Source organism: Scopulibacillus darangshiensis (genome assembly GCF_004341035.1).
In the GTDB taxonomy this organism is placed as follows: domain Bacteria; phylum Bacillota; class Bacilli; order Bacillales; family Sporolactobacillaceae; genus Scopulibacillus; species Scopulibacillus darangshiensis.
This window is the reverse complement of record NZ_SLXK01000002.1, coordinates 215,670-273,340: the sequence shown is the minus strand read 5'-3', so window position 1 is coordinate 273,340 and position 57,671 is coordinate 215,670. Positions and strand designations below refer to the sequence as shown.

General features: G+C 42.5%; 51 protein-coding genes (2 of these 51 cut by a window edge). 41 read left to right on the top strand and 10 right to left on the bottom strand.

The features are described 5' to 3' along the window. The 4 genes from EV207_RS03110 to EV207_RS03095 form a co-directional block, all read left to right on the top strand. Positions 1 to 1,176 carry the 3' portion of a DNA polymerase IV gene (locus EV207_RS03110; protein ID WP_132743518.1) on the top strand. Its footprint begins 27 nt before the window's first position, so only the last 1,176 of its 1,203 coding nucleotides appear in the window; its start codon lies beyond the left edge, outside the window; the stop codon is at positions 1,174 to 1,176. Positions 1,177 to 1,479: 303 nt separating this feature from the next. After that, positions 1,480 to 2,325 carry a glucose PTS transporter transcription antiterminator GlcT gene (gene glcT / locus EV207_RS03105; RefSeq protein WP_132743517.1) on the top strand — a complete coding sequence of 282 codons (846 nt, stop codon included), beginning with the start codon at positions 1,480 to 1,482 and terminating at the stop codon, positions 2,323 to 2,325. A gap of 315 nt (positions 2,326 to 2,640) precedes the next feature. Further along, positions 2,641 to 4,683 (top strand): glucose-specific PTS transporter subunit IIBC, encoded by a 2,043-nt coding sequence (gene ptsG, locus EV207_RS03100; protein ID WP_132743515.1) that lies wholly within the window; start codon positions 2,641 to 2,643, stop codon positions 4,681 to 4,683. 47 nt (positions 4,684 to 4,730) lie between these two features. Further along, a complete protein-coding gene (locus EV207_RS03095) occupies positions 4,731 to 4,997 on the top strand; it encodes a phosphocarrier protein HPr (RefSeq protein WP_279389159.1) in 267 nt (88 codons plus the stop codon). Positions 4,998 to 5,286: 289 nt separating this feature from the next. Here EV207_RS03095 and EV207_RS03090 read toward each other — a convergent pair whose 3' ends face one another. After that, positions 5,287 to 6,378: a DUF1648 domain-containing protein gene (locus EV207_RS03090; RefSeq protein ID WP_132743513.1), complete on the bottom strand. Its 1,092-nt coding sequence runs from the start codon at positions 6,376 to 6,378 to the stop codon at positions 5,287 to 5,289. After that, positions 6,375 to 6,770 carry a GntR family transcriptional regulator gene (locus EV207_RS03085; protein ID WP_132743511.1) on the bottom strand — a complete coding sequence of 132 codons (396 nt, stop codon included), beginning with the start codon at positions 6,768 to 6,770 and terminating at the stop codon, positions 6,375 to 6,377. Before EV207_RS03085 ends, EV207_RS03090 begins: the two co-directional genes overlap by 4 nt. A gap of 183 nt (positions 6,771 to 6,953) precedes the next feature. Here EV207_RS03085 and EV207_RS03080 point away from each other — a divergent pair, with 183 nt between their 5' ends. From EV207_RS03080 to rnz, 4 genes are read left to right on the top strand one after another with little or no spacing between them, the layout of a single operon-like run. Next, a complete protein-coding gene (locus tag EV207_RS03080; protein ID WP_132743509.1) occupies positions 6,954 to 7,898 on the top strand; it encodes an AAA family ATPase in 945 nt (314 codons plus the stop codon). Continuing rightward, the gene (locus EV207_RS03075; protein ID WP_132743507.1) at positions 7,895 to 9,094 is read left to right on the top strand and encodes a DUF58 domain-containing protein; all 1,200 of its coding nucleotides are present in this window, start codon (positions 7,895 to 7,897) and stop codon (positions 9,092 to 9,094) included. Before EV207_RS03080 ends, EV207_RS03075 begins: the two co-directional genes overlap by 4 nt. Beyond that, the gene (locus EV207_RS03070; RefSeq protein ID WP_132743505.1) at positions 9,084 to 10,319 is read left to right on the top strand and encodes a hypothetical protein; all 1,236 of its coding nucleotides are present in this window, start codon (positions 9,084 to 9,086) and stop codon (positions 10,317 to 10,319) included. Before EV207_RS03075 ends, EV207_RS03070 begins: the two co-directional genes overlap by 11 nt. A 1-nt stretch (position 10,320) precedes the next feature. Then, positions 10,321 to 11,250 carry a ribonuclease Z gene (gene rnz / locus EV207_RS03065; protein ID WP_132743503.1) on the top strand — a complete coding sequence of 310 codons (930 nt, stop codon included), beginning with the start codon at positions 10,321 to 10,323 and terminating at the stop codon, positions 11,248 to 11,250. Here rnz and namA read toward each other — a convergent pair. The 3 genes from namA to EV207_RS03050 form a co-directional block, all read right to left on the bottom strand. After that, the gene (gene namA, locus EV207_RS03060; protein ID WP_132743501.1) at positions 11,226 to 12,251 is read right to left on the bottom strand and encodes an NADPH dehydrogenase NamA; all 1,026 of its coding nucleotides are present in this window, start codon (positions 12,249 to 12,251) and stop codon (positions 11,226 to 11,228) included. The two genes, rnz and namA, sit on opposite strands and share 25 nt — an antisense overlap. Positions 12,252 to 12,332: 81 nt before the next feature. Then, a complete protein-coding gene (locus EV207_RS03055; RefSeq protein ID WP_132743499.1) occupies positions 12,333 to 13,307 on the bottom strand; it encodes an alpha/beta hydrolase in 975 nt (324 codons plus the stop codon). 90 nt (positions 13,308 to 13,397) lie between these two features. Next, positions 13,398 to 14,120: a glycerophosphodiester phosphodiesterase gene (locus EV207_RS03050; protein WP_243646919.1), complete on the bottom strand. Its 723-nt coding sequence runs from the start codon at positions 14,118 to 14,120 to the stop codon at positions 13,398 to 13,400. Positions 14,121 to 14,242: 122 nt separating this feature from the next. Between EV207_RS03050 and EV207_RS03045 the strand changes: the two genes are divergently transcribed. The 4 genes from EV207_RS03045 to cdaS all read left to right on the top strand — a co-directional run bounded on the left by EV207_RS03045 (position 14,243) and on the right by cdaS (position 18,380). Further along, positions 14,243 to 15,856: a M20/M25/M40 family metallo-hydrolase gene (locus EV207_RS03045; protein ID WP_132743495.1), complete on the top strand. Its 1,614-nt coding sequence runs from the start codon at positions 14,243 to 14,245 to the stop codon at positions 15,854 to 15,856. 33 nt (positions 15,857 to 15,889) lie between these two features. Next, entirely contained in the window at positions 15,890 to 16,894 is a 1,005-nt protein-coding gene (locus EV207_RS03040; RefSeq protein WP_132743493.1) for an MBL fold metallo-hydrolase, read from the top strand. Next, positions 16,876 to 17,673 (top strand): SDR family NAD(P)-dependent oxidoreductase, encoded by a 798-nt coding sequence (locus EV207_RS03035; RefSeq protein WP_132743491.1) that lies wholly within the window; start codon positions 16,876 to 16,878, stop codon positions 17,671 to 17,673. The genes EV207_RS03040 and EV207_RS03035 overlap by 19 nt, the downstream gene beginning before the upstream one ends. Positions 17,674 to 17,741: 68 nt before the next feature. After that, a complete protein-coding gene (gene cdaS, locus EV207_RS03030) occupies positions 17,742 to 18,380 on the top strand; it encodes a sporulation-specific diadenylate cyclase CdaS (RefSeq protein WP_424511339.1) in 639 nt (212 codons plus the stop codon). A 61-nt stretch (positions 18,381 to 18,441) separates the two neighbouring features. Here the strand turns inward: cdaS and EV207_RS03025 are convergent, their stop codons facing one another. Beyond that, positions 18,442 to 19,020, bottom strand: coding sequence for a Uma2 family endonuclease (locus EV207_RS03025; protein ID WP_132743489.1), 579 nt, complete (start codon positions 19,018 to 19,020; stop codon positions 18,442 to 18,444). A 180-nt stretch (positions 19,021 to 19,200) separates the two neighbouring features. On the opposite strand from EV207_RS03025, the gene EV207_RS03020 reads away from it, so the two are divergent. The 8 genes from EV207_RS03020 to EV207_RS02985 all read left to right on the top strand — a co-directional run bounded on the left by EV207_RS03020 (position 19,201) and on the right by EV207_RS02985 (position 24,299). After that, on the top strand, positions 19,201 to 19,407 hold the full coding sequence (locus EV207_RS03020) for a DUF1657 domain-containing protein (RefSeq protein ID WP_132743487.1): 207 nt from the start codon (positions 19,201 to 19,203) through the stop codon (positions 19,405 to 19,407). Between the two features lie 72 nt (positions 19,408 to 19,479). Then, complete coding sequence (locus EV207_RS03015) at positions 19,480 to 19,947, top strand: YhcN/YlaJ family sporulation lipoprotein (protein ID WP_132743485.1); 468 nt, start codon at positions 19,480 to 19,482, stop codon at positions 19,945 to 19,947. Positions 19,948 to 19,965: 18 nt separating this feature from the next. After that, the gene (spoVAC, locus tag EV207_RS03010; protein ID WP_132743483.1) at positions 19,966 to 20,445 is read left to right on the top strand and encodes a stage V sporulation protein AC; all 480 of its coding nucleotides are present in this window, start codon (positions 19,966 to 19,968) and stop codon (positions 20,443 to 20,445) included. After that, positions 20,445 to 21,461, top strand: coding sequence for a stage V sporulation protein AD (gene spoVAD, locus EV207_RS03005; RefSeq protein ID WP_132743481.1), 1,017 nt, complete (start codon positions 20,445 to 20,447; stop codon positions 21,459 to 21,461). Before spoVAC ends, spoVAD begins: the two co-directional genes overlap by 1 nt. After that, positions 21,458 to 21,808, top strand: coding sequence for a stage V sporulation protein AE (gene spoVAE, locus EV207_RS03000; protein WP_132743479.1), 351 nt, complete (start codon positions 21,458 to 21,460; stop codon positions 21,806 to 21,808). Before spoVAD ends, spoVAE begins: the two co-directional genes overlap by 4 nt. An 11-nt stretch (positions 21,809 to 21,819) precedes the next feature. Further along, the gene (locus EV207_RS02995; protein WP_132743477.1) at positions 21,820 to 22,026 is read left to right on the top strand and encodes a DUF1657 domain-containing protein; all 207 of its coding nucleotides are present in this window, start codon (positions 21,820 to 21,822) and stop codon (positions 22,024 to 22,026) included. Positions 22,027 to 22,052: 26 nt separating this feature from the next. Then, the gene (locus EV207_RS02990; RefSeq protein WP_132743475.1) at positions 22,053 to 22,913 is read left to right on the top strand and encodes a DUF421 domain-containing protein; all 861 of its coding nucleotides are present in this window, start codon (positions 22,053 to 22,055) and stop codon (positions 22,911 to 22,913) included. Positions 22,914 to 23,039: 126 nt separating this feature from the next. Continuing rightward, the gene (locus tag EV207_RS02985; RefSeq protein WP_132743473.1) at positions 23,040 to 24,299 is read left to right on the top strand and encodes a Y-family DNA polymerase; all 1,260 of its coding nucleotides are present in this window, start codon (positions 23,040 to 23,042) and stop codon (positions 24,297 to 24,299) included. A gap of 81 nt (positions 24,300 to 24,380) precedes the next feature. Here the strand turns inward: EV207_RS02985 and coaA are convergent, their stop codons facing one another. Beyond that, positions 24,381 to 25,319 (bottom strand): type I pantothenate kinase, encoded by a 939-nt coding sequence (gene coaA / locus EV207_RS02980; RefSeq protein ID WP_132743471.1) that lies wholly within the window; start codon positions 25,317 to 25,319, stop codon positions 24,381 to 24,383. Between the two features lie 170 nt (positions 25,320 to 25,489). On the opposite strand from coaA, the gene EV207_RS02975 reads away from it, so the two are divergent. The 11 genes from EV207_RS02975 to EV207_RS23645 all read left to right on the top strand — a co-directional run bounded on the left by EV207_RS02975 (position 25,490) and on the right by EV207_RS23645 (position 40,547). Beyond that, positions 25,490 to 26,632: a glycosyl hydrolase family 18 protein gene (locus EV207_RS02975; RefSeq protein ID WP_243646918.1), complete on the top strand. Its 1,143-nt coding sequence runs from the start codon at positions 25,490 to 25,492 to the stop codon at positions 26,630 to 26,632. Positions 26,633 to 26,860: 228 nt separating this feature from the next. Continuing rightward, the gene (locus EV207_RS02970) at positions 26,861 to 28,126 is read left to right on the top strand and encodes a helix-turn-helix domain-containing protein (protein WP_132743469.1); all 1,266 of its coding nucleotides are present in this window, start codon (positions 26,861 to 26,863) and stop codon (positions 28,124 to 28,126) included. A gap of 159 nt (positions 28,127 to 28,285) precedes the next feature. Next, positions 28,286 to 28,984, top strand: a complete 699-nt coding sequence (locus tag EV207_RS02965; RefSeq protein ID WP_132743467.1) for a response regulator transcription factor — start codon at positions 28,286 to 28,288, stop codon at positions 28,982 to 28,984. Further along, the gene (locus EV207_RS02960; RefSeq protein ID WP_132743465.1) at positions 28,962 to 30,419 is read left to right on the top strand and encodes a sensor histidine kinase; all 1,458 of its coding nucleotides are present in this window, start codon (positions 28,962 to 28,964) and stop codon (positions 30,417 to 30,419) included. Before EV207_RS02965 ends, EV207_RS02960 begins: the two co-directional genes overlap by 23 nt. Positions 30,420 to 30,621: 202 nt before the next feature. Beyond that, a complete protein-coding gene (locus tag EV207_RS02955) occupies positions 30,622 to 31,782 on the top strand; it encodes an efflux RND transporter periplasmic adaptor subunit (protein ID WP_165886814.1) in 1,161 nt (386 codons plus the stop codon). Next, on the top strand, positions 31,779 to 33,014 hold the full coding sequence (locus EV207_RS02950) for an ABC transporter permease (protein ID WP_132743461.1): 1,236 nt from the start codon (positions 31,779 to 31,781) through the stop codon (positions 33,012 to 33,014). The genes EV207_RS02955 and EV207_RS02950 overlap by 4 nt, the downstream gene beginning before the upstream one ends. Before the next feature lie 14 nt (positions 33,015 to 33,028). Continuing rightward, on the top strand, positions 33,029 to 33,535 hold the full coding sequence (locus tag EV207_RS02945; protein ID WP_132743459.1) for a hypothetical protein: 507 nt from the start codon (positions 33,029 to 33,031) through the stop codon (positions 33,533 to 33,535). Further along, complete coding sequence (locus EV207_RS02940; protein WP_132743457.1) at positions 33,532 to 34,227, top strand: ABC transporter ATP-binding protein; 696 nt, start codon at positions 33,532 to 33,534, stop codon at positions 34,225 to 34,227. Before EV207_RS02945 ends, EV207_RS02940 begins: the two co-directional genes overlap by 4 nt. A gap of 74 nt (positions 34,228 to 34,301) precedes the next feature. Continuing rightward, entirely contained in the window at positions 34,302 to 34,592 is a 291-nt protein-coding gene (locus tag EV207_RS02935; RefSeq protein ID WP_132743455.1) for a hypothetical protein, read from the top strand. Between the two features lie 340 nt (positions 34,593 to 34,932). Next, the gene (locus tag EV207_RS23650; RefSeq protein ID WP_165886813.1) at positions 34,933 to 37,716 is read left to right on the top strand and encodes a S8 family serine peptidase; all 2,784 of its coding nucleotides are present in this window, start codon (positions 34,933 to 34,935) and stop codon (positions 37,714 to 37,716) included. 47 nt (positions 37,717 to 37,763) lie between these two features. Beyond that, the gene (locus EV207_RS23645; RefSeq protein ID WP_132743451.1) at positions 37,764 to 40,547 is read left to right on the top strand and encodes a S8 family serine peptidase; all 2,784 of its coding nucleotides are present in this window, start codon (positions 37,764 to 37,766) and stop codon (positions 40,545 to 40,547) included. Between the two features lie 51 nt (positions 40,548 to 40,598). Here the strand turns inward: EV207_RS23645 and EV207_RS02920 are convergent, their stop codons facing one another. Next, positions 40,599 to 42,260: a DUF2339 domain-containing protein gene (locus EV207_RS02920; protein ID WP_132743449.1), complete on the bottom strand. Its 1,662-nt coding sequence runs from the start codon at positions 42,258 to 42,260 to the stop codon at positions 40,599 to 40,601. A gap of 218 nt (positions 42,261 to 42,478) precedes the next feature. Here EV207_RS02920 and glsA point away from each other — a divergent pair, with 218 nt between their 5' ends. Then, the gene (gene glsA / locus EV207_RS02915) at positions 42,479 to 43,408 is read left to right on the top strand and encodes a glutaminase A (RefSeq protein ID WP_132743447.1); all 930 of its coding nucleotides are present in this window, start codon (positions 42,479 to 42,481) and stop codon (positions 43,406 to 43,408) included. A gap of 39 nt (positions 43,409 to 43,447) precedes the next feature. On the opposite strand, the gene EV207_RS02910 is transcribed toward glsA, so the two are convergent. Next, positions 43,448 to 44,641: an MFS transporter gene (locus tag EV207_RS02910; protein ID WP_132743445.1), complete on the bottom strand. Its 1,194-nt coding sequence runs from the start codon at positions 44,639 to 44,641 to the stop codon at positions 43,448 to 43,450. Between the two features lie 156 nt (positions 44,642 to 44,797). On the opposite strand from EV207_RS02910, the gene EV207_RS02905 reads away from it, so the two are divergent. The 9 genes from EV207_RS02905 to EV207_RS02865 all read left to right on the top strand — a co-directional run bounded on the left by EV207_RS02905 (position 44,798) and on the right by EV207_RS02865 (position 56,970). Then, a complete protein-coding gene (locus EV207_RS02905) occupies positions 44,798 to 45,793 on the top strand; it encodes a sugar-binding protein (RefSeq protein WP_132743443.1) in 996 nt (331 codons plus the stop codon). Beyond that, entirely contained in the window at positions 45,786 to 47,231 is a 1,446-nt protein-coding gene (locus EV207_RS02900; protein ID WP_132743441.1) for a sensor histidine kinase, read from the top strand. The genes EV207_RS02905 and EV207_RS02900 overlap by 8 nt, the downstream gene beginning before the upstream one ends. Beyond that, positions 47,224 to 48,777, top strand: a complete 1,554-nt coding sequence (locus EV207_RS02895) for a helix-turn-helix domain-containing protein (RefSeq protein ID WP_132743439.1) — start codon at positions 47,224 to 47,226, stop codon at positions 48,775 to 48,777. The genes EV207_RS02900 and EV207_RS02895 overlap by 8 nt, the downstream gene beginning before the upstream one ends. 151 nt (positions 48,778 to 48,928) lie before the next feature. Continuing rightward, positions 48,929 to 50,203 carry an ABC transporter substrate-binding protein gene (locus EV207_RS02890; RefSeq protein ID WP_132743437.1) on the top strand — a complete coding sequence of 425 codons (1,275 nt, stop codon included), beginning with the start codon at positions 48,929 to 48,931 and terminating at the stop codon, positions 50,201 to 50,203. A 69-nt stretch (positions 50,204 to 50,272) separates the two neighbouring features. After that, complete coding sequence (locus tag EV207_RS02885) at positions 50,273 to 51,253, top strand: carbohydrate ABC transporter permease (RefSeq protein WP_424511338.1); 981 nt, start codon at positions 50,273 to 50,275, stop codon at positions 51,251 to 51,253. Beyond that, positions 51,254 to 52,072 carry a carbohydrate ABC transporter permease gene (locus tag EV207_RS02880; protein ID WP_132743435.1) on the top strand — a complete coding sequence of 273 codons (819 nt, stop codon included), beginning with the start codon at positions 51,254 to 51,256 and terminating at the stop codon, positions 52,070 to 52,072. Between the two features lie 812 nt (positions 52,073 to 52,884). Further along, positions 52,885 to 53,976 (top strand): AI-2E family transporter, encoded by a 1,092-nt coding sequence (locus tag EV207_RS02875; RefSeq protein WP_132743433.1) that lies wholly within the window; start codon positions 52,885 to 52,887, stop codon positions 53,974 to 53,976. Between the two features lie 130 nt (positions 53,977 to 54,106). Next, positions 54,107 to 56,143 (top strand): YhgE/Pip domain-containing protein, encoded by a 2,037-nt coding sequence (locus EV207_RS02870; protein WP_132743431.1) that lies wholly within the window; start codon positions 54,107 to 54,109, stop codon positions 56,141 to 56,143. A 68-nt stretch (positions 56,144 to 56,211) separates the two neighbouring features. Then, the gene (locus tag EV207_RS02865) at positions 56,212 to 56,970 is read left to right on the top strand and encodes a TrmB family transcriptional regulator (protein WP_132743429.1); all 759 of its coding nucleotides are present in this window, start codon (positions 56,212 to 56,214) and stop codon (positions 56,968 to 56,970) included. A gap of 39 nt (positions 56,971 to 57,009) precedes the next feature. Here the strand turns inward: EV207_RS02865 and deoD are convergent, their stop codons facing one another. Next, a protein-coding gene (deoD, locus tag EV207_RS02860) for a purine-nucleoside phosphorylase (RefSeq protein ID WP_132743427.1) crosses the window boundary here: on the bottom strand, positions 57,010 to 57,671 show its 3' portion. Its footprint extends 46 nt past the window's final position; the window shows 662 of its 708 coding nt (coding positions 47–708); the start codon falls outside the window, past its right edge; its stop codon occupies positions 57,010 to 57,012.

The following is a 57,671-nucleotide window of genomic DNA, read 5'->3' as shown; positions in this document are numbered from 1 at the left end:
AGGGTTATTTTTCATATCGATATGAACAGCTTCTATGCTTCGGTGGAAATCGCCAAGGATCCCGGGTTAAAAGGCAAGGCTTTGGCCATTGCCGGCAAGGTTGAAGACCGCCGCGGCATTGTGGTGACAAGCAGCTATGAGGCAAGAGCGCAAGGTGTCAAAACGACGATGCCGGTTTGGGAGGCAAGGCGCCACTGTCCTGAATTGATCATAAAGACACCCGATTTCCCCCTTTACCGAAGCACTTCCAAACAGCTTTTCGAATTGTTGAGAAGCTATACGGACACTGTTGAAAAAGTATCAATTGATGAAGGTTATATGGATGTCACCGCCGCATTAAATGGGATCCATCCCTTACAGCTGGCGAAAAATATCCAAAGAAAAGTACTTGATGCTTTGCATTTGCCTTCAAGCATCGGCATTGCCCCAAATAAATTTTTGGCCAAAATGGCATCTGACATGAAGAAGCCGATGGGCATCACCGTACTCCGAAAGCGGGAGATAGCAAAAGTGCTGTGGCCTTTGCCTATAGGGGAGATGTATGGGGTAGGACCAAAAACAGAAGCGAAATTAAAACATATCGGTGTCCAAACGATCGGAGACCTCGCCCAAAATAATGCCGCCGCTCTCGTTGAAAAGTTTGGCGTGTACGGCGAGCGGCTATATAAACGCGCTAATGGCATTGACCACAGACCCGTGGATCCTGAAGCCGAAAATACCTATAAAAGCATCAGCCAATCGACGACACTGCCGGAAGACACAACATCTGATACCGTTGTCAGAAAAGTATTGTCAATTTTGGCAGAGAAAATAGCAGATAAGCTGAAGCAGGAAAAAGTCACCGCCTACCAGACTAGTCTTATGATCCGTTACAATGATTGGCAAAATATAACCCGGAACCAAACAGTTAAGCAGCCAATCCAATCAAAGGATGATATATCGCATATCGCCGGCCACTTGTTTGACCGCCATTGGGACGGCAGACCGGTCCGGCTGCTTGGCATAACTGTCACAGCGCTAGAAGAGCTGTATAAAGCGACAAAACAGCTTGATCTCTTTTCCTATCAAGCCGATGTAAAAAAGGAACCGTTAATGGATCTTATAAGCGAGATGGATCATCGATACGGTGAGGGAACGCTGCGGAGTGCTTCTTTATATAAAAAAGAGGAGCCTTAAAATAAAATAAGAAACAGACGATTCTGGTGTGGATTTGAATCAATCATTGCTAGTTAAGGCCGATTAGAAGGCACAAGTGTATATAATTACAAAGAAATAAAGAAAACTTGGCTTATCGCCAAGCTTTAATGGCGAAAGCCTTAGTTGCACTTATACTTTATTCCGCTTTTTCGCTTTAGCGAACTTAAACATTCTTAAAGTATAAAAAATTTTTATGCCGAAAATTCAAACCATACTAATTGACATGTTACTCATGATCAAGGATAATTTCTTAGGCGTACCGAAAGTAGAAAGGATGACACGATGGACAAGTCATTCCAGGTTGTAAAAGCCTTAAATAACAACGTTCTGATTGCCCTTGATGCGTCCAATGAAGAAGTGGTTTTAATTGGGAAAGGTATCGGTTTTAATAAAAAAGCTGGGGCGGATATCCATATGGATTCCGTTGAAAAGATGTTTATCCTCGAAAGTAAAAAAGAGCAGGAACAATACAAACAGCTTATACCGTATGTAAGTGAAAATTTGATTGCTGTGATTAATGAGGTTATTCAATATATTGAGCATCACACCAGACAAGCATTGAATGAGCATATACATGTTGCTTTAACTGATCATATTGCTTTTGCGATTAAACGAATGAACCAAGGTATGGGGATTTCAAATCCTTTTTTGATTGAAACACAGGCCCTTTATCCAAAGGAATATCGTTTGGCTGAAGATGTAATCAGGATAATTAATAGGGAAACCGGTATCCACTTTCCTGAGGGCGAAGTCGGTTTCATTGCTCTTCATATTCAAAGTGCAATGTCGCAGAACCAGATTTCCGATATTAACAAATATTCACAGCTTATAAATCTTCTAAGCAGTATGATTGAAGAAACATTAGAAGTAACAATTGATCGGAAAAGCATTAATTACCTTCGTTTGGTCAGACATTTAAGATACACGATTGAACGAGCTAAATCCGGTGAACATGTAGAGGAACCGGAAAATTTAGTAGGTGTATTGAAAAGTCATTATCCGGTGTGCTATAATCTGTCTTGGAAAATCATTAAAGTGATGCAGCAAACATTGAAAGTATGCATTGATAATGCTGAGTCTGTTTACCTTACTTTACATTTGCAAAGGTTTACAAACAAAATTAAATAATAATTCAGTTTTCATTTTACGTGTTACTGATTGGTTTCAGGCATGAGTAAAAATGTTAACAGAACAAACGATCTCCTTAGGTCTATTCAAAAGAAAACGCTTTTTAGCGTTGGTCTTTTATTAGCTAAGGAGAAGCCCAGCGGGGAAAATCTAATTCGCAGGGTTTGTTTTTCTGTTCATTTAACTCATGCCTTTTTGTTTGTTTTCATGGCAATCCCAAATGCCTCAGTGCTCGGTCTTATAAAGTAAAGTACTTTTCAAATAATATGTTTGCTATCAATTACCACAAAAAATATAAAAGAAAGGGGCAACAACATGTTCAAAGCTATTTTTGGTACGTTACAAAAAGTTGGTAGGGCGTTAATGCTACCGGTTGCTATTCTACCTGCCGCAGGTATATTAATGGCTTTTGGTACTGCATTTAAACAAGACAAAGTATTAGATTTGATTCCGGCTATGAAAGCCGATTGGTTCCAATTGCTTGCAACTGTTATGGAAAATGCAGGAGGCATTGTTTTTGACAATCTAGCATTGCTTTTTGCTGTTGGTGTTGCAATTGGTCTTGCGGGTGGAGACGGTGTGGCTGGTCTCGCTGCGATTGTTGGTTATCTGATGTTAAATGTGACGATGGGTACGCTCGTTCATGTTACACCGGAAATGGCAGCTAACAATCCGGCCTACGCTGAGGTATTAGGAATTCCCACGTTACAGACAGGTGTTTTCGGAGGTATCATCATGGGTATTGTCGCCGCTCTTCTGTACGACAAATTCTTTAAAATTGAGTTACCGCAATTTCTTGGCTTCTTTGCAGGAAAACGTTTCGTTCCGATTGTCACTGCCTTTTCAGCAATTATTTTAGGTATCATTCTTATTTTTGTATGGCCGCCAATTCAGGATGGGCTCGATGCATTCTCTAACTTTATGCTTAACAAAAACCCAACGCTTGCTGCATTCATCTTTGGTGTTGTAGAGCGGGCGCTGATTCCATTCGGTCTGCACCATATTTGGTATTCACCATTCTGGTTTGAATTTGGTAGTTACAAGGATGCCGCCGGACAAATTGTTCACGGTGACCAAGCGATTTTCTTTGCACAAATTAAAGATAACGTGAAGCACCTAACAGCTGGAACATTCATGACAGGTAAATTCCCGTTTATGATGTTTGGTCTCCCCGCTGCTGCACTAGCGATTTACCACGAAGCCCGTCCAGAACATAAGAAATATGTTGCCGGTATCATGGGGTCAGCGGCGCTAACATCTTTTCTTACAGGTATTACCGAACCAATTGAGTTCTCGTTCTTATTCGTAGCACCGGTTCTTTTTGGTATCCACTGTATTTTTGCGGGCCTTTCCTTTATGACCATGCAGTTATTGAATGTCAAAATCGGTATGACGTTCTCCGGTGGTGCGATTGACTTCTTACTTTTCGGTGTGCTCCCGAATAAAACATCGTGGTGGCTCGTTATTCCTGTTGGTCTTGTACTCGCTGTTATTTACTACTTTGGGTTCCGTTTGGCGATTAGGAAGTTCAATCTTAAAACACCAGGTCGCGAGGTTGATGGTTCGAATAGCAATACAAAAAGAAGCACAGCAGCAGGTGAACTACCTGGCAAAATCCTTGATGCACTTGGCGGAGCTGCAAACATTAAAGATTTAGATGCGTGTATTACACGCCTTCGCGTTCAAGTGAATGATGTTCAAAACGTGGAAAAAGAAAAATTGAAACAATTAGGGGCGTCGGGCGTTTTGGAAGTCGGTAATAACGTACAGGCAATTTTTGGGCCAAGATCTGAAAATTTGAAAGGCCAAATTCAAGATATTATGTCTGGCAAAACCCCTATTATTGATAAGAGTCCGGCTATTGATGAAGCTGCTCCTGCGGTCGAGGTCAATGCATCATTAGATAATATAGCAGCACCGGCAAAAGGGGAACTTGTCCCACTATCGGAAGTACCTGACCAAGTTTTCTCAGAGAAAATGATGGGGGATGGCTTTGCTGTTAGGCCGGAAGACGGTCTGATTGGATCACCTGTTGATGGGAAAATTATCAATGTCTTTCCTACGAAGCATGCTATTGGAATCCTAACTGATAATGGTAGAGAAATTCTTGTTCATGTGGGTATTGATACCGTGAAATTGAACGGGGAAGGGTTTAAAGCAATGGTTAAGGAGGGAGATAAGGTCAAACAAGGCGATACATTATTAAAAGTCGATCTTGATTACCTTGAAGCGAATGCCCCTTCAACAATGACTCCGGTCATTTTCACCAATCTAAAAGATGGAGAATCTGTATCACTTAGGAAACAAGGACCTGTCAGTCAAGGTGAGAAAGATATCATCACGATTCAACGAGTTTAAAAAAAATACATGCTTGATGTGTATCAAAATAAAGGAGACTAAATAAAATGGTGGAAAAGACGTATACAATTATAGATGAAACTGGCATCCACGCCCGCCCGGCAACAACGTTAGTTAGTGAAGCAGGGAAATTTTCAGCGGATGCACAACTTGAATATAATGGACAGAAAGCAAACATGAAATCCATTATGGGCGTGATGGCCATGGGAATTGGTAAAGGTGCTCGGATTAAAATTATCACAGAAGGTCATGATGCTGATCGTGCACTAGAGGCGATTGACAAAGTCATTAAAGAACAAGGATTGGCTGAATAAATATAAATTAGGAAGTGACTCTATTTTATAGGGTCATTTTTTTATCGTTTAGGAAACTATAAAATGGTCGCCATGTGAATAACTTATTGTATCTTTCGGATAAATCATCCTTACTTATAAAAGTTGAATCAAGGAATCTTCAATCAATCACCCCTTGCAATCGGCGAAAGTTAAATTACACATATCGGTGTCCAAACGATCGGAGACCTTGCCCAACGCTGCGGAGTGCTTCTTTATATAAAAAAGAGGAGTAAGGCAAAGCATGAAAGCTTTGCCTTTTACATTGTGCTTATGAAAATATGATCGGCAAGCAAACAGCAATGAGAATAATGGCAATAAGAGTGAGCCAGCTTGCGGGTCGTGCAAAATTAACAGTCCAGCCGATCCCAAATCGCTTTTCAATCCAAACCGCTGGATCGTTTGGATTAAAGTAGAACTGCCCTAACTTCCAGTAACGGTCATCATTGCGGTTAATGGAACCTGATTTAGCTGGCGCGGCGGTGTTTAACCGGCTCCCGCCTTGGCCGGTGCGAAAGGACAGCCAAATGGCTCCAATCACGATTAATGCTGATAAAGTTAAACTGACAAACAGCAAGATCGTTTGGTTGATCGGATAAATCATAGCTAATTGGGTTAATGAGAATAACAATGTCATTGCTGTCCCGGAAATAATCATGAAGAGGGACCATTTGCGGCGGAAGACTAAGTTCTTTCGGATCGATGCCTCTTCTTCCGCTGGGTCTACGAGCTGTTTCGCTTTGGCGATCATGGTGTTAATAAACACAAATAACACGATCAAATAGAGTTGAACAGCGGGAAACATCATGACTGTCCGATAAGACTTTGTGGCCCAATTGGTGACATTGCCGTCGAAATCGAATTGCATCGGGATTTTTTCCGGAATTCTATTATAAAAAACCAAGCTCAAAATCAAGCTGATAAGAAAGATAGCAAAGGAAAGTCCAAACCAGGCGTTGGAGTAAGTTGGTTTTTTGCTCCTAAAAGCGGTATCGATGACAACTGTTTGCCTGCGGGTTTCCTGCCAATTTTGTTCCCTCTTATAATTCTTCATCCGAAAATGAAACCTTAAGTACATCATATAGGATAATACAAGAAAAAGAATTAAACCGACGGGGAAGGCGGCTTCCGCAAAATAGGTACTGATAAAAGCGAGTGCGGCAAAAATAATCACCGAAAAAGCAGCCAAGGACAATGCGTATTTCTTTCTCATAGCAGTGAGATCAGTTGAATCGAAGGCATCACTTGGGATCGATACACCGAAACTTTCCGTTTTCCTTGTTAGAAATGGCGTGAATATCATCAACAATGCAACAGGGGTGAACATCACAAGATTCATAATGACCAGAGCTTTTTCCATCATCGCTTGTTACCTCGCTTTTCTTTAAGATCATGAAAAAGTGATTGACACATCTTCATAAAAGCAGCTTCATCCATTTCCCGGCAGACAGCCTCTGTTACCAGCGTCTTTAGATCGTTCTGACACTTATCAAGAAATGCTTGATCAGCACCGGGTAATTGGGGGTTAATCACGACGCCTTTTTGCCGGTGTATCAGGAGAAAGCCGTCATTTTTAAGGATTTGATAGGCTTTATTGACAGTGTGCATATTAATCCCGAGGTCGGCAGCAAATGATCTGACAGACGGAAGGGCTTCATTTGGCTCAAGCTGTCTTGTTGCGATTCCCTCCTTAATCGCATCAACAAGCTGCCGATAAATTGGATGGTCCGCTTCAAAATCCATTTTAATTATCATAGGTGAAGGCACCTTTCTTTTTGTTCGTTGTGTTATATATAATATATAACGGATAAAACAAAAGCGCAAGACTATTTCCCCCAATTTCTAAAATGAATCTTCAACCAATTAACAATATTCGGTGGGTAAATGGTATAATTTATGTAATGTAATAGTTTAGGGACAATATATGGGGGCGATACAATGATAGAAAGTCTAGAGAGATTGCAGAGTAATGTCAGCAAAGTTTTAGTAGGGAAAGATGATACAGTTGAGCTGCTTATGATTGCCCTGGTTTGTAACGGGCATGTCCTTTTGGAAGATGTTCCCGGGACGGGGAAGACGATGCTTGCTAAGACATTGGCACGATCGATTAACGGATCATTCAAAAGGATTCAGTTAACACCCGACATCCTTCCAACGGATATTACAGGCATTCAGTTTTTCAATCCAAAGACACAGGAATTCGAGATTAAGCCCGGACCCGTGTTGACCAATATCCTATTAACAGATGAAATAAACCGGGCAACGCCAAGGACACAATCAAGTTTGCTTGAGGTGATGGAGGAGGCACAAGTGACCATTGAGGGGGAAACCATTCCTCTTAAGCGTCCTTTCATAGTCATCGCCACGCAAAATCCGATCGAATCACAGGGGACTTTCCCGTTGCCGGAAGCGCAAATGGACCGGTTTTTTATCCAAATCAAGACAGGGTATCCATCTCTTGATCAGGAAAAGCAGATGATGCGGCTTTACCGGGCGGATGAGCCTTTAACACATGTGTCGCCAGTTTTCGAACCCAAGGATATTCTGAGCCTTGCTGAACAGGTGAAAGACGTTCATATTGAAAACGTTGTTGAAGATTATTTGCTCGCTATTGTGCATGCGACACGGGACGAGGAATTTGTGGCAACGGGTGTCAGTCCAAGGGGGACCTTGGCATTTATGAAGGCTTCCCAAGGATGCGCCTTTGTAAATGGGAGGCAATTTGTCACGCCGGAAGATATTAAAAAAATGGCGCCTTATGTCCTGACGCATCGGCTGGTTTTGACAATGGAAGGTGAGATGAGAGTAACCAAACGCCAGGTCATCGATAGTATATTATCCAGCGTCCCTGTGCCGCTTGAAGAGGAAGCTGTTAATAAATGATGTGGCAAAGAAACATCCAATACCCTAACATCATATATGCCATTTATTTTGTCGGTTTTGGATCATTTATTTGTGCTTTCCTGCTTCAATATACAAGCTTATTTTCTGCCGGTGTTTGCCTCGTCATTCTTGCTTGGCTGCCAAAAGTGTATCTTAAATATATAAGTAAAAGGCTGATGCTTTTCAATGACAGGCAAAAGATTAGATTAATGTTAGGTGAGAATGGACAGCTTCATTTTTCTTTGGGGAATGAAGCAAAACTGCCAGTGCTTTTTGCCCAATGCCGGGTTGTCTTAGACGATGCGGTCACAATTGGAGAAACAGAAGGGGAGAAGCGCAATACATATACGCGGAATTTTTCTTTAGGTCCGAGGCAAAAAGTCACCTTTACAGTACCCGTTTCGGCGAAGAAACGGGGATTTGTAAAGGTTCGAACATTGGAGGTAACCATAAAAGATCCCTTTAACCTCACATATGCCACGCTTCTTTTCAATCGATTAGTAAAAAAGGAGGTTGTCGTCTACCCAAAGCCGCTCGCCGTCAGCGGACTTTCAAACATAGTGCTGATGGCAGAAGGGAAGCTGCCAAATACTTCTTCTATCTACACGGATCACGCAGCACCGATCGGAACGCGGGATTATGCCTTCAATGACCCATTCAAGCATATCCATTGGAAGGCGAGTGCCAGGACGGGGCAGCTGCAAACGAAGATGTTCGAGCAGGTAATCGGCATGACGTGGACGATCATTCTCTTGATTGAACCGGGCTACCATCACCATATTACTATGGTGGAGTTTGAGCGCTCTCTGTCAGCAGCTGCCTATATCGCACAATTCGCTGAGAAGCGGGGCATCACTTATGATGTGTTCGTGAATATAAAAACAAAGGGATCCGGAGCGACCATTTCAATGCCAGCAGATACAGGGATTCGACAGCTAATCAAAACCTGGGAACTTTTCTCCTTCATAAACCTTAGTCATATCCGGACGAAAGTGCGGGGAGCGCTTAGTGACATCGATAAAGCCATGACGGATCGAAGGGTAATCATGATGCTTCACATAGGAAGAGACAGATCAGATGCCTTCTTTTATAATAAATGGCTGAAAAAAGGCCATATCATTTATACGGTCGGCATGGATGATGATCGGGCGATGCTTACACCGCTTGCGGGAAGAGGTGGGGCTGTTGCGAAATAATCCAACTGCTATTTCTATGACCACCGTTATCGTCTTTGAGTGGCTTTTTATTTATACTCTGCTCGTTCCGTTTTACAGTGGACATTGGCAGCTTTTCACTCCTTTATTATTTCTTGCTGCGATTTTCGGGGTTCTGTTTGCTCTTGTACGCAGTATTTTTCCCAAGGCTTCAATGGCTGCCTATTTTTTAATTACACTTGTGACTGTTGTTGCAGGCTATGTGATTTTCAATTTCCATCCCTTGGTGGCTTTAATTGTCGGTGTCCTTTTTTACTTTGGATCAACTCGGCTTTATGAAAAAAGAACATCTGAGACTGTTTGGCTGCTGTTCTTCGCATATACCGTCATAGCTGTGGCATACTATATGTTTGTCCCTTTTCTCATGCAAGGTGTCTTTCAGGGCAGGTTCATCTTTATCCTTCTTTTAGCTGTACAATTCTTGGCAGCTATACTTATGATATACAGCGTGAACCTTGATAGCGGCATGTCTCAGGGAATGCCTTTGTTCATCATTGGATTCTTTATCGTCTCGCTAGCCGTTGCGGGATTTATTCTTGTCCTAAAGCCGGTGTTGTTCAGTATCGTTAACTTTTTAATAAGAGGGGCGGCTTTTATCATTATTGAAGTGATGGCCTTCTTGTTCAACCTGCTCGTCACTCCATTTGTTTCGGAGAAAAAAGACGACAAGCTAAAGCAGGTGTTCCATATGAGTGACAGCCCGATGAAAGACCAGCAGCATTTCGCGGACTATCAGCCGCCGAATGTTCTTATCTGGGTGGCAGTGGCAATACTCGTGTGTTTAGCTGTTGTTATTGTTATTATACTTAGGAAGCGAAAGCTGAGGGCGGATAGCCGGGAGAATCATACACAGGAGCCATTGTTTGGCGAAGCTATTGATACAAATGTCAAAAAAAAGTTCAATAGGAAAAAACGGCAGCGTCCGCCTAAGGATCCGGTCAGACTTGGGATGTATAAAATTCACAGGTTTGCCCGCAAGCTAGGAGCAGGGCGCTATTCATATGAATCACTTGATGAGTGGCTCGTTAGAACTGACCCTTCCGCAAAAGCGTCAAGCAGAGTCAAAGCTTTGTATGATAAAGCCCGTTATGGCGGACAATTGCTGACTAGGGAAGAGCTTGCTGATTATTCAGCTGCCTTAAAGCATATGAAAGAGGATTTTAAAAATCGAAAGATGCTAAAGGACAACATAGATAGGAATGAATGACATGGATGTTACTTTTTTAGGAACGGGCGCAGGGGTTCCCGCTAAAAATCGGAATGTGTCGGCAATCGCCCTGACACTGCCTGAATACAAAGGGGACACATGGCTGTTTGATTGCGGGGAAGCTACGCAGCATCAAATCCTTTACACAAGCCTGAAGCTAAGTAAAATTAGCAACATCTTTATTACCCATTTACATGGTGACCATATCTTTGGATTGCCAGGCGTTCTTGGAAGCCGGTCATTTCAAGGATCGGAGGATCCCCTTAATATTTACGGCCCTCCGGGTATAAAAGCATTTATTGAGGCGGCTCTTTGCACTTCCTCAACTTATTTAAAATATCCAATGACTATTTTTGAATTGAATGAGGATGGCCACATTTTTGAGGATGAACACTTTCAGGTGGTAGCGGGCAAGCTTGACCATGGCGTTGCGTGCTTCGGTTTTCGGGTTATTGAAAAGGATCAGCCGGGGGAGCTCCTGGTTAAGAAATTAAAGGCTGATGGGGTTCAACCAGGACCCGTTTATCGGAAAATAAAAGAAAATCCTTATGTGACTTTGCCTGGCGGCAGAAGATTGACATCTGATCATTATCTCGGTCCCAAAAAAGCCGGCAGAAAGGTTACGATTCTTGGTGATACCCGAACGTGTCAGGCGGCTTTTGACCTTGCTAAGGATGCCGATTTGCTGATTCATGAGGCCACCTTTTCGAGGGAAATGGGAGATAAAGCAAAGGCGTATGGTCATTCAACATCCGTGCAGGCTGCCGAAACAGCCAAGGCGGCGGAGGCCGCCGCCTTAATCCTGACTCATATTAGTTCCCGTTATCAAGGTGATGATGACATGCTGCTTGATGAAGCAAAAGCTGTTTTTCCAAACAGCTTCCTTGCACGGGACCTATGGACATATCAGTTGAACCGCCAGCCGCGTTGATACTGCTTTGGCGGGTCTATTTTTGTGCCTAATTCCACAGCAGCTGTTCTCGGCCAATAAGGGTCGCGGAGCAGTTCGCGGGCAAGAAAGATCAGGTCAGCGCGATCATTTTTTAGAATTTCTTCAGCCTGAGTCCCATTCAATATCAAGCCGACCGCTCCAGTTGGGATCTCCGCTTCATGCTTGATTTGATCAGCATATGGCACTTGATAACCCGGAAAAGCATCGATTTGTGCCGGTACAACCGCACCGGCAGAGCAGTCGATTAAGTCAACACCTTGTTCCTTCATTTGCTTGGCATAGGTGACATAGGTGTCAGGCGTATTGCCGCCTTCAGTAAAGTCGGTTGAGGAAATCCTTACAAATAAGGGTCCATCCCACTCTTCTTTAACGGCATCAATCACTTCAGAAAGGAAGCGATAGCGATTCTCTTCTGAACCGCCGTATTCATCTGTCCGTCTATTGGAAAGCGGTGAAAGAAATTCATTAATTAAGTAGCCGTGCGCGCCGTGAAGTTCAATGACATCAAAGCCAGCAGCCTTCGCTCGCCTGGCCGCTTGTTTGAAGGCTTCAACAGTATCTTTAATGTCTTTAACGGTCATTTCCTGAGGCTGCTTCATATCACTATTGAAGGCAATCGCAGATGGGGCAATGATCGGCCCTTCTAGTTCGGCTTTTCGCCCAGCGTGTGCGATTTGAATGCCGATTTTACTGTCATGCTCATGATTTAGTTGGACAAGCTGCCTCAATCCCTCGATATGCTCATCACTCCAGATCCCCAAATCATAAGGTGAAATTCTTCCTTGCGGGGTGACAGCGGAAGCCTCTAGAATAACCAAACCTACCTGTCCGACAGCTCTGCTTGTATAATGAGTCAGGTGCCAATTCATCACCTTGCCATCTTCATTTGGGCATGAATACATACACATTGGGGACATTACAATCCGGTTTTTAAAAGTAACATCCTTAATTGTGTATGGGGAAAATAGCTTTTTAGCCATAAGGCTCACATCCTTTGCCAAAATTCAAGTATAAAGCTAATTTTCCCATGGACCTATTAATTTAGGCAAATAAACTGCTTGTTAAAACCCATTTTTATGAAAAAAGCCTATAAGCATTTTTTCATAACGTTTTGGGAAGAGAAGGAATGATTCGGTATGGCTTGCTTTAGGATAGGTCATAAGTTTGATATCTTTATTGTTTTTATACTTATTATAGATAGCCTTGCTGTTTGATACAGGGATAGCGTCATCAGCTCTTGAATGAACAAGCAAGATAGGGCCGTTAAAGTTTTTGACCGCATTAATAGGCGACACTTTATTTGTATCCAAACCGGAAAGAATAGGAACCCAGAAGTCCAGAATGACAGGAGTGAACGGGAACTGGGGGAGATGGGACCAATGCGGCAAATTCGTCTCCAGATAATCCCTGAGATTGGAAAAGGGTGAATCTGCGACAACCATTTTTACAGAAGGATCCTTTGATGCGGCAATCAAAGAAGTGGCAGCTCCCTGAGACCATCCCATCAAGGCAATCTGGGCTTTCGGATCACGCCTCATGACATCATCGATTGCACCTAGAAGGTCTTGTTGTTCGTAGTAACCGACTGTCGTGGTATCGCCATCGGACGTTCCACTGTTGCGAAAGTCAAAGGCGACAACATTATAGCCATGGCTATGCAACATCTTATAAAGGTTGAGGCCGGGCTTGCCAGCATCAATCGTCGGCCAAATCAGTCTGGTTCCCCTGTAGCCGTGTGAAAGAATGATCCATTTGTGTGCGGGCTTGTCAGCCTTCATGAGCCAGCCGTTCAACATCAAGCCGCCTTCACGGCTCTTAAAGGCTATATCTTGATATTTCAACTTGACGGCTTCAGGGGTTAAAGCAATGGGTTTACGCTCGGGATGTATTAATGAATTCGTCACATAATAACTGATGCCGAAGACAGCAATGACAAATGTGAGTATAAGAACAGTAAAGGCAATAAGCCATCGTTTTCTCTGCAGCGGCTTCCTCGGTCTCGGCTTTAAAGGTGTTTCCCGAACGACAGTGTTCATTTGTTGATCTCCTCTCGCACACTTTATTTTTTGTAAATTATACTGTAAGCGGTTACATTATTGACGGAAAAATCGGGTCTTCCGGTTATGCTATTTGTTCATTTGCTCAAGACAAAATCTGCCCCGATAAGGGTCATCTGTTATGATACCGTCAATGCCCCAACTGATCAGCTTCTTCATGATTGAAGCATTGTTGACAGTGTAAGCCCTGACTTTAAAATGGTGGTCATGCACCTTGTCAATCAGCTCTTTATTTACCGACCGATAATTCGGATGGATGGCTGACGCTCTCAATGCTTTGGCATAGCGCCAAGGCGATGGAATAGGCTTTTTATATAAGGGTGCTGTTTCGGCATTGGCGTCAATCTTAGCGATTTTAATTAAGCTGTCATGGTTAAAGGAGGAATAAATTGTCCGATTTTCCATTTGGAAATCGTGGATCATGGTGATGACCTTCTCTTCCATTTCATTATATGGGAACTTTTTATTTTTTAATTCTATATTTAATAAAAGATTTGTAGGACTTATCCATGCGAGGACTTCCTTCAATGTTGGAATGGCCGCATGATGGAAGCGCCGGCCGGCGTTAAGGGAGGCTAATTGTTTGGCGGTATAGTCTTTGACAAAACCGATGCCATTCGTTGTGCGGTTAAGGGTTTCATCGTGTATAACGACGGGAATACCATCCTTGGAAAGTTGGACATCACATTCGATGCCCTGTGCACCGCTTTTTAATGCAGCTTTAAAGGAGACCATTGTATTTTCAGGATATTTTGCGCTGTAACCTCTGTGGGCAAAAATAGTCGTGACCAACAATAACACTCCAATCATTACTTATAATCATATATTGGATCATGATAATATAAAAGGGTTTCAAAGAAAAAATAGCGAAGTCTATATAACATATGAATATGAAAAGGAAAGGGGATCGAATAATGAAACGATGGCAAACCAAAGAACAACTGAAGGATTTATTAGTGAAACTTATTGAGATACCGAGTGTAACAGGATCTGACGCGGAAATTGCCATGAGCGAGTACATCCATTTGCGGCTCGCCGATCTTAACTATTTTAAGACGTATCCCCACATGCTTGAATTGCATCCAACCGATGATGGCAGGAAGCTAGTGACCGCTCTCGTAAAAAAGGGTGATGCCAAAAAAACAGTCATTTTACTTAGCCATTTCGATGTTGTTGATGTGGAAGACTTCGGGGAATGGAAAAACCTTGCTTTTCGTCCTGAGGAATTAACCATAGCATTCGGACAAGAAAAAGGGAAGGTTCCTGACGAGGTGCAAAAGGATATCGAAAACGGCAACTGGCTGTTTGGCCGGGGAAGCATGGACATGAAAGCCGGTCTGACACTCCAGATGTCATTAATTGAGGAGGCTTGCGCCGGGCGGTTTGACGGCAACCTGCTTTTGCTTTCCGTTCCCGACGAAGAAGCGAATTCATTAGGTATGAGAACCGCGGCGGGCGTGCTCCTGGATCTCGCTGAAAGATATCATTTGGACTATACTACGCTGCTGAATGCCGAACCTTCTTTTGCCCGCTACCCTGGAGATCAGCATAAATACATCTATACCGGTTCAGTCGGTAAAATTTTGCCCGGCTTCTTCTGTTATGGTCAAGAAGCCCATGTCGGTGAGCCTTATTCCGGTCTAAATGCCAATTATATGGTTTCAGAGATAACAAAACTAATGGAATTAAATACTGATTTCAGTGAAATGGTGGATGATGAGGTGACACCGCCGCCGACAAACCTGATGCAAAAAGATCTTAAAGATGATTATTCCGTTCAGATCCCTAATACAGCTGTAACATTGTTCAACCTTTTAACGCTGGAACAACCGCTTGAAGACATCAATGAACAGCTGCGGAAAGTGGCTGATCAAGCGACAGAACACATTGAAGATCACTATTTTGAACAGGCGAATAAATTTTCGCAATGGACCGACTACAAGCCTGATCCAATGTCAGTCAGAGTCATGACTTTTGAAGAACTAACAAATGAGGCCATCGCCCTATATGGACGCTCTGAGATCGAACGGCGTGAAGCTTACATCTTGGCAAATTTTAATGAGCTTGGTGACCGGGATCTTTCCACAAGGCTGGTTTTTGACTTAGCCAGTCTTTGCAAGCATTTGGCGCCTATGGTTGTAATGTTTTATAGCCCGCCGTTTTATCCGGCGATTTCATCAAAAAATGTCGACATAACCCAAACCGTATTAAAGAAAGTCATGGCTTATGCTGATTCAGAAAACATCGGGCTGGCATATCAAAATTACTTTGCAGGGCTATCAGATTTGAGCTATGCCGGCTTGCCGCAGGGAACATCGTCCTTGAATGCGTTATTCGGCAACATGCCTTTGTATGGGAAGCGGTACAGTTTGCCGATTGATGCTTTAAAGGCATTGGATCTGCCCGTCTTGAATTTGGGCCCTTATGGCAAGGATGCCCATAAATGGACCGAACGGTTAGACATTGATTATTCTTTTGAAACACTTCCGCCAATGCTTAAGTTTACGGTCGACCAATTACTCAAATGAAAATTTTAATTGCTACACATAAGGAGATATGATATGCAGCCTATTAAAGCAGGTGACGGTGTTTGGCAAATAACGCTGCCCACACCGTTTGCCATCGGTCCTGTTAACGTCTATATTATTCAATCAGAAAAGATTACTCTCATTGATGCCGGTCCAAAAACCGAAGAGGCGCATCAGGCGTTTGTATCGGGACTAGAAGCCATTCACTTAACACCCGAATCGATCGATCAAATTGTCTTGACTCATCACCATCCTGACCACACAGGATTAGTTGATTATTTTGCCGGCGATATCCCTATTTTTGCCCATCCACATTGCGAGCCTTGGTTGGCCCATGAACCGGCCTTTATAAAACGTTACAATGACTATTTCAGGGATCTTTCTGTTCAAATGGGTGTACCTGCGAAAGCCTCGGATCAAGATCCTTCTATTGAAGATTACCTGGCTTATTCTTCGCGGGCCAGTGTTGACCATTTTATTCAAGAAGGGGACAGGGCAACCGGTCTTGCGGACTGGGAGGTGCTTGACGTTCCTGGACATGCATCAAGTCACATAGCCCTTTACCGCCCATATGATAAATTGCTTATTGGCGGTGATCTATTGTTAGAAAAGGTGTCATCCAATGCCATTCTCGAGCCGCCTTTTCATGACAATGATCTCGCACCGCGGACTCTCCTGCAATATCGCCATTCTCTGCGAAAATGTCTTGATATTGAGGTAGACAAAGTGTTGCCGGGTCACGGCAACATATTCAGCGGAGCACACGGGCTCATCCTCGAGCGCCTTAAGCAGCAGGTTAAGCGGCGTCATGATGTACTTAGTTACTTTCAAGCGGAGGCTTTACCTGTCTTCACAATTGCTAAAGAGATGTTTTCTAAAGCCTATCAGTCACAGCTTGATCTTGTTTTATCTGAGATTCAAGGGCACATCGATTGGCTCGTTCTCAGGGGAGATATTCAGGCGAGTATAAAGGATGGGGTCGTTTATTATGAGCGGACCGATCATTTGGGGGACGGACTATGTCCAATCGACGTCTAACAAATCATATCGTAGTCATTACAGGAGCCTCGGGCGGAATAGGAAGAGAAATGGCGATGCTTGCGGCGAGTCAAGGGGCACTGCCGATCCTTATAGCCAGGTCCCTGGACAAGCTTAAGGAAGCACAAAGGGTTATAAAGGAACACTATCAAATCGAGGCTGATGTCCATTCTCTTGATATTAGTGACTTGGATGCCATTCAAGATGTTTTTACCGCTATTTTAAAAAAACATGGCCATATAGATGTATTGATCAATAATGCCGGCTTCGGCATTTTCGATTATTTCACGGATGCAACGCTCAAGGATATTAAGAGCATGTTCGACGTCAATGTTGTCGGGTTAATGGCTTGCACGAGAATGGCCGTCCCGCATATGATCGAACGAAGAAGCGGTCATATCATTAATATTGCATCAATTGCCGGCAAACTGGCAACACCTAAGTCCACCGTATATTCAGCAAGCAAACATGCTGTCCTTGGCTTTACAAACGGGCTTAGGATGGAACTTGAGGATCAAGGGGTTCAAGTGACCGCCGTTAATCCCGGACCGATCCGGACAAATTTTTTCCACATTGCCGATCCTGAAGGCGGTTATACAGCGAGTGTCAACCGCTTTATGATTGAACCGGAACATGTGGCGAGCAAGGTCATTGCTGCGATAGGCACGAAGAAAAGAGAGATTAATCTGCCCTGGACCATGAGTACAGGATCCCGGTTGTATCAGCTGTTTCCGCGTTTGGTTGAAGCGATTGCCGGAGGCTTGTTTAAAATGAAATAACATCAGGTATAGTTTTTTTATCAAATGGTAAAGGTAAAATTGGAAGATTAAAGCGGTGGAGGTATAAGATGTTAGACAATCATGATCCAGCGGAACCGGAATTGTCACCTGTGACGAGACAAAAATTAATGGGATTTATTGATGAAATGAAGCATGAGATCAGCCATATCACGGATGCCCTAGATCATAAGCAATGCTGCATTCTAAAGGAATTTGAACAAATCCAGGGTATATTCGGGAATTTTCAATCCACTGCTGCATCTTATTATTTAAAGTTTTACCTTGCTCCTTATACGGATTGTTATCCGACGCTGTCGACAGCTCTTCAGCACATGTCAGAACGAAATCATGGCGCCTTGATTGTTATCCAAAGGGATGATCTATTGGATGATTTGATTCAGCCCGGGACACGGGTGGGTGCAACGTTAACCTTCCCTTTGCTTGAGTCCATTTTTTACCCTGGGGGACCGCTCCATGACGGTGCTGTTATTATTCAGGAAAACATGATCGTCTCAGCCGGAAATGTGCTGCCGCTGACGCATTCCATCGTAGGCGACCGTAAGCTTGGAACAAGGCATCGGGCAGCTTTAGGTCTTTCTGAACTTAGCGACGCACTGATTTTAGTCGTCTCTGAAGAAACGGGAAGGACATCCTTTGCCTTAGGAGGCAAGCTCTTTCCGATCAGCCCGACCGGCTTTTTGCAATAGAATTAAGATTGACACATGGAGTGGCAAGGGCAGCGTCAGCGATGTTGTTCTTGTCTTTTTTCTATAGCTTTAACACTTCCTTAACAATAAAAGAAACACAAGGTAAATGTTTCGATGTCACTGTATCATCAGCTCCAAAAACATGAAGCAAGTCATAAGGCATGTTTTGAGATGTGAGGACGTACTGTTCAATTGTTAGATTAAACGGGTCTGCAATCCAGTATTCTGTCACGCCAAATTGTGCGTAGCTTTCCTTTTTCACTGTCCGATCCCGCTTGGCGCTTGTTGGGGAGAGAATTTCAATAACCAGATCCGGGGGGCCGACAACAGCATATTCCTTAATAATATCTTCCCGGTTGCGGTGAATCATTAAAATATCGGGTTGTCTTGTTTCATTTTCAGATAAAATAACATCGACAGGTGCATCCATAATGATAAACTCATTCTCGCATGAACCTATTAACATGAATTCTAACCGTTGACTCATCCGCTGATGAGTTGTTGTGGGTGAGGGTTTGAGTTCGAGTTGTCCACGAATAATCTCATATTGATTTCCATCCTCTGGCAATTGGTAATAATCCTCTACTGTCCATCCTGTTTCCTTCACAATGTTTGGTCCACTAGCCTTTTTTTTGTCCATTCATATTCCCTCCGATCCGCAGGTGTTCTATGGAAAATTATCGCATTTATCCTTTCTTTGAGCAATACTCATTCTAGTCACCCCTAAGTCCTGGCGAACAAATGGGTTAATTTGGATATCATAAATCTTTTTTAATGATCCATTCTAAATATGTAAGAAGATTTTAAAGGAGTGACTATAATGACTGTCATCAGCCAAGTTAAACAGACTTTAGCGGGTTTGAAAAGTGCTCAGGCCAGCTTGGAAACCTTTGCACTCGGAACTGATAATAAGAATGCCAAGCAGCTTTATCAAAATGCTGCTCAGCAAACACAAATGATTGTGAACACACTGGAACCGCGTGTTCAGGAAATTGAACAAGAAGAACCACAATATACGCAACAATAAAAGTCATAATGAAGGGGGGGTGGTGTCCAGCCAGCCTCTTTTTCAAACCTACATAAGAAGGGGGAATACAGTATGAATACCAAAGCCTTTATTTATTATTTTATACCTATTATTATTTTGTCGGCCGGCCTTGCCGGATGTTCGGCACATAGCGGTCAGGACCATAATAAAAATAACGGCCAATTTACGGAGATAAGCAATAAAAAGGTGAATGACCAGTCGGTTTCAAATCAGGCAGAACAAGAGCTCGCTAAGAGAAAAGATATTACCAAGGTACGTGCTGTTAATACTGATAAAGAACTGCTTTTGGCGTTCAAGGTCCTGCAGCATGACAGGTTCCGCTTAATAAAAATCGAAAGCCAAGTGAAATCGGGTTTATCGAAAAAGTATCCACGATACAAAATCAACGTATCAACTGACCAAAAGATTTTTTTGGAAATTGAGCGATTGGAGAAGGAAATCAAGGCAAATAAAGTGGATGAGGATAAGCTTAAAAAGACACTCAACCATCTCAAAAAACTAATGAAAGAAAAAACATAGGAAAAACAGGTGATCGTTATGGCAAATCAAAAAAAGAAAAAATTAACGCCAGTTCAACAGGAATATAAAGACTTTCAAAGTCAGCGGGAAACCAAACGCCCGATTTTAAAGAACATTCTCAAAGCCTATTTAGTCGGGGGAATCATTTGTATCATCGGCCAAGCGATTCAATTGTTTTACATTTACTTTTTCAATTTTACCGACCAAACGGCAGGCAATCCGACTGTAGCGACATTAATCTTTATAGCCATGCTGTTAACCGGATTTGGTGTCTATGACCGGATCGCTCAATTCGGTGGAGCAGGTACCGCCGTTCCTGTAACAGGCTTCGGCAATGCGGTCATCTCGGCTGCTATTGAACATCGGTCTGAGGGCTTCATCTTAGGGGTCGGCGGCAATATTTTTAAATTAGCGGGCTCGGTGATCATTTCAGGGGTATTTGCCGCATTTATCGTTGCATTAGTTAAGACAATCTTAATTCAGTGGGGTGGACTATAATGCTCACCGGTCACCGTACATGGCTGTTTGATCAAAAACCGGTCATTGTCTCGACAGGTACCGTGGGCGGACCGTTCGAAGCCGACGGCCGGATCCCGGATGATTTTGATCTGTTGCATTCAGATACCTGGCTTGAACAAGATACGTTTGAGAAGGCTAATAAAATTTTACTTGAGGAAGCCTGCCAGAAAGCCATTGAAAAGGGGCAGATTCAAAAGGAACAAGTGCAATTTTTTCTTGGCGGCGATCTTATTAATCAAATCACGCCGACGAGCTTTGCTATGAGAACAATCGGATCACCCTACCTTGGACTATTCGGCGCCTGTTCAACATCAATGGAAGGATTGGCGCTCGGTGCTTTTATTGTCAACGGCGGGGGAGCAACCTGTCTGTTGACCGGTTCAGTCAGTCATAATTCATCCGTTGAAAAGCAATTCCGTTACCCCACGGAATACGGGGGACAAAAGCCGCCGACGGCCCAATGGACCGTGACTGGAGCCGGGGTAGCGTTATTGAAAAATCAGGGAATAGGACCCCGAGTGACCTCCGCTACCATCGGCAAGGTTGTGGACATGGGATTAACCGATCCTTTTAACATGGGTGGTGCTATGGCCCCTGCTGCCGTCGATACCATTGAAGCCCACTTAAAGGAGAGAAATGTTGACCCAACGTATTACGATCTCATCGTTACAGGTGACCTTGGTAATATTGGCAGAAACGTTTCTTTAGATATGTTTAAAAAGCATGGACTGGCAATCGAAGAAGAAAAGTACCAGGATTGCGGACTGTTGATTTACCGGGATGATCAGCCGGTTCTTTCCGGGGCGAGCGGTTCGGGGTGTTCAGCCGCCGTTGTATACGGTCATTTACTTAATAGGATGAAGAAGGGTGACATCAATCGGATGCTTGTCGTCGCGACAGGGGCGCTTTTGTCGCCGCTAACCTTTCAACAAAATGAATCAATTCCATGCATTGCGCATGCTGTTTCGATCGAAGCCGGAGGTGATCTGTCATGATATTTCTATGGGCCTTTCTCGTCGGAGGCGGAATCTGCGCCATTGGCCAAATCATGTTTGATGTTCTGAAGCTTACGCCTGCTCACACCTTAAGCATTCTCGTCGTCGTCGGTGCTATCTTAGATGGATTTGGCCTTTATGAACCTTTGATTGATTTTGCCGGCGCCGGGGTCACGGTTCCGATCACCAGTTTTGGCAATTCTCTTGTCCATGGGGCTATGGACGAGGCCCGCCAGCACGGATTAATCGGGGTTATTACCGGGATGTTTGAAGTGACAAGCTCGGGGATTTCAGCGGCAATTGTCTTTGGGGTTATTGGGGCGATTTTCTTTAGACCAAAAGGTTAGGAGGAAAACAAATGACTATCGGTTCACAAGTCAAGCAATCCTTGGCAAGTGTCAAGAGCATTGAGGCTATTTTGTCCAGCTTAACAGTTCAAAGCGAGGACAAAACGGCAAAGAAGGCTTTTGATGAGTCCCGAGTGCTGGCAGCAAGGGTGGCAGAGGATTTACAAAAGCGAGTCGGGGAATTAGAGCGGGAGGAAGCACAATATAAAGGATTTTAAGCTTGAATTTAAAGGAGTAAAAGATTATGCCTGAATGGTTAGACATCGTTGTTAGGTCATTACTTTTTTTAATCGTTCTATTCTTGGTTACCAAGTGGCTGGGTAAAAAACAAATTTCTCAACTATCCTTTTTTGAATATGTAACTGGCATTACCATCGGAAGCATAGCCGGTGAGGTGGCCATGGGGCTCGAAAATAATATTTTTTACGGCATTATCGGGATCGTCATTTTTTCTGCAGTTCCTCTTCTCATTAACATTGTATCGCTGAAAAATAAAAAAATCCGTGATTTTGTAGAAGGGAATGGAACAATTTTCATTAAAAACGGTAAAGTTATGGAAGATAATTTAAAAAAGGAAAAGTATTCGACAGATGAATTGTTGGAGCTGCTGCGAAAAAGAAATGTTTTTCAAGTGGCAGATGTTGAATTCGCTTTGCTTGAACCGACTGGCGACCTCAGTGTCCTTCTTAAAAAAGAAAAACAGCCGCTGACAGCGTCAGATCTTGGGCTGCCTGTTGCCCCGATTAAGGAGCCTCAGACGGTAATCATGGATGGTGAAATTCTGGATGAACCTCTGTCAACAATTGGTTTGAATCGAAACTGGCTTAAAGGTGAACTATCTAAATTGGGAGTGGCAATTGAAAATGTTTTTCTTGGTCAGGTAGATGGGAACGGACAATTAACCGTTGATTTATTTGATGACAAGATTGAGGTGGCAGCGCCGCAAGAAAAGCCGTTATTGCTGGCTAATATTAAGAAATGCCAGGCTGATCTGGAGCTGTTCGCCTTGTCAACAACATCTGCCGCCGCCAAGGAGATGTATGGCCGGAATGCTCGAAAAATGGATGAACTTCTTCAAATTGTATCGCCTTATTTAAAAGACTGATCCTAATTTACTTACATCTATAATTTACCATTGTTAAACGAACGAACATTCGCATATAATATAAATACCGCAGGAATATTGATCCTGGTCAATAGACCTACAAATTCGTTTTTGATGGTGATGTCGATGTTAAAGGAAAAGCATTTGCCAAACAAAAAAATTCTGTGTATTGATATGAAGAGCTTTTTTGCGAGCTGTGCGGCCGTTGAACTAGGGCTCAACCCTTTAGAATGCTATTTAGCTGTCGTCAGTGATACCAAACGGCAGGGCAGTGTGATTCTAGCTGCTTCGCCGCGCCTGAAAAAGGAATTCGGCATTCGGACCGGCAACAGGCTGTTTGAGGTGCCAAAGCATTCAAAGATCCGCATCGTGAATGCCAGCATGTCCAATTACCTAAAACGTTCAATTGAAATTTCACAATTGCTCAATGAATTTGTTCCGATTGAAGCCATCCATCCATACAGCATTGATGAAAGCTTTGTTTGTCTCGATGGCACCGAACGTTTATGGGGCACCGCCGGGGAGGCAGCCGTCCTGATTCGCAACCGTATTCTTCAACAGACCGGTCTGCCATCTGCTGTTGGCATCGGGCCGAACATGCTTCTTGCGAAATGCTGCCTTGACCTGGATGCCAAAATAGACGGTATCGCTGAATGGACGTACGGTGATGTCCAAAAGAAGCTGTGGTCGGTGACACCGTTAAGCAAGATGTGGGGGATCGGTTCTAGGCTTGAGAGCACGCTCAATCGAATGGGGATTGTGTCAGTCGGCCAGCTTGCCCGTTATAATCGGGAGCTGCTCGAGAAGAAGTTCGGTGTGATGGGTGCCCAGTTATACTATCACGCATGGGGAATTGATTATTCTGAGCTCGGTGCACCAAATATGCAGGGACAGGTCAGCTATGCAAAAGGGCAGGTCCTGCTAAGGGATTATAACGATACGAAGGAAATTAAGCATGTTCTTTTGGAAATGTGTGAGGAGGTAGCCAGAAGAGCCAGGCAAGCTGGCAAGGCCGGACGGACGGTGAGCCTTGGTGTCGGCTACAGCAAAACCGAAGGGGCCGGCGGTTTTCATCGTTCAAAAACAATCGACGCGCCGACCAATGTCACAATGGATATTTACCATGTATGCCTCGAGTTATTCGCTAAATTTTATCGGCATCAAACGGTCCGAAAGCTTTCAGTTACCCTTTCCAATACATGCGATGATAATCAATACCAGCTGAACCTGTTTGACTCTGGCTATGAGAAGCGCCGAAAGTTGGGGTATGCAATGGACCAGATTCGCGAAAAATATGGATCAACAGCATTGCTTCGGGCAGTTTCTTATACTAAAGGCGGCACAGCGATCGAGCGCAGCAAGCTTCTCGGGGGACATCAGGCTTAAGCAGGTTTGGAAGTAGGTGGCCTTTGGCTTGACGGGCACGAGAGAGCTATTCGTTCCCTTCATCGGAAATTACTCCCCTCCCTAGAATTTCCTCATAAAGATCTCTTCAATGTTATGATTGGCATCCTTTTTTAAAATGATATTGGCGCGTTCTTTTGTCGGCGCAATGTGCCCCCTAAGATTGGGTCCGTTGATTGTATGCCAAATCTGCAGCGCACGTTCACGAAATTCCTGAATAGTCAAGCCGGAAAACCGGTGAAAGTAGGATGCGGGATCGTCGCGGTGCACGGTGTAAAGTTTTTCAACGCGCTCAAGGTACCAATTAATAGCTGAATCCTCTTCAGCATCAACATAAATGGCAAAGTCCAGATAATCGGAAATAAACTGATCATTCGGTCCGTTCCTATGCGGCCGCTGAAGAACATTAATACCTTCTAATAGAATGATTCTCGGGTTATGAATAAGTTGCTTATCAGTAGAAGAGACATCATAGGTGTCGTGTGAATAAACTGGAACCGTGAGATCAGGTTGACCGGTTTTTGCATGTTGTAAAAATTGAATAAGCGCTGCCATATCATAACTTTCCGGAAATCCTTTGCGTTCAGTGATTCCTTTTTCTTCAAGAACGGCGTTCGGAAAAAGGAAATTATCAGTGGAAACAACGTCAACACAGGTTGTGCCAAGCAGCTGTGAAAGCAGTTCACGAAAAACCGCTGCCGCTGTCGTTTTTCCCGCGGCAACGCCACCGGCAACACCGATAATAAACGGGATATCAGAGCTTGCTTCTCCAAACTTTAGGGAGGTTAATCGCCGCTCTTCAGTATATTTATGAAAATGGTGACAGAGGTCACGCACAATCGAAAGATAGATATGATATTGGTCACGATCAGCCAAAATGTTTTGCAGTTTGCCAGCAAGATCGTCTCGTTCAATTTGAAGATCCCGAATCATCTGCTGCTTAAGCCATTCCCCGCTAGCAGAGGACCAAAATAAATGTTGATTAGGCTGAAGGGATGCCACTTTACCAAACACTCCTTATAAAAATCACAAATTTCCTCCATACTTTAATAAAAATTAAGTTCGCTAAAGAAATAATGGAGTAAAGTATAAGCCAAGTTTTCTTTATTCTACCATAATACCCTGCACATGTGGGCTTTACACCGCATACGTTATGTTAGCAGGAGGTGTGTATGCCTATGTTCATTCATGTTGTCAGAAGCGGGGAAACATTATGGCAAATTGCCAGCAGGTATGGTGTCAGCTTATCGGAAATCGAAGAGGTGAATCAGCTGCCAAATCCCGACCAGCTTGTAATAGGTCAAGCTATTGTTATTCCCAGCGGTGCTGAAGGAAATAAGCCGACGATTGATGTTAATGCTTATATATTTAATTTAGAAAGACAAAGCGGCCAAACTGTTGCACGGGTTGCGGACGATTTAACTTACTTAATGCCGTTCGCCTACCGGATTCAAGCTGACGGCGGTTTGACTCCCATCAATGATAACGCTGCCATCTTGGCGGCCTATCAACACAGGGTTGTCCCAATTATGGCCATCACAAATTTTACATCTACGGAAACAGGAACAACGCTTGCCCATACGATTTTAAGCAGCCCGCAATTACAGAACACATTGCTTACAAACATTTTAGGTATGATGAGAGCAAAGGGTTACCAAGGCCTTAACATTGACTTTGAGAATGTCAATCCTGATGACCGCGAAAGCTATAACCAGTTCCTTCAGCGGACCGTCAATCTGCTCCATCCAGAAGGTTATTCGGTATCGACAGCTCTTGCGCCAAAGACGAGCGCTGAACAAGCGGGTTTGTTATATGAGGCACATGATTATCCGGCACACGGCCGAATCGCAGATTTCGTTATCCTGATGACCTACGAATGGGGCTACCGTCTGGGACCGCCGCAGGCTGTCTCACCGATTAATCAAATCAAACGGGTCTTGGATTACGCGGTCACGGTGATTCCAAGGGATAAAATATTTATGGGATTTCAGTTATATGCCCGCGATTGGCTGCTGCCCCATGTCCAAGGACAAGAGGCTGAGACATTCAGTCAGCAAGAAGCAATCCGGCGGGCGGTGAAATACAAGGCAGCGATTCAATATGACAAAGAAACGGAATCTCCATTTTTTCGCTATACTGATGAACAAGGGCGAAGGCATGAAGTGTGGTTTGAGGATGCCCGCAGCGCGCAAGCAAAGTTTGACCTTGTAAAAAACTATCGTTTGAGGGGCATCAGCTATTGGGCACTCGGCTTTCCATTCCCGCAAAATTGGGCGCTTCTTGAGGCCAATTTTAATATCCGCAAGATGATGTAATTGAAAAACTATTTATTCCAGGGGCGGCCTAAAAAACGGCGGGCTCCTTTTCTCGTATATCTATGTCAATTTCTTGGTTATATAGTAGTAAAAAGGTACGGTGCAGATTTTAAAATATTCAAATTACTATGACCTCCGACACTTCCCGGGAATAACTTTACAAAATTATAATAAAAGTATTGAAAATTGTCTTGATCAATATATAAAAAATATGATGAAGGTGAGAAGATGAATGCAGCCCTGTATAACGAGATTCAGCACTTTATAGAGAAGAAAGGCTGGAATAAAACAAAATTAGCCAATAACACAGGCATTCATATAAGTGAAATAAGCCGAGTATTTAACCACAAACAACCCCTTTCTTTTCGAAACCTGGATGCTATAACCAAAGCGTTTGGACTGGCTAAGGGGACACTTTATTCTTTTTACATAGAAGAGTGTTTTAATGAAAAGCGGCACTTGGATAAGCGAAGAAGTGAGCAGTTTTTGTATAAATGCGCAGCGGAGGGTTATGAAGGACACACCCACGACATTCTAAATGCCATGATTGAGGAGAAGTCAAAAACCATTCGAAGCAGAAACTTGAAAAACATTTTTTCGGTAGCGGAAAAGCTATTTAATGAGGGAAAAGAACAGCAAGCATTGCCCTTATATGAGGCGATCATTGAGAATGAAGCTGATCGTTTCTCAGAACACTTGGCAACCAGTTATTTTAGGCGATTTTATATTGTAAGAATGACCGGGAAAGGGCAGCTTGCTTTGGCTCATGTCCTTGAGCATCTCGCTTATATGCCCAAAGAAATAAAGATTGACGCCTACTTGTGGATAACGGCATATTATTATTTGCGTGAGCAATGGGAAGAGGTACTGTATTTTTCAGAAAGGCTGGCGCAAATGGTTACTAAGGGAGAATACTACGGGCGGGCCTTGATGTATAAAAGCTTTGCATTAAGACGATTAGGCGGTTCACTTGAAGATGTATTAGAACTCACGGAACGATACGGCAGAGTAAATGCATTTTTTTCTGAAATAGCAGAGGGAAACCGGTTTGTTGCATTACTGGATTTTGGCCGATTGGAATGTGTGGATGATTATTTGGCGTGGCTTGATAATCGAAATGATATTTTTGTCGGTTTACCGAGATTGCTCGAGGCCTATGCTAAATTGCGAAGATTTGACGATGCCTCCAAGCTATTAAAGAAGTATCACGATGCTATTGATGACATGGTCAAAAGCCAGGAACCTTACAAACAGCAAATGTATTTGTATTTTCGATATGCGCACGCTTTGTATCTGTGCATGACCAATCACACGACAGAGGGGCTGAATGAATTATTAGATGTGGCCGCTTTAGCAAGTCAAATCGGCAATATCGAACGGCTGAAGCAATGCCTTTTGGTGTACTGGGAATATCGGGAACAGACAACCCCAGAATTGGAGAGCCGATACAGACAGTTGCTTAACTCAGGGGAAAACTGCAAAACATTCAAATGAAGTGGATTTGGGTACTGCCAGCAACAAGCGGAGATTGTTGAGCAAATCGACATCCCAAATGTAAATATTCCTCTAAAAACAAAATCACATCACAAATCCATCACACTTTACGGGTAAAGTAAAAACAACCTACACTACATTTAGGGGAAGTGGTGTTTTATGAAAAAGCCTTTTATACTTTTAGCAGATGATGAATTAAGAATTAGAAAGCTTGTTTCTGATTTCCTTATAAAAGCAGGATTTGAGGTTTTATGTGCAAGGGATGGCAAAGAGGCGTTAGACATTTTTACAGAGCAGGGTAATAAAATTGCCCTTATTATTCTTGATGTGATGATGCCCAATATGAATGGATGGGAGGTTTTAAAAGAAATAAAAGAACTATCTATCGTCCCTGTTATCATGCTAACAGCTAGAGGTGAAGAAGCAGATCAGCTTAAAGGCTTTAAGCTTGGGGCTAACGATTATGTAAACAAACCTTTCTCACCCAGTGTATTGGTTGCAAGAGTTGAGAATCTTTTGAAGCGTTCGGGGAAAATTGGAAGTAAACAATTGGTTTTTGGTAACATTTCGATAGAACCAGAGTCCCGAATCGCTTTTGTAGAAAATTCACCTATTGAATTGACCCCGAAGGAATTTGATTTGCTTTTATACTTTTTCAATAATATGGGGATTGCTTTAACCAGGGACAAGCTTCTTAATGCAGTTTGGAATTATGATTATTTTGGTGATTTGCGTACTGTAGACACGCATATTAAGCAGCTCCGTGCAAAGCTTGGAATATACAGCAGTTATATTCAGACTGTAAGAGGGATAGGGTATAGATTGAAGGTGCAAAGTGAAACTATCGATCAGAACTAAGTTATTTTTAATACTTTCATCCATCGTATTACTATTTGTCATTATTACCCAGCTATTTAGTTCATTTTTTCTTGAGGATTTCTATCTCTCTTCAAAAAAAGATACACTCCGTGAAAGCCTGAATGAAGTGCAGCAACTACTCCTTAAGAGTGCTAACGATTATGAAGATCAATTAATTGCCTTGCAGGATCGTAAAAATATCAGTTTGATCATTGCCGATCGTAATTATAACGATATTTTCAGCCTTGCTCCTTATAAGCGACCCTTTCAGAGGAAGCGTAACACCCATAGTGAAGAGCTCATAAAAAGGAATATGGACTACTTTACAAATAAACCTTCTATTATTGTACGGACTGAAAATAGGACGAAATCGCAGTTCCTTAGCCTATTTTCAAAAATTAAGCTTAAAGATGGATCTGAAGGCTATGTCGTAATCAGTTCCTCGATCGACGCTATGAAGGATAGTGTAAATGCAGCAAGGACATTTATTCTGTATCTATCCCTTTTTGTTTTTGTCATTGGCACCTTGATTATTTTTTATGTTTCAGGCAGCATTTCAAAACCTATTGTCAAAATAGGTAAATTAACCGCAGAAATGGCTAGACTCAATTTTTCTCAAAAAATTGAAGTCAAATCTTCCGATGAAATAGGTGACCTTTCCAAAAACATCAATTCCCTTTCGAGAAATCTTAATAAAACGCTGACTGAACTTGAAGTCGTTAATGAACAGCTTCGTGAAGATATTAAAGAAAAAGAAAGCATTGATCATTCGAGAAAGGAACTCATCGCGAATATATCCCATGAACTCAAAACGCCTATTTCTCTTATAGGAGGATATGCCGAGGGCTTAAAGGTAAACGTCAATAATGAAGATAGAGATTATTACTGTGATGTTATTCTTGATGAAGCAAAGAAAATGAATAGGCTTGTTCTCGATCTTCTTGATCTTTCTCAAGTTGATGCTGGATATAAGCTAATGAATAAGGAAATTTTTAATCTTACTCAGCTTATAAGTCATACGCTTGAAAGATATACATTAAAGCTTGAAGAAAAAAGAATTACTATTACGCGATCCTATAACGGTAACTTTATTGTATACGCAGACCCTGACAGAATAGAACAAGCCTTAACCAATTATCTTAATAACGCAATTAATAATATCGATGGAAAAAGGCAAATAATGATTCAAGTTGAAGAGAAAGATGAAGAATTGTTCATTAGTGTATTTAATACGGGCAAACCGATTAGTTCAGATCATTTAATGAAGATCTGGGATAGTTTTTATAAGATTGATAAAGCACGTACTCGCGAATACGGGGGTACAGGGCTAGGTCTTTCGATAGTAAAAGCTATCGTACAAGCACATGGTGGAAAATACGGCGCGAAGAATTGTAATGGCAGTGTTGAGTTTTGGTTTTCGTTACCTAAATATTAATGGTAGAAAAACGTAGCTTCTGATTGATTCAGGGGCTTTTTTCGAGGCTACTCCCTTATCTTGAATTTTCTGGAAACTATAAACCCCCTTAACTTAAACCAGTCAATTTTTTAAAGTCCTCAAATTTTTTTAGGCATCCTCACAAAAGCATCACAATCATTCCATACAATGAAGCCAGTAGAAATGGAAAGGAATGATTGAGTTGGGATATAAAAAAGTTTTCTCCCTTTTAATCACTAGTTTAATACTAATAGCGGTTATTTCAGGTTGCAGCAATGAAACTTCAACAACTCCAGTTAAAACCACTACACAAAAGGTGAAAAAAGGAAATCTTGAAGTAGGTCTTGCGGCGGATGGCCGAATTAATCTTTCGCTCACCAATTTAAATTTCGAAGAAGCAGGTGTTGTAAAGAAAATCAATGTCAAGGTTGGCGAGAAGGTAAAAAAAGGAGAAGTCCTTGCTGAACTTGATGACACTGACGTTCAACTTGCGATAACAAAAGCTGAAAATACATTGAATAAAGCGGAGGCTAATTATACAGATGCTGTTAATAAGCATGAAATCAATCGTATGGAGGCAAAAAATAAACTTGATGAAGCCAAAACTAAAATGGACGCTAGACCAGACGATGATTCCCTCAAAGCTTCTTATGAGCTTGCCTTAAAAAAATATAATTTAACAAACAGCGATTCCAGCATTCAAAGTGCCAAGTTAAGTATAGAAGAAGCCAAAAATGATCTTCAAGAAACCAAAAATAATTTAAGTAAGCTAAATCTCAAAGCGCCTTTTACAGGGAAAATTATGAATATCGCCTATAAGGTTGGTGAATCTGTATCTGGAACGAAATCAACCTCAACAACTGGGGCGAGTACAAATACAGCCACATCAGGTTCTTCCTTTATGACGATGTATGATCCATCTGTTGTCTATATAACGGCTAACGTAACCGAAAGTGATATTCCAGGGATAAAAAAGGATCAGGATATGAGGGTAACCATTGATTCTTTATCCCTTGAAAACCTGAAGGGCAAAGTCGTTTCCGTTAGTGAAGAACCGAATATTGACAGTTCCGGCATCGTTACGTATGAAGTAACCGGGAAGCTTACAAAAACAAACGAAAACATAAAGGACGGAATGACCGCCTTCCTCACTTTCTTAAAGAAAGAGAAGAAAGATGTTTTATTGGTACCCAATAAAGCTATTTTCGTTGAAAATGGAAAGCAATATGTTAATGTGAAAGATCCTGATGCAAAAACGGAAAAAAGAGCGATTACCGGCGGCCTAACGAATGGAATACAGACGGAAGTTGTAAAAGGACTTAAAGAAGGAGAAACCGTTGTTATTGGTGGTGTTAAGAAATGAAACTAGTTGAGATGATGCGATCCGTGATGCTCAGCGTATCTCATAATAAATTTAGAGTATTTCTGACATCTCTCGGCATCATTATAGGAACCTTCACTATCATTATGGTTGTTGGGATCAGTAAGGCAAGCGAGGAAGCAGTGACTCAGCAATATAAAAGACTGTCCGTTGAAAGTATTACCATTTCAAAAGCAAGGGGCGGCGGACGCAGAAATGCCAGTACTATTTCTAAGGACCTAACGAAAGAAGATGCCTTAAAGATGCCTGAATTGTTAACGAATGTAAAGAGTGTAGGTATTAGTACAAGAACGACTTCAGATATCGCCTATGGGTCAACATCCGAAAGTGTAAGCATTCAAGGGGTTAATGAAGCCTATGCTGAGATCACAAATCTGTCGACATTAAGTGGAGCGTTTTTTGGTGATGAAGATGGACTTGCAAGAAATCGGGTGGTTGTACTTGGTTATAACCTCGCTAATCTCCTCTTTGAAGGCAATATAGAGAGTGCGGTTGGACAAAAGGTTTTGTTAAAAGGAACAACCTTTACTGTTGTTGGGGTACTTGATCGAATTGGAGGATCGGGCGGAATGAGTAGTGGAGGCGGCGGAATGTCAAGTTCCACTTCCGCAGACGAAATGGCCTTTATCCCTTATGAAGTGGCATTGAAATATACATCTGGGAAAAGGGCAGCTACATCTACCTATATCGCTATGGCAAATGATATAGACAGCGTTAAGCCCGCCATTGATGAAATTAAACAATATATCGGAGAAATAACTGGAAACTCTGAATCTTACAACGTTGTTGATGCAGGGAGTACTCTCTCTTCTGCGCAAGAAACCTCTCGTACAATGTCCGCCCTTTTAATAGCCGTTGCCGTTATTGTGCTAGTCGTAAGCGGCATCGGGATCATGAACGTTCTTATGGTAGCCGTAAAAGAAAGAACGCGTGAAATTGGAATTCTCAAAAGTATTGGGGCTGCTAGAAAGATCATTTTGTTAGAGTTTTTGTTTGAAGCCTTATTCATCAGTCTATTCGGCGGTATTCTAGGAGTATTGCTAAGCGTTTTGGCACCTTGGGTACTTTCATTTACGGATATAAAATATTCAGCGTCAATCGATGGTATTGTTCTTGGTCTAGGATTTTCTGTGGTAACCGGAGTTTTCTTTGGCTATTACCCGGCTGCCAAGGCATCAAAGCTCAAGCCCATTGAAGCGCTTAATTACGATTGATAGGAGAGATACGTATGAACAAAAAAGGATTTTCACTTCTTATTGCATGTTTATTAATGGTTGCAGTGTTTTCAGGTTGCTCAAATTCAGAGGGCTCTTCATCTTCAGCGAATGAGTCGGGGACTTCACAAAAGAAAGATTCTGGAAAAGTAACGATGGAAAAACCTGATTTGTATGGAGAAATTTCAGAAGTAGTCGGAAATGAAATAACGTTAAAACTGATCGAACAACCAAAAAGAAATGGACAAAACGGTGAAGACAAAAAACGTTCAGGAGGTGGAAAACGCGGAGGCGGTGATAAACGTGAAGTGAAATATACAGGAAAGAAGAAAACGATCGTTATTCCCACTGGTACGCCTCTCGTAACCATGACTCGAGAAGATAAGAAAATGCAAGAAAGCGAAATTAGCCTGAATGAATTAACGGTCGGGAGCACATTATCGGTTTATTATCAAAAAGATGGTAAAACGATAGAAAAAATTAGAGTGAAAAAGCCAAGGGCGGGAGGTGGCCCTAGGTGACAACACTGGTAATTGAGATATCGAATGTATCTAAGTCCTACGGTAAAGGTGAAAGTAAGTTAACCGTCCTTAAGGAAGTCTCTCTTACGGTTGAACAAGGTGAATTTGTCGCTATACTTGGACCTTCTGGATCAGGTAAAACCACACTAATGAATATTATTGGTCTGATTGATACACTTGATAGTGGAAGCTACCATCTTGATGGCGTTGATATAAACAATCAATCTGAAAAGGACTATGCAAAAATTAGAAATGAGAAAATAGGATTTGTTTTTCAAAAGTTTAACCTTATTTCAAAGTATACAGCTCTATACAATGTAGCTTTGCCTCTTTTACTACATGGGGAGAATTATAAAACGGCAAAGAAAAAGGCCATGCAAACGCTTCATCGAGTGGGGCTGAGCGAAAGAAGCCATCACCGTCCAAATGAACTTTCAGGTGGGCAGCAGCAGCGTGTGGCTATTGCCCGCGCTTTAATCGGTGAATGTCCTCTCATTCTAGCGGATGAGCCGACTGGTGCACTCGATCAGAAAACAGGTATAGAAGTTCTTGATTTCTTTCGAGAGTTAAATAGAGAGGGTAAAACCATTGTCATGATTACCCATGATCCAAGTATTGCGTCTAGGGCACAAAGGGTCGTCCATGTACAAGACGGCAAAATTATTCAGAAACGCGAGTCAGTTGTTCAATAGCTATGAAACAATGGGGGAATTAAGCCATCACCTATAAACGGGATAGTCAGTAAGAATTTATAGGAGGCTAACTAATGAACAAATTAATTAGAGAAATCGAATTAATTTTACCGGAATTTAAAACACATAATGATGCTAGAGAATGGTTTAAGGCAAAGTTTGGCGACGCTTTTGTATGGGCTGAATCGGAAGACGACATAATCGGTGAGCCTACGTCCTTTTATCATTTAATCCTTGATCGATCAGTATATAATGCATTTATGCGTAGATTAGAGGAGTATGGCTATTCAACTTGGATGGACGGGCTTACGAGTTATCAAGAAATACAAATAACTGAAAGTGGATCGGTTACTATTGTTTATTAATCAAGTCATCATCAAATCAAGTCATCATCATTCATAGATACTTAGTTCTGCGATATAAAACGAAGGTTTAGCAGTTTAGGAGCATCGAATCAGAGAATCAGCCGGATTCACCTGTAGCATGGTGAAGACCGGCTATTTTCTATGTCTCGTTTCCTTCATGTTGTAAATCCGCGTTTTGTTGATGGTACCCCGATTTGATCAGGCGGGGCTCAGCAAAGAGTCCGCCTATTTTTTACGAAGGAAACCAAATTTGATGGCATTTTGCAAAATTAGAATTCTATCAAATCTAAATATAATGAAAAAGAGGTTATTTTATCAAAATATGAAAGGGGAAAATCAATTGAAGCATGGTTACAAAGCACTGTCCATCGCCGCATTATCAGCTGCTTTATTAGCATCTCCTGTGGCAAGCCACTATGTGAATGCAGAAACAACTGTCAAAAAACCAAAAGCGCATGTCCAGAAGCTGCGAAAAAGTGAATGGAACAAGCCAGAACGAAGTGGCGTCAAGACCCTCTTGAGAAATAATCAAAATGCCGCTCAAATCTTGGACTTAAAGGGTCAGCATCCTAAAGTCAAAGACGAGTACCTCGTCAAATTCAAAGATCAAAAGTCAGCAAAAAAGGTGAAAAAGAGCCACAAAATGAAAACGCTGAAAAAGCTGTCCGCCCCCAAATATGAATTAATTCATATGACTGAAAAGACAGCCAAAAAGCTAGTAGAAGAAGGAACAGTTGAAAGCATCCAGCCGAACTACAAGTACAAGCCTTTGGCAACAACGGACGAGCCGCTATTTAATAAACAATGGGCACTAGAAAACAACGGACAGTCGATCAATGCCCAAAAAGGGGCGGAAAATGTTGATCTTGATGCGGTTAAGGCTTGGGATATCACCAAAGGAAGCGAAGACGTTATTGTTGCTGATATCGACACAGGCGTCGACATTAACCATCCTGATTTAAAGGACAGCATTTGGACGAACAAAGGAGAAATCCCTGATAATGGAACCGATGATGACGGCAACGGTTATATCGATGATGTCCACGGCTGGGATTTCTATAATCGTGACAATACAGTCTATGATAAAAAGCAGGGTGATGATCATGGCACACATGTCACAGGCATTCTTGCAGCATCAGAAAATGGCAAAGGGGTTGTCGGCATCGCCCCAAGGATTAAGGTCATGCCTTTGAAATTTCTCGGTCCTCAAGGCGGCACGTCCGCGATGGCAATTGACGCGATCGCTTATGCGAAAAAAATGGGCGCTAGGATTATTAACGCAAGCTGGGGATCTGGCCCTAACGACCCGGCCTTAAAAACAGCCATTGAAAATTCGGGCATGCTCTTTGTTACAGCAGCCGGGAACTATGGCTGGAATATTGATGACAAGCCAAGCTATCCGGCAAGCTTTGACAGTCCAAATATTTTATCAGTCGCCGCTGTTGATAATTCAGGAAAACTTGCTTCCTATTCAAATTATGGCGCAAACTCCGTAGACATCGCTGCACCTGGCACAGATATAATGAGCACCGTTCCTGCTTCGGCAGACATCGGTGTTGCGGCAGAGATTACTGCAGGAAAAGGCAAAGTGATTTTTAACGATTTAGGATTTGAAAACTTTAAAGTGGCGGCTGAACGGAAAGATGCTTTTAATCGTGCCATAGATTACTTGGGTGTCAAATCAGACAGCAAGATCTTGCTTGTCGAAGATGATAATGAATTTATGAGCCCGGACTTCTTGCCAGTATATAAGGCATTGTTAGATGGTGCGGGATTGACATATGACACTGTTTCTGTTGATGACGTTTGGTCAGATGGCCCGAATCTCGACAAAATGAAAAACTATGATGCTGTCATTTGGTTTACCGGCGAAGAAAATGGAGGATTTAACACCACAACGCTTAAAGAGGCTGACCAACAAAACCTTATGGCGTATGTAAAAGAAGGCGGGTCACTATTATTAACCGGCCCTGATTCACTCGATGAAATCAATGACTCTGAGTTCGTAAAATCGTTCTTGCATCTTGATCATCAGTGGGGCTGGGGCATGATCAAATCAACAGCCAAGGGCAAGAAAGACACAGCATATGACGGTGTGACATCATACAGTGCCTACCACAGATGGGTTGATGCATTGTCTTCAAATGATCCGTCACATACCAAGATCGACTTGTACTACCCTGGCAACACATATGCAAACGCGTACGAGTATTACAGCGGAACATCAATGGCTGTGCCTTATGTTGCAGGCGCTGCAGCGCTTGTTTGGGGTGAACATCCTGATCTAACGGCAGAACAGGTCAGCGATATATTGCAAAGAAGCGGGAAACCCTTGGCTGATTTAGATGGAAAAGTTAAGAGCGGGAAAATGGTTGATGCTTACAATGCTGTTACGGCTGATCCGGGAGATGGCAACAATGACATTCCAGGCATTCCTTTTAAAAACGATAGATTTGATGACAGCCTAGATTCGGATAATGACACGGATGATGTGTTAAAGGTCGATTTAAAAGCCGGTGAAACACTGAATCTTGCTCTGCATGGCGAAAAGGGTACCGATTACGATCTATATGTTTTTGATAGAGATGCCAAAACCGTTGATACTAGTAGCGGCATCACGGCCTATTCGGAAAATGAAGGCACGTCTGCGGAAGCCGTCACTTTTACGGCGAAGGAAGCAGGATCTTACTATATCGATGTCTATGCGTATGATGGTGCAGGCGACTATACATTGATCAGGGGAAACGGTCCTGGCTCATATGATGACAAGTCTGAAAAAATAACTTATAAAGGGGATTGGCAATCTATTGATGATGACAATGTCCATGCCAAGAAACTAGAAAGTAGCGGCACGGCTGAATTCACCTTTGTCGGAACCAATATTGCTTATAAATCCTACAAAGACAACACACAGGGACTTGCCAACGTGTACATTGATAACAAGCTTGTCGCAGCACCATCTTTATATTCTAAGACACCGCAATATGATCAGGTCATTTTTAGTAAAGACGTGTCATTTGGCGTGCACACTGTCCGGATCGAATGGGCCGGCAAACGGGACCCGGAAGCACGACGCTCTCATGCGGATATTAGTTTGGATGGATTTGTCGTTACTAATCAATAGAGATGCTATAGATTATTAATCTACTAATATATCGGGGAGGATAAAGCATGACCATTGGATATAAGACACTTACTGCTCTAACTATGTCAGCGGCATTACTCATGGCGCCATTTGGAACAGGCGCGCAGGCGAAAGCGCCAAACAGCTCGGCAAAAGAAGTCAAGCCAAGAAAGAGTGAGCTGAAGACCTTAATGACGAAGCGGCCGCATCAATTAAAAGCCAAAAGTGGGGCAAAGCTTGAAAAGCCAAATTATGGCCCGAAAGCACGTCCTAAGACAGTGCCAAATGAATATTTGGTTAAATATAAGCAAACGAAGTCGCTGTCATCCGTTAAATCGCATTATAAAATAAAAACGCTAAAAAAATTCCCTTCCATCAAACAGGAGCTTGTGAAGATGGATCATGATACAGCTAAGAAGCTGAAAGAGGATGGAAAAATTGAAAGTATTCAGCCAAACTATAAATATTATCCAATGTCCCTAACTGAAGAACCAATGTTTGATAACCTTTGGGGCATGAATAATACCGGACAGTCGATTAAAGGACAGGCCGGGATCACGAATGTCGATGTCAATGCCCCCGAGGCGTGGGATATCACACAAGGAAGCAAAGACTTAGTTGTAGCCGTCATTGATACCGGCATCGATATTAATCATCCTGATATCAAAGACAACATTTGGACGAATCCTGGCGAAATTCCAAATAACAACATTGATGATGACAAAAATGGCTATGTTGATGATGTCCATGGCTGGGATTTTTATAACAAGGACAACACCGTATATGATGCGGGAGATGGTGATGACCACGGCCTTCATGTTGCGGGAACGATAGCCGGTGAAGAGAATGGCATCGGGGTTATTGGTGTTGCCCCTCATGTGAAAATTATGCCGCTTAAATTCTTGGGACCGGACGGCGGATCGACAGCAGATGCGATTACTGCAATCGAATACGCAAAAAAAATGGGTGTCAAATTATCAAATAACAGCTGGGGCGGCGGCTACTATGATGACGCTTTAAAATCAGCCATTGAAGATTCAGGAATGCTGTTTGTTGCCTCAGCGGGCAACAGCGGTATGAATACGGACAACCGTCCTTCCTATCCGGCAAGCTATGACTGCCCTAACATTTTATCTGTTGCGGCCGTCGATAATACCGGCGAACTCGCTTCCTTCTCTAACTATGGCGTGGAATCCGTTGATATCGCTGCACCTGGGGTAAGCATCCTCAGCTCCTTTCCAAAACAGGAAGACTTGGGCGCAAGCGCGGAAATCACGGCGGGAAAAGGGAAAGTTTTATTCAATGGCGTCGGATTTGCAAACTTCAAAAGGGTTGATGAACGAAAAGATGCCTTTTCAAAAGCACTTAATTACTTAGGTGCGAAACCCGACGGCAAAGTGCTTGTAGTCCAAGATGATGAATCACAGATTGACGGCAATTACAATTATCTTGGGGTTTATAAGGAATTATTGAATGCAGCCAACATCACTTATGACATCAAAACGGTCAAATCGAACCAAAATGGCCCAACCCTTGAAATACTTCAGGATTATGACACGGTTATATGGTTTACCGGAGACGCAGCGGGTCAATCTTTAGGGGGGACGATTGTAACAACGTTGACGGATTCAGATCAAAAGAATATGGAAGGTTATGTTAATAACGGCGGGAACCTTTTGCTGACAGGCCCCGATGCGTTATGGAACATTGAAGGATCTGATTTTGTTAAATCGTTTCTCCATCTTAAAGTCGCTGGCGAAGGAGAACGGCCAACTCTGAAAGGAGTAAACGGCACATTATATGATGGGAAAGAATATGATGCAAGCCATCGCTATGCGGATTTCATCAGTTCCAATAATAAATCACAAACAACGATTGATATGGTCTATCCGGGAGATGAAAATTATGACAATGCCTATGCCTATTTAAGCGGGACATCAATGGCTGCGCCGCATGTTACAGGTGCCGCGGCACTGTTATATAGTGAGCATCCCGATTTCACACCCGAGAAAGTAAGCAGCCTTTTACAAAAAAGCGGGAAGGCCTCGATCACGCTTAGCGGTAAGGTGAAAAGCGGTAAAATGGTTGATGCCTACCGAGCCCTGACATTCAGCAATGGGGATGGCGACAACGATATTCCAGGCACGCCATTTAAGGGGCCAGAGGTTAAAGGCACATTGGATCAAAAGACGGATACTGATGATGTCTACAGTCTTGACATGAAGGCCGGTGAGACAATCACACTTTATTTGGGCGGTGAAAAGGGAACGGATTATGATCTCTATCTGTTCAATAAAGGAACCAAAACGATTCAATCCCTTGAAGATATGATGGTTTACTCTGAAAATGAGGGCACGCAGGAAGCGATTACCTTTACCGCAAAACAAGAGGGGACATATTATATTGATGTGTATGCCTACCAAGGTACGGGCAGTTATACGCTTGTAAGCGGAAATGGGCCTGGTACCTACGATGATGCGTCATCGGCCATCACCTACAAGGGCAAATGGACATCAATGGATAATGACCAGATTCATGCCAAGGCACTAAAGCATCCCGGCTCAGCGGAATTTAAATTTATCGGGTCAAATATTTCATGGCAGTCATACAAAGATAAGAAACAGGGCATAGGGAAGGTTTATATTGATGGTGAATTGGTTGCTTCGCCTTCCCTTTACTCAAAGACAACACAATATAACCAAACTATTTTTACAAAAGATTTGCCATTGGGTGTCCATACGATAAAAATTGAATGGAGCGGCAAGCATGCGCCACACGGGAGAAAAACACATTCAGATATTAGTCTTGATGCTTTTATTGTAGACAATTAAAGACATCTAAACCGGAGGAGAAAATACACCATCTCTCTCCGGTTTTTGATTTTAGCTTTTATCTTTTCCAACAGATTGTTCTTTGGCAAGCGTGTTTCCTTTATAAAAAAATCTTGAGGTGATGACACCGACAGCACCCACTGCCATAAATAAAACAGCCCTTAACCATAGGGAGACAATCGGCAAATCAATGACAATGATTTTTAGCAGAACAAAAAACAAGAAGATAATTCCAAAAAGCCGCATGGCTTTTTGGGAAAAAAGCTTTCCATATAAAACACTAAATACGGCAAATGCTGCCCAGACAAGAGAGAGGCTCATTTGCGTCGCGTTTCCGGTATAGCCCTCCATTATTACAAGATCCCATTGACTGATCATTGAGAGCAAGGCAAACACAAGAAAGATAGCCGCCAGCATGTGTTTGGTCAGACGGTAAATGAGTGCTAAAGTAGCTGCTACAACCAACCAATATAGAGATTCTTCGGATATAAGCTTATCAATAAGATATTGAGGAGCCATGAAGGCGCCAAGACAATATACAATAAGACCGGAAATCATTTGCAGTTTCAGGCGATAATGAGCACCAATGAAAAAGGCGATGAGACCCTCTATGAGCATGAATATCCCTTTGAGGTCATAGGCGGTCAAATTTAAAATTAGCAAGAAGCAGGCAAATGTAGCGATTGAAGCAAAAACCGGCCTTTGGAACCCCTTAGCAGCAAATCCGGAATAGATCAACCCAGCAACAATTAAAAACGTATTGAAAACAAGGTCTTCAAATGCGCTAACCCACCATAAAGATACAAACGCAAAGCTTGTAAAGATGATAGCCGGAAAAAAGACAAAGGGTTCTCTTTTTAACAAACTATGCCCAAATAGACAGACGTGCTGAATAAGAACTCCGGCTGCAATAGAGATAAGCTGCTGGTCATCGAAATCAGCCAAAAAGGCGGACACCAGAAATGTCATGTTTAATAGTAGAATCGAGGCATAGTATAGAATCCCATAGCGCTGTTGCAAGGCAAAGAAGAAAAGGGCGATATACAGCAATGTTTCATATCCGGCAAAAAAAGACATATTAGGTGAGTCACTTTCGATTAGAAAAGGAAGAAGAAATCCCCCGATTCCAACAAATAAAGCGAGATACTCTGAACGGTAAATTCGGGACAAGATAATTCCCAAACTAACGATCAGCACATTTAAAATAAAGGCAACCGGTGTGGGTTCAAAATGATACAATACGTTTGCGGCAAAGGTTGTCAGCATGAACAATGAAACCATACCGCCAAAAAGGACGAGACCAAGTGTTTTGCGGTCTTTTTTCATTTGTAAATATCCGAAGCCAAAAAGGAGCGCTGAGCCGGCATACCCAAGAATAATTCTAATCGCGGGACTCAATAAATGATTATCTGACGCTACTTTAAAACCAAAAATACAACCAATCAGCAGAACGATGATGAAGATTCTCGGAAGCCATATCTGACCAATCAGAGTTTCCAAATCAACTGGTTCCTTCTTAAGTTTTTCATCGGCACCTCTTTGATCCTGACCAGACTTTGTACCATTGTCAGTCAAGGCGGCAGATCCCTTGTCGTCGGTGCCCCTCTGGCTCATTTTGTACGGCTGACGAATCGTTGAGGCATTTTTGAGTGCTTCAATTTCTCGTTCTAAGTCATCAACACGTTTTTCTAATTCTTCAATTCGTTTTTCCATGTTTTCCCCCTTTGCGATCTCTATATATTATTCTAAGTACACAAAAAGAAACCTCTTAAAAATTATAAAAAATGTTGAAACATGGTATTTAAATATCTGAAGTGAAGTCGAGAATTCTTCGTCCTGGACGCAGGATTGAAACATCGCTGGGAATACTATATAATTAGGCTCTTTGATGCAAACTACAGACTAAGAAACGACGCTTGGAGTGATTTTTGATGTATTGTGAAACGTCTACTGAGCTTGAAGAGCTTGTTGAACGAGCGAGGCCATATACTTCTGATGGCAAGGTCGCCGATTATATCCCAGCTCTCGGCAAAGCCGATCCAAAGGATTTATCCATAGCAATCCATCATCTCGACGGAAAATGCTTATCAGCGGGTGATGTCGAAAAGACCTTTACTTTGCAAAGTATATCAAAAATATTAACATTAGCACTGGTGATTATGGATCATGGGGTGGAATACGTCTTTTCCAAAGTCGGCATGGAACCTACAGGAGATCCGTTCAACTCCATTGCCAAACTTGAGGAATCCGTTCCTTCCAGACCATTGAATCCGATGATTAACGCGGGTGCGCTTGCAGTGACGAATATGATTCACGGCAGTACAGTTCATGAAAGACTCGGCCGGCTGCTTGCACTGATCCATGATATGACGGAAAATTCGTCGATTCGTTACTCGGAAGAAGTAGCCACCTCGGAATATAAGACAGCAGACTTGAACCGAGCCTTATGTTACTTTATGAAGCAACATGATGTGATTACCGGTGATGTTGAGGAATTAATGGATCTTTATACGAAGCAATGCGCCATTGAGGTGAACTGTCATGATCTCGCGAGAATAGGACTCGTCATAGCAAATAACGGCAAGGATCCGCAAAGCGGCCGTATTATTTTGCCAAAACAAATTGCCAGGATTGTGAAAACATTTATGTCAACGTGCGGGATGTACAATGCGTCGGGTGAATTCGCCATTAAAGTTGGCATTCCATCGAAAAGCGGCGTATCAGGCGGGATCATAAGCGCTTTTCCAAATAAATTTGGCGTGGGGATATATGGGCCGTCACTTGATGATATTGGGAACAGTATCGCTGGCATTAAATTGCTGGAAATGCTTTCAGCAAGATATGAATTAAGTATATTTTGATCATTAAAAAGGCGCTCCCAATAAAGGGGCGCCTTTAAACTATGCTCCCGTTCGAGAAAGGAGCTTCTTTTCACTCGGGAGGAAAAGCGTAATGATCGTGGCTATGACAGGGATCACGACAAAAAGATCAAAGACAAGATCGACGCCATAGTGGTCCGAAATCCAGCCCATGAACGTCGCTCCGATTCCGCCGGCTCCAACACCCAAACCAATCATAAGCCCTGAAGCGAGGCCCACATTATTAGGCAGCATCATTTGTCCATAGACGACTGTGACGGCAAAGGATGACAGGACAAAAAAGCCGAACAATAGCAAGACAATAATTGAGATTACTCCCGAAACATGCGGCAGGATCCAAGCGAATGGGATCGTTAAGAACATCGAGCCGAACAAAAGCCATTTATGACTGATAAAGTCCGAAAATTTGCCGCCAAGAAACGTGCCAACCGCACCAGCGCCTAGAAATAGAAACGTGTAAAAATCCCCTAACTTAAGGGGTATGTCCTGCTGCAGGTAGAAAAAAGGCAAGAATGCCGCAACACCGATTTGTGTCCACGACCTGAGGACTACAACGACCGTCAGCCCGATCAAGCCCGGAATATAGCGCTGACCGCGCCTCGCTTTCTTTTTTGATTGGCTTTCAGCAAGACTCGATCGGTACCACGGAAGAATATTAAAGATAACGAAGGAGCCTAGTAACCCAAGCAGGGCAAACCAGCCGACACCATTAAGACCGGTGGCGAGCAAGAAAAAAGGCATCATAAGCGGTCCAGCCGCCTGTCCAAAGTTCCCGCCAACTTGGAAAATAGCCTGTGCCGTCCCTTTGGCATTACCAGCAGCCAAGTGTGCCCCTCTAGATGCTTCAGGATGAAAGATCCCCGAACCGAGCCCGGAAATGGCGATCGCCACTAATAGAAGCGGAAACGATGGCATATATCCTGATGCAGCTAGCCCAAGTCCAGTCAAAAAGATCCCGAGCGGCAAAAACCATGTCTTCGGTCTTTTATCAGTAAACATACCGAATACCGGCTGCATGACGGAAGATGTGATCGATGAAATCATCAGAATAGCCCCGGCCTGTGTATAAGATAAATCAAAGGCATGTTTGTAGAGAGGCAAAAGCGCCGGGACAACCCCAGTGGTCATCAGATCATTAATAAAATGTGTCGTTCCAAGGCTATAAAGTGCTTTCTTTGCTTTAACTTGCTTTTTTTGTTTGATGACAGCTTCCATTAGTCGTTCAACCTTTTCTGTATGGCTTATGTAAGTTCCAACTTATTATAGCGCACTGCACAAGCTTTCCCAAAATGCTAAGCTTAAAAACTTTTAGCCCCGTTATCAGAAATTTGTTAATATTATTCCAAAGGGATAAAAAGGGGACGGTTAGGGATGAAAAAATACCATAGGATATTCTTCGGTTTATTGTTACTTGGATTTGCGGCATCTTTTGGCATGTCAATTTATTTCTTTCTGAAAACGCTTCATACAAATGTTGTTTTGGCCAATGAAAAGGACATCAAAGAGCCAGTTTACCATTTTATATTGATCCCTGAAGAAATGGATAACCCTTACTGGCGTTCCCTAAAAAAAGGGGCGGCAGATGCAGGCAGACATGCAGGGGCAGCGATAGAATATATAGGGCCGGTGCAAACAAATACAGATGAACAAATCAAAATTATAGAGAAGGCGATTGCGTCAAAGGTCGACGGAATCATCACACAAGGTATTGATAAACCAGCATTTAAAGACGCGATTCACCGTGCTAAGAGAGCTGGAATCCCTGTTATTACGATTGACACCGATGCCCCTGACAGTGAGAGGAGTACCTATATTGGGAGCGATAATTATCTGGCCGGATACTTGGCGGGCCAAACCCTTATCAAAGGCACGAATGGACATGCTGTCGTCGGGATTATTACCGGAAACTATAATCCGAACGAAAAGCTGAGAGTCAAAGGTTTCCAAGATGCTGTGTCCAAACAGTCAGGGATAAAAATTGCCGGCGTTAAATCATCGAATATCTCTAGGATTCAGGCGGCTGAGAAGACATATGAAATGTTCCAGAAGCATCCGGATATCACCGCTTTTTATGGGACAAGCGCACTTGACGGGCTTGGGATCGCGGCCGTAGCCGAAAAGTTTGGGAAAGCTAAGGATCTCTACATAATATCCTTTGATGCCCTGCCAGAAACATTGAACTTGCTGGGGAAAGGGGTCATTGACGCGACGGTAAAGCAAAAGCCTTATGCAATGGGACATAAAAGTGTTCAAACCATGGTGCAATTGCTGCACCATCATGATCCGCCCAAAATTCTTTATACAGAAACAACCGTTATAAAAAAGGCAGATATTATGAGTGAAAAAGGCGGACGGGGCAATGATTAAAATGAGAACAAAGCTGTTTATTTTTATCATGGTCCTTGTTTTACTTTTAAATGGTGTGGGGGGCTATCTCTATTACAGCAGCCAAAAGTCGATGGAACAATACAATCTTCTGCTGCAGCGTTTTTTCCTTTTAAATAAAATCTCACAAAATACTGAAGATGCCTATCAAGAGCTGCAATCTTATTTTGTTGACCATTCTCCGAAGCTTTTTGAAACATACCAAGAGTCCCATCACGAGCTTTTAGATAATCAAGAACGTCTTATACTCATTAATCATGACAACAACCATTTAATGCTAACAAATTATCGGCATATGATTAATAGTTTTATAAATGAATGCGCGATGGCCATTCACGCATTCAGAGAAGGAAACATCAATCTTTATTCAGAGCATCTGGCGGAATCAGGCAAAATTGCAGGATTCATTAAAGACACAACATTAGCGCTGATTAATAGTGAACTAACCGATTATCAGAGGTTTTACCATACTATGAACCAAAAGAACAGGTATTTCGAATATATGGGCATCTCTATTTTTATCACAACGCTTCTTTTTTGTACGCTTTTTACAATTTGGTTTTCGGGTGGCATGTCACGCCCGATTAGACGGTTGGAAGCTGCTGCTAAGGACATTGCGAAAGGGAAGTTTGATGGTGATGATGTTGTTGTTGAGACCAGGGATGAGTTTCGCTTTTTGACAGACACGTTTAATCATATGAAAAACAACACACAAAGACTTGTTGAAGAGATCAAAGAGAAATCAGAACTTGACCGTTTGTTAAAAGAGATGGAATTAAAAAGCCTCCAAAACCAAATGAATCCCCATTTTCTATTCAATACATTAAATGTGGTTTCCAAAACCGCCTATTTGGAAGGAGCGGATAAAACGAGCGAGTTGATTGCGGCAACAGCTGCTCTTTTTCGGCACAATTTAGGGAATCTTGATGAACCGGTTATGCTCTCTAAAGAAGTTAAGATTATTAAAGATTACTTTTTCATTCTTGCAACCAGGTTTGGTGACCGCTTGGTGTTGGAAATGGATGTTGCGCCAGATTGTCTAGATCATTACGTCCCAGGCATGATTCTCCAGCCTATTGTCGAGAACGCCTTTATTCATGGCATAGAACCTTATGAAGGTCAGGGCAAGATCGAGCTCGTGATTCGTCAGATGGCGGGCCGGCTGCTGATCGACATTGCTGATAATGGTGTGGGAATGAGTAAGCAGACCATTGATAGGATTTATAAAAAGGAAAACCAATCAGACAGGCCAAACAATAAAAGCCATTCAACGGGTCTTGGTCTAAATAATGTGATACGGAGATTAGATTTATTTTATAAAGAAAACAACCTGCTAAACATTCATTCTAATGGGAAAAAGGGAACAAGGATCATTCTATCACTGCCATTAAGTGAAAGGAGAAAGATGAGTCATGTATAAAATTCTTATAGCTGATGACGAAGAAATCGAACGAAAAGCGCTTTATAAGATGATAAAAGAAAATCTCAGTGATCAGGCTGTCGTCGTGGGTGAGGCGGATAATGGCCACAGGGCCATGGAGCTTGCTATGACGCATCTTCCTGACATTGTTTTATTGGATATTAAGATGCCTGGCATGGATGGCATTGCGGCGTTAAGGGAAATGAAATCTCGAGGATCAAAAGCTAAATTCATCATGATTTCCGCTTTTGACACGTTTGATTATGCCCGGAACGTCATGAAAGAAGGGGTTAAGGAGTATTTGCTGAAACCCGCACGCATTAACGAAACGGTAGAAACAATACTGAGGGTCATTAATGAGATTGAATCTGAACAACAAACGTTGCAGGCGCAAACCGATTTGCACAACCGCTTTAATAAGACGCTCTCCTTTGTCCAGTCTGAGTGGGTAACCACGCTATTATTAAATCATACTCAAGAGATTAATATTGCAGAACTTGGCCCAGCCATTGACGTTCATCTTGCAAATTCTTATGCCGTCGTGTTTGAACTTGATGACAGTGCCGGGGATAAAATCAGCCGCTATCGCTGGCTTAAAAGAACGATGAAAGAGCTCTGCAATGGGTTAACCGGTCCTTTATCAGGGATGCAGATTCCGGTTTTCATCCCGGTCGAAACAGAAGCAGGCGCTCTCGCCGTGGCAGGGTTAATGGAGAAGGTGAACAGGATGTTTTCCGAGGCTTTTCAATCTGGCAGTATCCGTTCAGGGGTCGGCAGGGTTGCCTATGATGTCACACACTTCCTGAGATCACATCAAGAGGCTTTAACCGCATTGGGGCATACGAATATTAATAGAAGAACCATCCTTTTCGAGCCCGGGATGGACAAGGAAATCCGGGAAACAGACACATTGTACCATTCTGAGCAACGGTTGATTGATGCCATCAAACTGGGAACTTTTGAACAGGTTCCTAAGGCTTTTGAGCATTATTTCAAACATCTTAACATGATGGCTGAAGGCAATGTAGAGGTTATGAGAAAAAATATAAAGGAATTATTTATAATCGTCACCGCTGTATCGAAGGAATTAGGGATAAGTCTTTTAAAGCCGTCTATCTTAAGAGGTGCGGAAACACCCATAGAATTAAGGGAGCAGGGACGAGCTGAGCTTTATAAAGTGATCGATCAATTGTCAGCCTGGAGGCGTCACGGTGCTCTTGGACAGATGTCGGAAGCCAAAAAATATATCAATACAAACTACGCAAGTCCTATGGCTTTGGAAGATATCGCAAGCCGCGTCGGCATCAGTCCATATTATTTCAGCAAATTATTTAAAGAACATTTCAGCATAACATTTATTGATTATGTCACATCTGTACGTATCAAAAGGGCAAAGGAATTGCTTTGCTATACCCGCTTGAGCTTAAAAGAAATAGCCTACCAAGTTGGATATAAAGATCCTAATTACTTCAGCCGTGTATTTAAAAAAAACGAAGGGATGTCGCCAAAAGAGTATCGTACACAAAAGCAAAAAAACTATTCTTGATGGAAACGTCCCTTTTTATGGGACGTTTTTTAAGTTAAAGCAAAATAATGAAGGTATTCGCAAAATAGTGAAGATAATGCCAGCTATTTTCAAAGAAATATTTGCTAATTTAATAATGACAGCGGTTACAACTATTTAAGGGAGGGTCAAAATGAAAAAAAAGTGGGGCATTTTCGCAGCTATTCTTTTAACTTTCTCAATGATTTTATCAGCATGCAGTTCGACTTCAGGGGGATCATCGGATAAGGACAAGTCAGGTAAACTTGAAATCTTCAGTTGGTGGACTGCAGGCGGAGAAGCAGACGGGTTGAAGGCTTTAATAAAGGTATTTGAGAAGAAACAGCCTGACCTCAAGGTGAATAATGCGGCGGTTGCCGGAGGGGCAGGCACGAATGCCAAAGCCGTTCTTGCGACAAGAATGCAAGGCGGTGATCCACCGTCAACCTTCCAGGTTCACGGCGGAGCTGAGTTGATGGCATGGGTGAACTCGGATAAAATGCAGCCGCTCAATGACTTATATAAAAAGAATGGCTGGGATGATAAATTTCCTAAAGAACTCATTAACATGGTCAGTAAAGACAGCAAGATCTATGCGATACCCGTTGATATTCACCGCGGCAATGTTTTATTTTATAACAAGAAAATTTTTGAGGATAACCATTTGGAAGCACCAAAAACATTTGATGACTTTTTTAAAGTGGCAGACAAATTAAAGGCCAAGGGCATTACACCCCTTGCATTAGGTGACAAAGAAATTTGGCCGGCAACAATGCTGTTTGAGAACATTTTATTAGGAAAGCTTGGTCCAGATAAATACAAAGCATTATGGACTGGCGGCGAACCTTTTGATTCGCCGGAGGTAAAGGAATCGGCAGAAATCTTCAAAAAAATGCTGGGTTATATTAACGATGACCACAGCTCCAGAGCATGGCAGGATGCTTCGCAACTTGTGGCTGACGGAAAAGCTGCCATGAATGTCATGGGCGACTGGGCTGCAGGGTATTACACAAGCTTGAACCTTAAACCGAATAAAGACTATGGCTGGATTGAAACACCTGAATCAGATGGGGATTTTATGGTTATCACAGATACCTTTGGATTGCCTAAAGGGGTTAAAAATGAAGGTGATGTTAAGAAATTCCTAACTGTTCTGGGTTCCGTCGAAGGGCAAGACGCTTTTAATCCTTTAAAAGGTTCGATACCGGCTCGAACCGATGCTGATCCATCCAAATATGACGATTACAGCAAAGACGCGATGAAAGACTTTAAGAGTGATGCTCTAACACCAAGCCTTGCACATGGTTCTGCGGCACCTGAATCCTATTTGACAAAGGTAAACCAGGCGGTCAACATATTTGTCACGCAAAAAAATGTTGATCAGTTCATTCAGTCATTAAAAGACGCCAGCAGTGAGTTGAAGAAATAACGATAATATTTAATGGAAAAGGGGAGAGATTCCCCTTTTCCTAATTAATCTTATAAGGAGGGAACTTACTTGGCGGAAGCAAACCTGCAGAACACACCAGCCCGGACACAGCCAAACCCAAAAACTCGACCAAAACGCAAAAAAATAAGGTCCACCGATCGGCTTTTGGCCATTTCTTTTTTATTGCCCTCCATTGTCGCAGTGGCTGTTTTTGTTTACGGATTTATTGGATGGACGGGGTATGTTTCATTGAGTAAATGGCACGCCATATTGCCTGATTTGTCATTTGCGGGACTGGAAAATTATTTGACACTGTTTCAAAATTTCCGTTTCCAGTCAGATTTAAGAAACACACTCATTTTTACAATATTATTTATTGCCGTGGTTGCCTTATTAGGTCAATGTCTTGCTGTTATGATTGACAAGAAAATAAAAGCGGAATCCCTGTTCAGAAATATTTTTTTGTTCCCAATGGCCTTATCTTTTATCGTGACGGGAGTTGTTTGGCGCTGGGTATTGAATCCCTCGTCAGGTGTCAATTTATTATTTGATAAATTAGGATGGGATCTAAAATGGTATACGGATACAACAATTTGGCCGGGTATAGAAATCGGAAAGGTAACCGGAGGCATCCCTATTGCATTAATTGCAGTCGTCATTGCTGCAGTCTGGCAAATGACCGGTTTTTCATTGGCGATGTACCTTGCGGGATTACGGGGAATTCCCGAAGAATTGAAGGAAGCGGCACGTATGGATGGGGCTTCAGAATTTCAAATTTACAGGAAGATCATTTTGCCTATGCTGCGGCCGATTACACTGAGTGTCATTATCATCATGGCCCATATTTCTTTAAAAATATTTGATTTAATCTACGCGATGACAGGGTCTGGGGCGAATTTTGTCACGGATATGCCTGGCGTCTACATGTTTGAGACAACCTTCCGCAGCCATAATTACGCAGAAGGCGGGGCGATTGCCATCATTATGCTTCTATCGGTAGCGATTTTCATTGTGCCCTATCTCATCCATAGCAGGAAGGGGGAACAATAGATGGCAAAAGCAGTGTCACGCGGCACGATATATATCATCCTGATCGCCTTGTCGCTTTGCTTTCTTATTCCGCCATACGTGATGGTCATCACAAGCCTTAAACCGTTTGATGATGTTTCGCTTGAGCACATGTGGGCATTGCCCTCGTCGCTTAACTTTCAAAGCTATGCTGAGGCTTTTGACAAATTGCTGCCAAATCTGTTGAATACCTTTTACTTAGTGATTCCCGCTACACTAATCTCTGCCCTTTTGGGATCTTTAAACGGTTATGTTCTGTCAAAATGGAAATTCAGAGGAGCAGATTGGATTTTCACCATGATTTTATTTGGCATGTTCATCCCATATCAGAGTATTCTCATCCCGCTGATTCAATTTCTTAGATCTATCGGATTGTATAATAGTATTCCCGGACTGATTTTTGTCCATGTCGTATACGGTATCCCCGTTACAACCCTTATGTTCCGGAATTTCTATGCTAATATTCCAGATTCTTTGCTTGAATCGGCGCAAATGGACGGGGCCGGATTCCTTAAAATTTATCGCCATATTATCATGCCCTTATCCATTACAGGCTTTGTCGTTGTGGCAATCTGGCAATTCACAAATATCTGGAATGAATTTTTGTTTGCTGTGACCATTACAACAACCGATCAGCAGCCGATTATGGTTGCACTCCAGAATCTCGCCGGGAGTCAAGTGGTTCATTGGAATATTCAAATGGCCGGTGCCATCTTAGCGGCCTTGCCGACTCTATTAGTTTATATCCTGCTGGGAAAATACTTTATCCGGGGGCTTCTAGCAGGTTCTGTAAAAGGATAGGTTATATAAAAAACGGGGAAGGGCTAAGAGGGCACTGGGAAAGTCCCTTTAAAAAAAGCTGTTTCACAATCTTTGTGCTATCTTAGAAAGTGAGTCGTTGATCTACGCTCCAGGATGCTCGCTTTCCGCGCGGCGGGCGGTGAGCCTCCTCGACGCTCTAGCGTCTGCGGGGTCTCACCTGTCCCGCAGGAGTCTCGCACCTTCCGCTCCAATCAACTTTATTGCCGACGGTGCATGTCATTCAAAGAAAGACAAAAAAATGCAGAACCACTCACAATTAATGAGGGTTTCTGCATTTTTTAATTTATAACGAAGGTATCTAACTGAAGTGGGTGGTTCCGATGCTTTCAAAATCGCCCGCGGAAAGCGAGTGTATTTCCGCCTATAATAACGAAACAACATAAATTTTTTTACGAAAAAAAACTGGCATTTTGCTTCTCTATTTTTCTGTTTAAAAGTAATTATGAAATCAATACGGTTATCTTAAAAATTCGAATGATTTTCAGTGCCTTCAGGGGCTAAGGGCCCTTCCTTTTTTTTGCACTTTAAGAATGTTTAACTTCGCTAAAGCGAAAAAGCGGAGTAAAGTATAAGCGCACTGTCTAAAGGCGTAACATCCTGTTACAACGCCAGTAATAGCACGTCCTGTGCGTCGCAACTAAGGCTTTCGCCATTACGGTTTGGCGATAAGCCAAGTTTTCTTTATGACATAAGGATGTCAAACTGGTAAAATTATTTAGAAATGGCATGTCAAAAAGGCGCATATGTTATATAATCAAAATTAGGATTTTATGAGAGATAGGGGAGCTTATATGCCGAGATCAAAATATTTTAGATTTGCTGTTTGGATTCTGCTTATTTTCACAGTTATTATGATTGGGTCAAAAATTTCTTTCGTTTTCAGGCCTATAGGCATCTTAATCACGACATTGGCCGCACCGGTGTTAGTCGCAGGCGTCCTTTATTATATTCTGCGCCCAGTTGTTAGATTATTGGTTAAAGTAAAAGTCCCGCGGATCATTGCAATATTGCTCCTTTACCTTATTGTCATTGGTCTTATCACAGTCATTGTGCTAGGTATTGGACCTGCCATTAACAAACAGTTTGTTGCTTTAGCTAATGCTATGCCCGGATTAATTAAAGATCTTGGCCAGCAGCTTAAGGACTTTCAAAACAGCAACCTGTTTGATCGGTTTCAACTGGATAAGATATCTTACACCGATATCACGAACCGATTTTCCCATTCGATTGGCAATATCACCGCCTCAATCGGAAATAATGTGCTGACGATTATCCAATCGATCACAGGCATTGTCATTATAATTGTGACCGTTCCGTTCATTCTTTTTTATATGTTAAAGGATGGCGAGAAATTGCCAGGCTCCATCCTAAGGTTTCTTCCTAAAGAACACCAGGATGAGGGGAAATTAATCTTGGGTGACATGGATGAGGCATTAAGCGGCTATATACAGGGGCAAATGCTTGTTAGCCTGTTTGACGGGGTCTTCATCTACATATGGTACCAGATTATCGGCCTTGACTATCCTTTGATTCTAGCCTTAGCCATTTTGTTTACCAATGTTATTCCTTTCATCGGCCCCTTTATCGGGACAGCGCCCGGCGTTATCGTCGGATTTATTCAGTCACCGCTTATGGCGCTCTGGGTGATTGTGGGGGTTTTGATTGTACAGCAAATCGAAAGCAATATTATTTCTCCGCAGGTCATGGGGAAAAAGCTTGATATCCACCCGCTTACAATCATATTTATCTTGCTCGTCGCGGGAAACCTGGCCGGAATAATCGGTATGATCCTTGCAATCCCAACCTATGCTGTCGCAAAGGTGATCATCACGCGGACGTACAAACTGATCAGACTTCGATATAACAAAGGCATTACGGATTAAAAGAAAAGCAGTTAGCACCATTAAGGGTGCCAGCTGCTTTTTCTTTTCCAGTATGATTTGCTTGACAATATAAAATAATAAACCTGAAACATCTGACCGGAATATAAGTCTTTTGCTGGGGGGCCTTGTTATGAAAGCTATTTTTTCTATATATCAGCAAGATCTTAAGAGGAATACAACGAACCCGGCGGCTATGGTCATCATTATTGGCTTAATCATTCTGCCTTCACTTTACGCGTGGTTTAATATTAAAGCGTCTTGGGATCCCTATGGCAACACACAAGGGATCGCCATTGCCGTGGTTAACAAAGATAAAGGAACAACGCTTCGCGGCAAAGAGATCAATATCGGAGAGAAAATCGTTGCTTCGCTGAAAACAAACAAAAAGATGGGCTGGACATTTGTTAATGAAAGCCAAGCTGTCGAAGGCGTCAAACATGGTGATTATTATGCTAGCGTTGTGATCCCAGAGGATTTCTCCCGTAAAATTGGAACAGTTGTAACGGGTGAGCCAACAAAGCCCGAGATCATTTATACAGTCAATGAAAAAATCAATGCCGTTGCTCCCAAGATCACATCCAAAGGGGCATCAGGCATTGTCGAAGAAGTTGGTTCGAATTTTGTTAAAACAGCCAATGGCGTGATTTTCAAGCTATTTAATGAGCTCGGAATTGAATTAGAAAAGGAACTTCCCACGATAGAGAAGGTCGAAGAGTTGATTTTCAGACTTGAAAAAAGTTTCCCCAATATTAAGAACGCTGTTAACACAGCACTTACCGATGTCAATAAGTCACAAAACATTGTCAATCAGGCGCAACGCAATCTACCTATTGTAGAAGAAATGGCCAAAGACGGTCAGCGCCTAACAGAGAAAATTAATGATGTTCTGAACAAAAGCAATAAAGTGATGAACAAAATGTCACCGAATATTAAGCAAGATCTCGAGTCACTGCGGGAAACAGCGGCGGCCGTTCAAAATGCCAGCCTTAACCCCGCGTCAGCAGAACAGGCGTTACAACGCATCCAGATGGCCATGCCCTTAGATGACAGCCTCATTCACCTGTTCGAACGTCTTAATCATTTGAGTAACAGGAATCTTTTTTCTGCTGAAATTGGGAATCTAAAACAAGTCAAAAGCGATTTGCAACAGGAACGCCCAAAAGAAGCGGAAAGAATTCTCTCCAATATGTTGAATCGCTATGATCAAGATATTAAGCCAAAAGTGGAAGAGGTAATTGGAAAAGCGAAGCGGGATGCCGAAAACGCAAGGTCAATCCTTAATAATGGTAATAACAACATTCCAGACGTCCAAAAGGTATTGAATGATGCCGCAAAGGGGCTTAGCATTGGAAAAGAGGACCTGCTGTCGATCAAGCAAAGCCTGCCTGCTGCCGAGGCTAAGATAAACGATTTGGCTGATAAGATCAGAACCTTTGAATCCAAGACTAATATCCAAGACGTCATTAACCTATTGAAAAACAACTATAAAGAGGAAAGTGAATTTTTCGCCCGCCCGGTTAAATTAAAAGAACACAAGCTGTATCCCATTCCTAACTATGGCTCAGCTATGTCACCGTTTTATACAACATTGGCACTGTGGGTTGGTGCCCTCTTGCTTGTTTCTCTAATGACCGTTGAGGTGCCTGACGGGGATTTTAGATATAAGAGCTATCATATTTATTTTGGCCGGTTCTTAACTTTTCTAACGATCGCATTATTACAATCCGCGGTTGTGACATTAGGCGATATTTTTATTTTGAAAGTGTACGCGGCTGATAAATTATGGTTTGTGCTGTTTAGCCTTCTCATCAGTGCCGTTTTCATGCTTATTGTCTATACTTTTGTCTCCGTTTTTGGGAATATCGGAAAAGCTTTGGCAATTGTACTGCTCGTCCTCCAGATTTCAGGCTCGGGCGGGACTTTTCCCATTCAAGTTCTTCCGCCATTTTTCCAGGCGATCAGTCCCTTTCTGCCATTTACCTATGCGATTAGCCTGATGCGGGAAGCGGTTGGAGGGATTCTGCGGGATATCGTCCAGAGAGATTTAATAGCGATGCTTGTTTTTGCTGTGATTGCACTCGTTATTGGTCTGGCTTTAAAGAAAGGGATCAACCGGCTCAGCAGCCATTTTGTGAAAAGAGTAAGGGAAGGCCGGCTAATCCATTAGAATGTCCTGTCCTTTGTTAACATGGTACAATGTGAGTAGATTAGCAACAAATCAATGCGGGAGGAAACATGCTGCAAAAGTTTGGTTTTTCACAATATGAAAGTCAAGTGTATGAGGTTTTGGCATCAAGTATCGAACCGTTGGATACCACGATGATTGTCAGGCATTCGGGTGTGCCGAAAGCGAAGATCTACGAGGTATTAGCCCGGCTCACTGATAAAGGGATGGTGATGGACTCGGTATCCGATAAGAAAAAGGTGTATGCCGCGTTGCCGCTGAATCTAGTGGTTGAGAAGCTAACTAAAGAGTTTCAGTCAGACATTGAAAAATTAAAAGCCGAGACAGTCAAAAGATCCTTTGCTGATGACCGGGTTTGGAGCTTGAAGGTGGATACATCGATCCGCGCGCAATGCAAGCAGCTTATTGAACATGCGGAAAAATCAATTCGGCTGTCGGCATGGAACGATGACTTTATTGAATACCAACAACTGCTGGAGGAAAAGGAAAGCGAAGGGTTGTTTATTGAAACATTAGTTGTAGGGGAGATCAGCACCTCGCTTAAAAATTGTCATAAACTTATTCCTAATGAACAACATGATGCATTAGAGAGGTTTCAGCTCATCATTATTGATGATCTGGAAATCATTTTTACCGGGCTCGAAAATCAGTCTTGGCAAGCAATGATGACCAAATCCCCGTCCTTCGTGAAGTTTTTCACCGAATTTTTCTATCATGATGTCGCCTTAGCGACAATAACATCAAAATATTATGATCTCTTTATGAATGATGAAGAGATTAAGCAAATCCTTATGAAGCTTAAATACTAAAAAAGGAACCGCCGTGGGCGGTTCCTTTTGTGTTTGCCATTATTTTTTCGTTGATGCTTCTAGCGCCATCACAATCATGTCATTGAAGGTTGTCTGACGTTCTTCAGCGGATGTTTCTTCGCCGGTAAAGATGTGGTCGCTGACGGTAAGAATGGTCAGCGCGTTAACACCATATTTCGCCGCAAGAGTATATAGGGCTGTCGTTTCCATCTCAACCGCTAATACACCGTAGCTTCCGAGTTTCTTGACGATATCCATGCTGTCACGGTAAAAAACGTCTGATGTCAGAACGTTGCCGACACGAACTTGCAAGCCTTTTTCCGCTCCAGTATCATAAGCTTTTTTCAGCAAATCGAAATTGGCACAAGGTGAGAAGTCAAAGCCGGGAAACGTTTGGCGGTTTGAGTTGGAGTCTGTACAAGACGTCATTGCCAAAATGACATCACGGACTTTCACATCATCTTGAATGCCCCCGCAGGTGCCGACCCGGATAAGATTTTTCACACCATATTCACGAATCAATTCATTAACATAAATTGAAATGGAAGGAACGCCCATGCCGGTACCTTGCACGGAGATCCGCTTACCCTTATATGTTCCAGTAAACCCTAACATTCCGCGAACGTTATTGTAACATGTCACATCTTCCAAAAACGTTTCCGCAATGTATTTTGCCCTGAGCGGATCACCTGGCAATAAAA

What these genes read in the sequence shown, in the direction of transcription:
- EV207_RS03095 (WP_279389159.1), top strand. Translation starts at nt 4,731, where the DNA reads ATGGTGGAAAAGACGTATACAATTATAGATGAAACTGGCATCCACGCC.
- EV207_RS02890 (WP_132743437.1), top strand. Translation starts at nt 48,929, where the DNA reads ATGAAAAAAAAGTGGGGCATTTTCGCAGCTATTCTTTTAACTTTCTCA.
- EV207_RS03015 (WP_132743485.1), top strand. Translation starts at nt 19,480, where the DNA reads ATGAATACCAAAGCCTTTATTTATTATTTTATACCTATTATTATTTTG.
- EV207_RS02990 (WP_132743475.1), top strand. Translation starts at nt 22,053, where the DNA reads ATGCCTGAATGGTTAGACATCGTTGTTAGGTCATTACTTTTTTTAATC.
- EV207_RS02975 (WP_243646918.1), top strand. Translation starts at nt 25,490, where the DNA reads ATGCCTATGTTCATTCATGTTGTCAGAAGCGGGGAAACATTATGGCAA.
- EV207_RS02945 (WP_132743459.1), top strand. Translation starts at nt 33,029, where the DNA reads ATGAACAAAAAAGGATTTTCACTTCTTATTGCATGTTTATTAATGGTT.
- EV207_RS03025 (WP_132743489.1), bottom strand. Translation starts at nt 19,020, where the DNA reads ATGGACAAAAAAAAGGCTAGTGGACCAAACATTGTGAAGGAAACAGGA.
- EV207_RS02985 (WP_132743473.1), top strand. Translation starts at nt 23,040, where the DNA reads ATGTTAAAGGAAAAGCATTTGCCAAACAAAAAAATTCTGTGTATTGAT.
- EV207_RS03045 (WP_132743495.1), top strand. Translation starts at nt 14,243, where the DNA reads ATGAAACGATGGCAAACCAAAGAACAACTGAAGGATTTATTAGTGAAA.
- namA (WP_132743501.1), bottom strand. Translation starts at nt 12,251, where the DNA reads ATGGCTAAAAAGCTATTTTCCCCATACACAATTAAGGATGTTACTTTT.
- EV207_RS02965 (WP_132743467.1), top strand. Translation starts at nt 28,286, where the DNA reads ATGAAAAAGCCTTTTATACTTTTAGCAGATGATGAATTAAGAATTAGA.
- EV207_RS02905 (WP_132743443.1), top strand. Translation starts at nt 44,798, where the DNA reads ATGAAAAAATACCATAGGATATTCTTCGGTTTATTGTTACTTGGATTT.
- EV207_RS03075 (WP_132743507.1), top strand. Translation starts at nt 7,895, where the DNA reads ATGATGTGGCAAAGAAACATCCAATACCCTAACATCATATATGCCATT.
- EV207_RS02970 (WP_132743469.1), top strand. Translation starts at nt 26,861, where the DNA reads ATGAATGCAGCCCTGTATAACGAGATTCAGCACTTTATAGAGAAGAAA.
- EV207_RS02870 (WP_132743431.1), top strand. Translation starts at nt 54,107, where the DNA reads ATGAAAGCTATTTTTTCTATATATCAGCAAGATCTTAAGAGGAATACA.
- EV207_RS02900 (WP_132743441.1), top strand. Translation starts at nt 45,786, where the DNA reads ATGATTAAAATGAGAACAAAGCTGTTTATTTTTATCATGGTCCTTGTT.
- glsA (WP_132743447.1), top strand. Translation starts at nt 42,479, where the DNA reads ATGTATTGTGAAACGTCTACTGAGCTTGAAGAGCTTGTTGAACGAGCG.
- EV207_RS02880 (WP_132743435.1), top strand. Translation starts at nt 51,254, where the DNA reads ATGGCAAAAGCAGTGTCACGCGGCACGATATATATCATCCTGATCGCC.
- EV207_RS02995 (WP_132743477.1), top strand. Translation starts at nt 21,820, where the DNA reads ATGACTATCGGTTCACAAGTCAAGCAATCCTTGGCAAGTGTCAAGAGC.
- EV207_RS02910 (WP_132743445.1), bottom strand. Translation starts at nt 44,641, where the DNA reads ATGGAAGCTGTCATCAAACAAAAAAAGCAAGTTAAAGCAAAGAAAGCA.
- EV207_RS03085 (WP_132743511.1), bottom strand. Translation starts at nt 6,770, where the DNA reads ATGATAATTAAAATGGATTTTGAAGCGGACCATCCAATTTATCGGCAG.
- ptsG (WP_132743515.1), top strand. Translation starts at nt 2,641, where the DNA reads ATGTTCAAAGCTATTTTTGGTACGTTACAAAAAGTTGGTAGGGCGTTA.
- rnz (WP_132743503.1), top strand. Translation starts at nt 10,321, where the DNA reads ATGGATGTTACTTTTTTAGGAACGGGCGCAGGGGTTCCCGCTAAAAAT.
- glcT (WP_132743517.1), top strand. Translation starts at nt 1,480, where the DNA reads ATGGACAAGTCATTCCAGGTTGTAAAAGCCTTAAATAACAACGTTCTG.
- EV207_RS02935 (WP_132743455.1), top strand. Translation starts at nt 34,302, where the DNA reads ATGAACAAATTAATTAGAGAAATCGAATTAATTTTACCGGAATTTAAA.
- EV207_RS23645 (WP_132743451.1), top strand. Translation starts at nt 37,764, where the DNA reads ATGACCATTGGATATAAGACACTTACTGCTCTAACTATGTCAGCGGCA.
- EV207_RS02895 (WP_132743439.1), top strand. Translation starts at nt 47,224, where the DNA reads ATGTATAAAATTCTTATAGCTGATGACGAAGAAATCGAACGAAAAGCG.
- EV207_RS02950 (WP_132743461.1), top strand. Translation starts at nt 31,779, where the DNA reads ATGAAACTAGTTGAGATGATGCGATCCGTGATGCTCAGCGTATCTCAT.
- EV207_RS02920 (WP_132743449.1), bottom strand. Translation starts at nt 42,260, where the DNA reads ATGGAAAAACGAATTGAAGAATTAGAAAAACGTGTTGATGACTTAGAA.
- spoVAC (WP_132743483.1), top strand. Translation starts at nt 19,966, where the DNA reads ATGGCAAATCAAAAAAAGAAAAAATTAACGCCAGTTCAACAGGAATAT.
- EV207_RS03080 (WP_132743509.1), top strand. Translation starts at nt 6,954, where the DNA reads ATGATAGAAAGTCTAGAGAGATTGCAGAGTAATGTCAGCAAAGTTTTA.
- EV207_RS03040 (WP_132743493.1), top strand. Translation starts at nt 15,890, where the DNA reads ATGCAGCCTATTAAAGCAGGTGACGGTGTTTGGCAAATAACGCTGCCC.
- EV207_RS03020 (WP_132743487.1), top strand. Translation starts at nt 19,201, where the DNA reads ATGACTGTCATCAGCCAAGTTAAACAGACTTTAGCGGGTTTGAAAAGT.
- cdaS (WP_424511339.1), top strand. Translation starts at nt 17,742, where the DNA reads ATGTTAGACAATCATGATCCAGCGGAACCGGAATTGTCACCTGTGACG.
- EV207_RS02875 (WP_132743433.1), top strand. Translation starts at nt 52,885, where the DNA reads ATGCCGAGATCAAAATATTTTAGATTTGCTGTTTGGATTCTGCTTATT.
- EV207_RS03035 (WP_132743491.1), top strand. Translation starts at nt 16,876, where the DNA reads ATGTCCAATCGACGTCTAACAAATCATATCGTAGTCATTACAGGAGCC.
- spoVAD (WP_132743481.1), top strand. Translation starts at nt 20,445, where the DNA reads ATGCTCACCGGTCACCGTACATGGCTGTTTGATCAAAAACCGGTCATT.
- EV207_RS03090 (WP_132743513.1), bottom strand. Translation starts at nt 6,378, where the DNA reads ATGATGGAAAAAGCTCTGGTCATTATGAATCTTGTGATGTTCACCCCT.
- spoVAE (WP_132743479.1), top strand. Translation starts at nt 21,458, where the DNA reads ATGATATTTCTATGGGCCTTTCTCGTCGGAGGCGGAATCTGCGCCATT.
- EV207_RS02865 (WP_132743429.1), top strand. Translation starts at nt 56,212, where the DNA reads ATGCTGCAAAAGTTTGGTTTTTCACAATATGAAAGTCAAGTGTATGAG.
- EV207_RS03055 (WP_132743499.1), bottom strand. Translation starts at nt 13,307, where the DNA reads ATGAACACTGTCGTTCGGGAAACACCTTTAAAGCCGAGACCGAGGAAG.